Source organism: Neisseria iguanae, from assembly GCF_003013245.1.
In the GTDB taxonomy this organism is placed as follows: Bacteria; Pseudomonadota; Gammaproteobacteria; order Burkholderiales; family Neisseriaceae; genus Neisseria; species Neisseria iguanae.
In genome coordinates, this window is the sequence record NZ_PXYY01000008.1 from 1 (window position 1) to 49,844 (window position 49,844).

A 49,844-nucleotide genomic window follows, 5' to 3' on the forward strand; every position below is an offset into this window, starting at 1 on the left:
CTATGCGGATTGCCCGTTGGGTGCAGTTAAAGCGCACAGTCTGCCCACGTTGGAAGTGGTCGGGATACTTGTCCGACGCCCTGCCGTAATTTTTCCATGCTTATTTTTGACTTGCGTGTGGTAACAACTTTTTTTCTCCAGCCGTTTTTTCCGGTTTTGTATGGTGGCTTTGCTGATGTTGTACCCGCCGGCCAGTGCCCGATAGGCCACACTTTCTAATCGGATACCCGCACTCCCGTTTCCCCATAGTAGCTGCCCCATCATCCCGCACGCCATGTTAGAATAACCTTGTCCTGATCCCCCGATACCGACAATGAATATTATAGAAGCCCTATTCTTACTTCTGCTGCTGATTATTCTGAGCGCGTTCGTTTCCTGTTCTGAACTGGCCTTGGCCTCCGCCCGCAAAATCAAGTTGCAAGTGATGAGCAAAGAAGGCGGCGATGTGCGCGCTTTGGATGTCCTGAACATGCAGCAGCAGCCCGGCAGCTTTATCACCGTGGTGCAAATCGGTTTGAATGCCGTAGCGATTTTAGCCGGTATTGTCGGCGAAGCAGCCATACGCCCTTACTTTGAACGCATCTTTGCCGGCAACAGTTCATGGGGCAGCACGTTGGCTTCGCTGTTGACCTTCGCTGTGGTGACCTGCAGCTTTATCCTTTTTGCTGACTTAATGCCAAAACGCTTTGCCATGACTAATCCCGAGGCCGTTGCTGTCCGCGTGGTTAGGCCAATGATTTTCATGATTTTTATTCTAAAACCCTTTGTCTGGTTTTTTGACGGTTTGGCCAATGCCATTTTCAAAATGCTGCATATTTCCACCATCCGCCAAGAGCAGCTTACCTCCGAAGATATTTATGCTGTAGTGGATGCCGGTGCGCAGGCGGGTGTATTGAAGCAGCAGGAACATTACCTGATTGAAAACATTTTCGACATGCAGGAGCGCACCGTTACCTCAACCATGAGTACACGCGAATACATTGCTTATTTCGATAAAAACGATAGTGCCGAAAAGATTTTGGAAGCCATGTCGGAAAAACCGCACAATAAATTCCTTGTGTGCGATGGTGACTTGGAGCGCGTCATCGGCTACATTGAATCGCACACCCTGCTCACCCTGTTTATTAAAGAAAAAGAAATCCGCCTGACCGACAAAAGCGTATTACGCAAAGCCCTGTTTATCCCTGATACGCTGACGCTTTACGACGTATTGGAAAACTTCAAAACCTCCGGCGAAGACTTTGCCGTCGTCGTCAACGAATACGCACTTGTCGTCGGCGTTGTCACCTTAAAAGATGTGATGAGCATTGTTATGGGAGAATTGGTTAACAACGAAGAAGAGCCGCAAATCATCCGCCGCACTAAAGACACCTGGCTGGTCGACGGCGCCACGCCGCTGGAAGACCTCATCCGCGTATTGGACATCGGCGAATTTCCGCATTCGGAAAACTACGAGACCATCGCCGGCTTTATGATGTATTCCCTGCGCAAAATCCCCAAACGCACCGACTTTTTGATTTACGGCGGTTATAAATTTGAAATTATCGACACCGAAAATCTCAAAATCGATCAGCTGTTGGTTTCCAAACAAGAAGATACAACACAGTAGCCATAAAAGTCTTGGATTTATATATTGCAAGTTCGTCGTATTCGCCGTTAATGTTGTATCTGTTCAATCCACGCTACGGTAGTGCGGCCACACCCTATGGCGCGGGCGATGCTGCTTTTGAACGGCTTGCAGTATTCTGGGTGGATGCCGTATCTTTCTCCCAAGGCAGGTGGCCATAGCCGACTGTAATCTTTCTTGTCAGGAACAGCAGTATGCTGCCGCATACTGATTTTTTTTGGAAAATTGTTGCACTTACTATGTGAATAAAAGGCCGTCTGAAAGGTAAAAATCTTTCAGACGGCCTTTTATTTATCAAACTTCATATACAAAAGGGGATATGGATTTCCTTGTTCATTATCATCTGTTCTTTCATAAACTTTAAACCCCATATGCTCATCAAATTCTTTAGCAAGAGTTTTTTTTCATTAACTGCCAATTCACTGATGGCGTGATTCTTAATGCCATATCCAGGTAACTCTTTCCCGATACCTTTTTCTCTTTCGCTCAGTATTTACTTTACGGAAATTTCCCATACACCCAACAACTGTTTTATGAATGATGGTGTTCTATCATTTATTTTTATTATTTTCACTTTTCTATCCCCTTCAAGCACAATGTTTAATTATTGATACTATACTCATGCCTTTCCTTATAATCCAAATAGTGTTATTTTTTAGGGGCTGAAGCAGATTATAGCCGTCATGCCAGACGGCAAAAATAAAGATAACCATTGCAAATTAACAAAGAATACCCAAAGAAAACTTCTCCGGTTTTTTGTACCGGAAGCCACAGCCCATGCAGCCGCTGATATTTTGGGTATCCAACCCGGTTGGGCTGTGTTGTCCTACCGCAAAACCAGCCGGGTGACAGCCTGTCATTTGGCACAGGAAGCCGGCGGGGTTTTCAGAGGCCCCACCGGGCCGGACGGGGGTTATTTCGGCGGTCGGCGCAAGGGCAAACGCGGACGTGCGGCATCTTAAAGCGGCAGGGAAAGGTTGGTACCGCCATTGCAGGGGATAGCGGGAAGGATACGTTATTTCCGGTTATCAAACAGCAAACAACACCTGACGGCATTGTTTATACCGGTAGTAACAGGAACTGTGACGTGCTTGATGCGGGCAGGTTCGCGCATCAGCGCATCAACCGTTCACAGCTTTTCGCATACCGTTAAAACCCTATCGGCGGCATTGGAAATTGTTGGAACCGGGCGAAGCGCGTCTTGCGCAAATACAATGGGGTTGGCCGTAAATCTTGCCCGCTGTCCTTGAAAGGATGCGGGTTCCACTTTAACTTTGGCGTACCGTCCGGGCAGCTTGAAATGCTGCGGCAATGGTGCGGTGTTTGGGGCTAATCTGCGTCAGCCCCATAAATAATAATGGCTTGGATTACTTCAAAGATACTCGTACATTTAATAACTATTTGTCCGAAAAAGAAATGATTAAAAGAGAAAAAATCGGTGATAAAAACATCTGGGTATCCAAAGACCAGAACTCCGCCACACCCAACCAAGAAAATTCTAAATTTTTTCTAGCCTTAGATTATCATGGTAAAAAAAACTATGTCCGTTTTAATCCTTCATCTATCAATTGGATTGAGTGAGAAACAAAGAATTTAAGAAAATCGGCCTATTGGACATTTGGGATGATTTTCCATCCCAAATCCTACTCCCGGCTACTAAAATATCTTCTGACAAATATAATCTCACCCCCTCTTCCCAAGCCCGGGGGCATCAGGTTTTCGTCTTTAATTCAGTGAATTTCCCCTCTATAGCTGTTTTACTAAATAACGGGCACAGAAATATCCAAATGCCGTCACTCCCGCTCAGGCGGGAATGACGGATTTCGGGTTTCAGACGGCATGGGAAAAACTTGTACTCATTTTTAAGTCAAACGGCAATAGCCGGTTCAGAAATACCATGACACCGAACCCGCGGCCGAAGGATGGTATTGGCGGCAGTCTTTTCCGATTAAATGGGCTTTGAAAGGGCCTGTTTGGTTTTACGGCGGATGGTTTTCCCGTTGCAGTGGTGAGCTTGACAGGCCTGCCTGCCGTGGGTGTATCCGTATGCGGGCAGCCCGGGGATGCGGGTTTTGGGGTGGGGAGATACGTGTTACACAAGGGACATTTATATCTTTGCCTGCCGTTTTTACGGCGGTTCTTCACCGGGCTGTTTTGATGGCAAAAAGGACGCTTTTTATAAACATTGGCAAAAAACCGCCAAAAGGCCTGTATGATAAGGCTTCCGGCGGTCCTTTATCATTCCTAATGTCCGATAGGCCAAATTCAAAGTAAAATTTGCCCTCTCAGACAAATGTCGGATACGAGGTATCCGACATTTGTCCCATGTGTTCATTTTTTAAGTGAATCGGCCATATTTAAAGAAACCTTTGTCCCCCCCTTCGGAGTTGAGTGTGGCCCCAAAGTGGTAGCTTCGAAGAACACGTAAACATATCAGACAGACAAGCGTTCGAGAAGCGCAGCGCGAAGGACTATGCCAAAAATTGAGAAGGGGGACAAAAGACTCAAAAAGGCCGTCTGAAAAATAGTTTCAGACGGCCTTCAAATAATATCTTAGATTAATGTTCCAAACTGTTGGTATCCATATAAACCGCGACTTCCGTTTTGTCTTCCGGCAACACCAAATTCAAAATCACCGCCATAATACCGCCAGCAGAAATCGAATTTTGGAACAACACTGGTAGGTTTTTAAACACTTCCGGCTCAAACGCCACGCCCAAACCGATGCCGACCGAGGTTGCCGCAATCACGGCTTCACGGCGGCGAATGCCGTTACTGACCAAAATGCGCACACCGGCAATGGCAATCAAGCCAAACATCAACACCATCGCACCGCCCAATACCGGACTCGGAATCGTGGTAAACGCGCGGCCAATCACGGGGAACAAGCCCAGCAAAATCAAAATCGCGGCAATGTATTTGCCCACATGGCGCGAGGCCACGCCAGTCATTTGAATCACACCGTTGTTTTGTGCAAACGTGGTTAATGGCAACGAACCCAAAGCCGTAGCAATCACCGATACCAAGCCGTCCGCCAACACGCCGCCGCGCAGGCGTTCGCCGTATTCAGCACCTTCAATCGGTTTGCCCGATACCATCGCCGTGGCAGTCAAATCGCCCACCGCTTCAAACACGCTCAACAAATAAATCGCACCGGCCACAACAAACGCGTGCCAATCAAAAGCAAAACCATATTTAAACGGCACAGGAATGGTAATCAGCGGCAGGTTTTGCAGCGCGGAAAAGTCCACTTTGCCCAAAAACAGCGCCACGATATAGCCGGCAATCAAGCCTACGGCAATACCGCTCATCCGCAGCAGCGGGTTTTTCATACAGTTAAAAAGTAACACGATAAACAACACCAAAGATGCCAAGCCCAGATTTTCCATCGAGCCGAACGTGCCGTCAGCCTTGGCGCCGAAGCCGCCGCCAAAATCGGTAATGCCGACATGAATCAGGCTCAGTCCAATCAACATCACCACCACACCGCTCACGGTCGGCGTAATCACTTTTTTCAAATAAGGCAGCAGCCACGCGGAAAAACACACCAAAAACGCCCCAACAAACGACACACCAAGCAGCATCGAAATCATCTCGTTTTCCGTCAGGCCGCCTTCTTTCATGCCCGAGCCCAAGGCAATCATCACGGTCACAAACGAAAAGTTGACCGATTGAATCGACAGCATGCCCGAACCCACTGGCCCGAAACGGTTCACCTGCAAATACGTGCCGATACCGGAAGCCACCATCGCCATCGACACCAAATAAGCGGTCATTTCCACCGGCAGATCCAACGCACCACCGACAATCAGCGCAGGCGTAATCATTGGCACAAAAATCGCCAGCAAGTGCGTAATGGCACTCAACAAGGCATTCACAAAAGGTGGTTTGTCTTCCAAACCATACACCAAATCGGGCGATTGAGCCTGTTTGTCCGTCGCGTGCACCACCAGACATATCCTTTAAAGTTGGTAATAAACAGATAATTTTTGTAAGGGCGAAATTATATACAAATTTTGACATTTGGGCAATTTTTCAGACGGCGCGAAGACGTAATCCAAGCGTCGTCGCAAAACTTATTAAGATATTAAGCCGGTTTGGTTTCTGATTGAATCACACCCGGCCGATTGCTGCAGGACGCCTGTCTTCCGGACAACCGCACGCTTAACCTTCATCTCCAGTCAGCATACACAACACAAAGCCGTCTGAAACCATCTTGATTTTTCAGATGGCTTCAGCGCCTTTTTTAAGACTTAACACTTTTTAGCCTTGACACCCACAAACCCAAATTTAACAATCATCTATTTGTTTTTAATAAATTTATTACCAACAAATCTGATTACACCTCCTTTTGTCCGGCTTGCGTCCCATTAAGCAGTGTTTCACACCGGCAACAAAGTAAGCTACAATCGCCGACATAACCGATCTCATCATTATCGAATAAAGGCTTCATTATGTTAAAAGGTAGCTTGGTTGCCCTGATTACCCCGATGAATCAAGACGGCAGCATTAATTTCGAACACCTGCGCAGCCTGATTGACTGGCATATAGGCGAAGGCACTGACGGCATCGTTGCCGTCGGTACCACCGGTGAAAGCGCGACTTTAGACGTTGAAGAACACTTGGCCGTAATTGAAGCCACCGTGAAACACGTCAACAAACGCGTTCCCGTGATTGCGGGCACTGGCGCCAACAACACCGCCGAAGCGATTGCTTTGTCGAAAGCTGCCGAAAAAGTCGGTGCCGATTACAGCTTGTCTGTTGTTCCTTATTACAACAAACCTTCCCAAGAAGGCATCTACCAACATTTCAAAGCCATTGCCGAAGCCACATCTCTCCCGATGATTGTGTATAACGTACCGGGGCGCACCGTAGTGAACATGACCAATGAAACCATTCTGCGTTTGGCCGAAATCCCTAACATCGTCGGCGTAAAAGAAGCCAGCGGCGACATCGGCCGCGATATTGAGCTGATTAACAACGCACCGGAAAACTTCACCGTATTCTCGGGCGACGATCCGACCGGTATGGCCTTTATGCTGTCGGGGGGGCACGGTGTGATTACCGTAGCCGCCAACGTGGCACCTAAATTATTTGCCGAGATGTGCCGCGCCTCATTGGCCGGTGACATTGCGGCGGCACGCCAACTCAACAACCAACTGATTCCAATCTACAATACCTTGTTCTGCGAGCCAAGTCCTGCCGCACCGAAATGGGCCGCCGCCGCATTGGGCAAATGCGACGCCTACGTCCGCCTGCCCTTAGTAGCGCTGACCGAAAACGGCCAAGCCAAAGTACGCCGCGCATTAGAAACAGCCAAACTGATTTAACCTCACAGGAAACCGAGATGACTTACCTCAAACCGATAGCCGTGGCTGTCGCCCTGATTAGCCTGACCGCCTGCTCCAGCGACAAAAAAGAGCAACCAAAGCTGGATTACCAAAGCCAAACACGCAAAATCGTGAATTTGGAAGTACCGCCTGATTTGACCAATCCGAATCAAGGAAATCTGTATAACCTGCCTGCGGGCAGCGGCGCCGTGCGTGCGACCGAACTCGACAACCGCCGCAGCCGCGCCCAAGCCGCGCAGCAACCGGCCAACCAGGCCGTATTACAATCGGTTAAAGGTGTAAGCTTGGAACGCGACGGCAGCCAGCGCTGGGTTGTGGTTGACGGCAAACAGCCTGCCGAATTATGGCCGCTTTTGAAAGCCTTCTGGCAGGAAAACGGCTTCGACATCAAATCCGAAGAGCCTGCCATCGGCCAAATGGAAACCGAATGGGCAGAAAACCGCGCCAAAATCCCACAAGACACATTGCGCCGCTTGTTTGAAAAAGTCGGTTTGGGCGGCGTTTATTCAACCAGCGAACGTGATAAATTTATCATCCGCGTTGAAAAAGGTAAAAACAGCACGACTGACGTCTTCTTCGCCCACAAAGGTATGGAAGAAGTTTACGGCGACAAAAACAAAGACACCACCATATGGCAGCCGCGCCCTAACGACCCGAATTTAGAAGCCGCCTTCCTGGCACGCTTCATGCAATATTTGGGCATGGATGAAAAACAGGCTGAAAACGCCTTAGGCCAAAGCGTTGCCCCTCGCGCCAACACCGGCGACTTAGCCAAAATAGAAGGCCAAACCCTACTGCTCAACGGCGATTACGAACGCAACTGGCGCCGCACCGCGCTGGCACTTGACCGCATAGGTTTGACCGTTTTGGGTCAAAACGCCGAACGCCACGCCTTCTTGGTGCAACAAGCGCCGACTGAAAGCGAAGCCGTGAAAAACCAAAAACCGGGCATGTTTAGCCGCTGGTTTGGCAAAGGAAAAAAAGCCGAAACCCAACAAGTGCAGCCCCCCGAACTGATTGTTTACGTTGAACCGGCCAATAACGGTGTACGCATCAGTCTACTCAACAAAGACGGCAGCAGCTATAAAGGCAGCGATGCCTCTACCCTGATCGGCCGTCTGCATTCGGAATTGCGTTAAACGCAGCTGCCTTAAACATTTCAAACCGTTTTAACATTCTGATTCAAAATCGGTTTTATTTATCTACAAGGCCGTCTGAAACACAAATTGTTTCAGATGGCCTTCTCTATCCGCTATAATATAATACGGCATTTTATTATGGGGCAAACCGACCCATGAACCAACGCCGAGCCTACCTGTTCTGCATCATCTTCTTGACTCTGCTGTTTATGGCCTTGGTGCTGTTGGGCAGCTATCTGCTTTCCATCGGCAACAAACAATTTGCCGTCGCGGCCTTTTTATTTACATTTGCCGCCATCTTCTGCCAAATCGCCAGTTTGGCACTCTATTTACGCTTAAAAACCAAAGTGCAGTATACGCAGATGCAGGCGCAAGACAACCAAGGAAAGCCTCATGTTTGACAAAATCGTTTTGGCTAGCGGCAACGCAGGCAAACTCAAAGAATTTTCCCGTCTGTTTGCCGAACGAAACATCGAAATCCTGCCTCAATCACAATTTGGCATGTCCGAATGTCCCGAGCCGTATTCCACCTTCGTCGAAAACGCACTCGCAAAAGCCCGTCACGCCGCCAAATATAGCGGTTTGCCAGCATTGGCCGACGACAGCGGTATCTGCGCCAATGCCTTAGGCGGTGCACCGGGTGTTTTGTCCGCCCGCTATGCCGGAGCTGACCCGAAATCCGATACCGCAAACAACGCCAAACTTTCCGCCGACTTGGCCGATAAAGCCGATAAAAGCTGCTATTATGTGTGTGTATTGGTATTCTTGCGCCACGAACATGACCCGCAGCCGATTATCTCCGAAGGCATTTGGCGAGGCCAATGGCAGCAACAAGCCTCAGGCAGCAACGGTTTCGGCTACGACCCGCATTTTTTCCTGCCGGAGCACGTCTGCACCGCCGCCGAACTCACACCTGAAGTCAAAAACGCCGTCAGCCACCGTGGTTCAGCTTTACAAAAATTGCTCAAAAAAATCCAAGCAGCAATGTAACCCATTCAAACAGGCCATCTAAACACCATTCAGACGGAATTACACACAACCCCACCATGACCTTGATTACCTTCAATCAAGCAGGACAGCTCACTGTTCTGCCGCCTTTATCGCTCTATATCCACATTCCGTGGTGCATAAAAAAATGTCCGTATTGTGATTTCAATTCGCATAATATTTCACGTTACCAACCGCTTGCAACCATTACACCCGCACAAACCACGCCTACCGGCTTACCTGAAGATGCTTATGTCGATGCCTTGCTGACCGATTTGCAAACCGAATTGCCCAATATCTGGGGGCGGCCGGTGGAAACCATTTTCTTCGGTGGCGGCACACCCAGCCTGTTCGGCGCACAAGCCGTCGACCGGCTGTTGAGCGGCATACGTTCGCTGGTGCGATTGCAACCAAATGCGGAAATCACGCTCGAAGCCAATCCCGGCACCTTTGAAATCGAAAAATTTCAAGGTTTTAAAGACGCTGGGATCACACGCCTTTCTATCGGCGTGCAGAGCTTCAACGACGATATGCTCATGCGTTTAGGGCGCGTGCACAACAGCCATGAAGCCTTAGCCGCCATCGATACTGCCTTGAATTTATTTGAGAAAGTCAATATCGATTTAATGTATGCGCTGCCCAATCAAACCGTTCGGACAGCCTTAGACGATGTCAACACCGCCATCGCCAGTGGCGCCGGCCACATCAGCGCGTATCATTTAACGATGGAACCGAACACCGCTTTCGGCCACACACCGCCTCCGGGGTTGCCGGCTGATGAAAATGCTTTAGATATTGAAGACGCCGTGCATGCCGCGTTGGCGCAGGCCGGTTTTAGCCATTACGAAACCTCCGCCTTTGCCCGAGCCGGTATGCAGTGCCGCCATAACCTCAATTATTGGCAGTTCGGCGACTACGTAGGCATCGGTGCAGGCGCACACGGCAAAATTTCCTACGCCGACCGCATTGAGCGCACTACCCGCCGCCGCCATCCCAACGATTACCTTGCCGCCATGCACAGCCGGCCGGCCGACAGCATCGAGCGTAAAACCATTCAGCGCGACGATTTGGCGTTTGAATTCATGATGAATGCCCTGCGCCTGACCAACGGCGTGCATGCCGCCATGTTGCAAGAGCGTACCGGCATTCCAATTGCGCATATCATGCAGCAAATCGAAACCGCGTGCCATAAAGGTTTGTTGGAGCCCGATCCAACTATGTTTAAACCCACCGAACAAGGCCGCTCGTTTCTGAATGATTTATTGCAATGTTTTTTATAGGTCATTGATAAACAGGATAAAGACCGTCTGAAAATTAACACCCAATCACTTTCAGACGGCCTTAAAGCAAACCATGCCGTCTGAAACTCAGTCAAATGTGCCTGCCAACTTCCTAAGCTGCATGAAATTTTGTATCATAATACCCCCATTCCAACTGTTTTTTTTCAGGAGAACCATCATGGCGAAAACCATCATTCACACCGACAACGCCCCTGCCGCCATCGGCGCATACAGCCAAGCCGTACGCGTAGGTGACACGGTTTACATGAGCGGCCAAATCCCACTCGACCCTGCCACCATGCAAGTGGTCGGCGACGGCGATTTCCGTGCCGAAGCAATACAGGTCTTCAAAAACCTGCAAGCAGTGGCTGAAGCGGCCGGCGGTTCGTTAAACGACATCGTCAAAATCAATGCCTATCTTACCGACTTGGGCAACTTCGCCATTTTCAACGAAGTGATGGCCGAATTCATCCCCGCCCCGTTCCCGGCCCGCGCTGCCGTCGGCATTGCCGACCTGCCCAAAGGCGTACAGGTCGAGGCCGAAGCAGTTTTGGTATTAAACGCTTAAATTATTAATTTTAAAAAAATTCATTTTAAAAACAAAGGCCGTCTGAAACGGCCTCAAGCAATATGTTGGAACCAATAAATAACGGGTACATGGCAGGCAGGCAGACAGTACGGACCGGTTCTGCTGCCATCGGTGTCTGACAACATCATTCTCTTTGAGCGAAGGAAAGCCGACCGTACCCGTTTTTAGTGATTCCATGATATTTTATGCTTTCAGACGGCTTGTGCAGTTACCAGGCCGTCTGAAAGCACCATCAGGAGTCAGAATCAAAATGGCGCATTATGCAATCGGCGATATCCAAGGCTGCTATGACGAGCTAGCAGGGTTACTGAAAAAAATCGACTTCAACCACGGCACCGACACTCTTTGGCTCACCGGCGACATCGTCAACCGCGGACCCAAATCCTTAGAATCGCTACAATTTGCCATACAGCATCCCGACAGCGTCCAAATCATTCTCGGCAACCACGATTTCCACCTGCTTGCAGTCGGCTACGGCTACGGCACCACCAAACGCAGCGACACCATCACCCCGATTCTGAACCATCCTGACAGCCGTAAAATGCTCGACTGGCTGCGCCACCAACCCTTAATGATTCGTAATGAAACACACGTCATGGTGCATGCCGGTATTCTGCCGCAATGGTGTATCAGTCAAGCCGAAGAATTGGCGCGTGAAGCCGAAGCCGAATTGCAAGGCAGCAAATACGAAAAATTCTTCGCCAAAATGTACGGCAACACGCCGATTGCGTGGGACAAAAACTTGAGCGGTTACAGCCGGTTGCGCTTTATCGTCAACGTATTCAGCCGAATGCGCGCACTGACTTATCAAAACGAACTCGATTTCGATTTCAAAGCCACGCTCGACAAAATGCCGGTTTACCTTTGCCCTTGGTTCCGCGCCCGCAACCGCCAAAACCTCAGCCACAAAATCATTTTCGGTCATTGGTCGTCACTCGGCTACATGAACACCGACGGCATCATCTCACTCGATACCGGCGCATTATGGGGCGGCAAACTCACCGCCATCGACCTCGACACCGAAGCCGTCACTCAAATTCCCGCTATCAACGGCTTGGATTGGCGTACCGCTTTGAAATAAAGACAGTAACTGGAAAGACCGTCTGAAACTTATAATCAATTTAGTTGGGAATGAGACAAGGCAGCCCACTGCAGACAGTACAGATATAGTAGGGTAAGGCAGGCTAACACCGTATATTTGACTATACTTTCAGACGGCCTTAATTGTTGTCTAAATTGTTGCCTATCCAAAATCAAATATTTTCCCTTAACTCATTCATCCTGGCGCTCCTTTATTTTACCGACATCTCCAACCAGACTAAATTAAAATATAACCATATGAATTATATTAATTTATTATTATTTCATGTCCTATTCCGTTCGCCTTTTTATGTTACATTTTGAAAAAACTATAGATTTACTCTAATTTTTGATTTTTTTAGAGTATAATTCCTAACAATCAATATACAAACGAAACTATCCTGATATTAACCAGTCCTGTAACAGGTAACAGGAGTACGCTACTTTGAATTTGAGGGGAATAAATATTATGCAGACCCCTATTAAAACCAAGATACTACTATTTGCATCTTCTTTAGTTGTTGGCTCTTGTTCTAATTTCATTAGTGATTACTGGAATGGATATTATATAAAGAAAGAGCCATATACCGAGGAGGAAAAATTAATTTTTGAACAAAGAAGAAAGTTAAAGGAAGTAAAAAGAGAAAAAGCAGATGATATATGTAAAAGGGAAGTTTATTCCCCAGAGGAGAATATGTACGACGTATGGGTAAGAAATGGTAGAACCTATGAAGATGTTTTATCGTCAATGTATGAGAGAACAAGGTGTTTATTTATGATAAAAATACTTCTACATAAAATTCAGATAGCTTACGATATAATTATCTCAATAGGTATTATATCCTCAACACTATTGATGATCACGATATTAAAATTAAAAAAGACACACTGACACACATCGCAGCATTCGATCCAATCCCCTACCTGAGGCTATTTTCATGTCACACTCTTTCGATCCATTGGTTATCCGCGGCAAATCATTGATTCCCATCGTTCAAGGCGGCATGGGCGTGGGTATTTCAGCATCCAAATTATCCAGCGCGGTTGCCCGTGAAAACGGTATCGGTACCATTGCCAGCGTGGATTTGCGCCATCTGCACGAAGATTTGCTGGAAAAATCAAAAACCAACCCGACCGAAGAAAAATACACCAAACTCAACTGCATCGCGCTTGACCGCGAAATTCAAAAAGCCAAAAACAGTGCCGCAGGAAACGGCATAATTGCCGTGAATGTGATGAAGGCGGTAAAAGATCATGCTGCTTATGTGCGCCAAGCTTGCGAATCGGGTGCGGATGCAATTGTAATGGGCGCAGGACTGCCCTTGGATTTGCCCGAAATGACCGAAGGCTATCACAAAGATGTGGCTTTGTTCCCGATTCTGTCCGAATCGCGCGGCATCAATATCGTGTTGAAACGCTGGACGAAAAAAGGCATTTTGCCCGATGCAGTTGTGATTGAGCATCCGGCCCACGCCGCCGGACACTTGGGTGCGGCAACGGTGGCCGGTGTCAATGATGAAAAATTCGAGTTCAAACGCGTCATTGAAGAAACCTTGGAAGTTTTTAAAAATCTCGGTTTGGAAAGCGAAAAAATCCCGTTGGTGTTGGCCGGCGGTATGGCAAATTTTGAAAAAATCACTACCGCGCTGAAAACATGGGGTGCAAATGCCGTGCAAATCGGCACTGCATTTGCCGTCACCCGAGAAGGCGATGCACACATCAATTTCAAAAAAACCCTAGCCGGTGCGGACACTGAGCAAGTCGTTGAATTTATGTCGGTTGCCGGTTTGCCTGCCCGCGGGGTGCGCACCAAATTTTTAGACAATTACATCAAACGCGAAGCCAAACTGCAATCAGCAGCCAAAGCCGACCCTCGCCGTTGCACACAAGGTTTGAACTGCCTGACCAGCTGCGGTTTGCGCGACGGATTGGAAAAAGCCGGCCAATTCTGCATCGACATCCAACTCTCAGCCGCATTCCGTGGCGAAGTCGATAAAGGCCTGTTTTTCCGTGGCAAAGACCCGTTGCCGTTCGGCAACGCTATGCGCACGGTACAGGAAACCATTCATTATTTGTTAAACGGTTTTATACCCGTGGCAACAAAATAAAATCTTATCCAACCCAACCCTTGCAAAACCTCTGATTTGATTACCATTTGAAGCGTCAGCATCGCAGAATACGCAGACATATCATGAAGACAGGCCCGTATTCGAGAAGCACGGCACGAAAAAATGTACTGAATATAGCGATTTTGCAAAGGTCTCAGGTGTCGGAAAAGGCTAGGTTGTTGGCACTTTTTATGCAAAAACAGCTTTCGTTTTGGCCGAAACAATTGTTTTGGGATTTTTAAATATGAGGCTGTATAGATTAGCTTTAAATACCACACCAAAACAGCAAGACTTTAAGCTGCCCTTTTGGTGCGCCAAAGTTAAAACGAAATTCACATTCCTTCAGGAATAAAGGGAAAGGTTTCCGTTCTATTTCCGTAGAATGCGCTTTACCTGATTCCGGAAATTTTCAATACCATCAATGTGGTTTTGACGGCCTGCAAAAAGCCCTGAACGATTGATTCGATGATAAGCCAACACATTACAGCTTTTATAACCGTCCGTACAAACAATGCTGTCAGACATGGTTTTCCGTTTAATAACAGGCAGTGACGTATCTTTCCCGGTGTTTTCTGCAACAACGGTAATAAACCTTACCCTGCCGTTTCAAAATACCGGATACGGAGCGGCTTTACCCGCTGCTTTCGCGATCCCGTTTGCCTTTACACTGAACGCCGGAATACCGCCCATCCAGCCCGACGGAGCCATCAAAAACTTTATCTGCTTGAAGCGTTAAATGGCAGGCAACAACCTGACGGGTTTTATGGTAAACAGCGCTGCTGCATTGGGGTGGATATCCAATAAACCGGCAGCCGGACGGGCAGTATAACTCCGGGTACAAAAACCCAAGTTGTTTTTTTTGTATTTTTTCAGATAATTTACAGTATGTTATCTTCATTTTCGAATGAGTAACATAACTGCCAATCCAATACAGCCCCTAAATTACGCACAGATATTGAAGCCTGTCCCGGGGCGTATCTTCGGAAGAGTAAAACGCTTTGATTGTACCGAGGCTTCTATCCACCGGGCACTCAAGTAATGGGCAGTCGGCAGAAAAAAACACTGAGGCACCAGAAGAACCGTCCTGAACGCAGGCAGCACTTTATCCGTCTCTTGCACCGTTTCAAATCAAGAAAACAAAATATTGCCTTCCCGGATGAAAGTAGTTTTAGAAAGAGTTGGTTACGGGCATACGGTTATTCGGACAAAGATGTTATGACGGTCACGGCCGGCAGGGATGCCATCAAACCAATGCAATCGGGACATTGCATCACAAAAAGAGGGGTAAGTAGCAAAAAAAGGTGATAAAAATCGCTGAAAGCCTTATTCTGTAAGGTTTTTAGAGGTTCAATACCCGTGGCGGCAAAAAATGCCCTTTTTACAGATCAAAACAATTGAGAAAAAGCAGTCGTCAAAATGGCCGCTGTCAATGCAAAAGCTGTCATAGGCATTTTGACGGCGGCAAACGGCTGAATAACGCTGACCTTTGGCAGGCTTATACATGCGGCAAACAAACCGCCGCGCAGCTTGCCAAACACCACCGCCGCAGTCGTCAAACCACCAGCCGGCGTTTGCATCAAACTGCGGCCCCAAGCTGTCCGGCAAGTTTGTTTTACCGCGCCGGATAAAGTCAATGTCATCACGGATACGGCCTATTTTGGTGGCTTGAAGGAGAACTGAGTGTTCATCAGGGGATGAAAAAGAGTATAAGACAATGTTTATCAATGATTATTTCTCTAAAAAATAGGGAAAAACCGCCTTTTTTGTTACTTATCCCCAAAAAGCCGTTTGCGGCCAGGTTATTCGGCAGCAGTATGACCTGTAGTTTTTTAGCTGTTGGTTCAAAACGTTACTTATCCCAAACCGACCGGAAAAGCGCGTCATCATGATGGATAGCTTTAGCTTTCTGTCATCAGTTTAACTGCTTCCGATACTGTACGTCTAACCGGTGACAGCATCCAAACCGTTAATAACCTATAGCTGTTTGTCTTAATTTTGACTATATATTTATCGATACCGCTGTTGTTGCGAATATGCTTCAGTCTACTTTTTCTCAATATCATTTAAGTCATAGCAATAAAGTGGCAACCAAAGAACAGTATACCCACTATTCCCAATTGCCGTTACTGTGCCACTGCCTTTATGGAACGTCGTATTATCATATTTGCCTGATTTTTTTGTTCAGAAAGTTTGCTGAACTTTAGGTATCTTTTTTTGTTGGGCATATCAAAAGATTATCATGCTTGTTTATGATTTTGTTTCCTAAGCTCCTTACAAAAAATGGTATTTATGAGCAACACTACAGAATATCATCACGCACGCAAACGACAGGTAAAAAAATGCACACATTCAATCAAATGTGTGCCAAGTCTACAAAGGAGAAATAGAGGAGAAACTATTAACTGGCTACTCGAACCAGCTAATGGAGACAATTATGCCAAACTCAGCCGTAAAGCACAAGTATTTTTCTTGTAAAATTTCTTAATTGTATCATTCATATACTTTAAATGTAGTTTGGTTTCAGACGGCCTGTTTCATTATCATCATAAGCAATAAGAATGATAATTTGATGAACATCAATAACGAAAAAAAAAAAAAACGCGCATATCTTTTCGGATATGCGCCAAGTCTACAAAGGAGAAATAGAGGAGAAAAATCAAGCTGCATCAAGCAACTCAACGGGACGTATTGTGCGCTTTTCTTTTTCGTCCGTCAATATCTTTGACTAAAAAAATTGCGGTTTATATCAAAAAAGACATTATCGGATATTTTCACCTATTTTATTTTCTATTTAAATCAAAAAAGAAAAATAATAGAGAAAAAATATTTTTATTCGCATTTAAACTTTCAGATGACCTATTCCTGCTTTAATTTCTGTTGCAAATTTTCTGCAGCTTCCATCCGTTCTCGGTGGCTGAGATCGGGCAAATGCGTATTCAGCGACGACCATTTCCATTGCGAACGCGCTTTATTTAATTCGGACGGCAATCTGTGTGGCTGCCAAGGGGTTTGGCCGCTTTGCAACGCCACCTGCGATTGTGCCGCATGGCCGCGTTTTTGTAAGGCATTTAACAAATCCAAAGCACGCGCGGCCAGTAAAGTTAAGGTTTCCGGATCGATGTGTAAGGTTTGTTTGCCGGAAATTTTATCGGAAATATCCTGCACATTCGGCAACACGCCGCCCAAAATACCGCCGATGGCCGTGCCTAAACCGAGCGAACCACCCAGCGTGGCAATATCGATACCGAAACCGATTAATGCACCGGTAGCGGCACCTGTGCCGGTGCGGATGCCGTATTGCACCAGCAAATCGCTGTCAAACGGATCTTGGCGGAAGGCTTTCAATGCCCAATCACCGCTTTCGATGTCGTTTTGGTAAAAGCGGTAAAGCCGAAACAATTGCTGCTGCATTTTGCGCTCTAATTGGCGCACTTCAGCCTGCATGGTTTGCAAAGCCGGTTCGGGATTTTCGTTTTCGTCGAGTTCCTGTTTGTAAGCGGCTACATCAAGCAGAAAATCAGCAATCTCACGGCGGGCGTCGTCATCTAATTTTTGCCATTCACGGCGGCGCATGCCGATTAAGCAGTCGAGAATATCGCGCTCAGGCAGCATAGTGGCCAAATTGTCCCATAAGCGGATTTCTCCTTCAAAATCAAAGGCAACCGTATCAAACCCGCTGTACACATGCAACGTGCGCCGCGCCAGCATGGTGACCCATTCGGCCAAATCCTGTCCATCGATAAAATTGAATACCGGCATCACCGGTTTGGCGCACCACGACAACACGGTTAATTCGTCTTTATATTTGTTCAATACCGGCTCGCGTGCATCCGCCACATACAGTGCCATATCGCTTTGTAACAATTGGCGCAATACTTTGGCTTCCTGATTGAAATCACCGGCGGCAGCAGGGCTGCTGAGAAACTGCTGCAAGCGTTCAATGCCGTCCGAACGCGACGGCGTATTGGCTTCCAACCAATCCAACACGCCGCCTGCATCTTCCAAGCCGGGCGTGTCATATAAATACACCAACGTATCGGTGCCATCTGAAATGGCGGCCTGTTCGACATGACGTGTTGTGGACGGCGCATTTTTGATTTCGCCGAACATGCTGTCGCGCAACAAGGTTCGCAGCAACGAAGTTTTGCCGGTGTTGGTGTGACCGACCACAGCCAGAGATAAAGGTTTATTAGTCATGATATTTCAAATCGGTAGTCGGATGAGAACCCCGACCAACTGAAGTATTTAAGAAGTCTACCGAATCACAGCCAAACTATCTGCCAAATTTAGTGAAATATGCCGGTAGGCCAACTTACAAACATCGCTGCAGCGCTCAAAAAAATCAGTTTGGCGAGTTACCATTTCAACTTTTTGATCGTTTTTTATATGCCGCCCCAAAATTTTGAGTGGTCGTTACGATACCGAAATCACCGCTGACTTTGCAATCCAAATGGGTAATTTCCGCGCCACACTGTTTGAGCTTGTTAAACTGTTCGTCAAATTCGGCCTGAACAGCATCATATCCCTGCAAATGACGAGAAGTAATATCAAACCAATTCACATCTTCTGCCCAATGGTTTCATGATTTCATCGGCGGTTTGCGCAGCCGCCATTTCTTTGGCCACATCAATCAGAATCTGTTGGTCTGCGGTGTAAGTCATTTTTGTCATCTTTAATACGCCTATTTAAACATAAATCAAATGGAAAACTTCTGCTTTCAGACAGCCTCACGCTGCATACGCTGTGTTTGCGCCCATTGAGGCGGATTCAGCCAAGCAATATTACGTTCGGCTAGTGCCTCCTGCCAATACCGCAACACAGCTGCCATGCCGTCTGAAACCTGGTTTTCTACCAATAACTGCACTACCGCCCCGCCCTTTGCTGCTTCTGCCAGCGAGGTAATCTGGCGCAACGCGCCACGGTCGGGCATGGTATGCGCACGTACACCGATGAGCAATTGCGCTGATTGCTGTTGCAATTCGTTTACCAAAGTATGCACGGTATCGCGGCTTTCAGCCACGCCTTTGTCCAACCAGTCTTGACCGAGTGTATGGATAAACCATGAATCATCCGGCCATTGCATTTCCAACATCACCGCCCATTTCGGCCCATCGCTGATGCTGATTTTTGGCGGCACGGTTGCGACGGTTTCGCTTTGTGTGTCGGCATCGATGATTTTTGTCTGCCATTGCTGAATGATTTTTTGGTAATACGGTTTATCCAGCGGCAACGGCGTTCGGCTGATTTTGAGCATAATTTTGCAGGCCGCCCATGCGGTAAAACGCGGTAAAATGCCGTAGCACACAATGCTGCCGACTAATAGACCCGACCACGCACGCGCATCATCAGTATTACTGTTCAGACGGCCTTGCAACACTGCATCGGCATCGGGCACGGGAAAACCGACTTTAGACGGCAGCCATCCTAACCATTCGATAGCTTTGACTGAAGCGGCATTGGTCAACAAGGTACTTTCCCAGTTGAATGTGTATTGCCGCACCAGCAACAGCATCAACACAGAAACCAACATGCCGAGCAAAGTAGCCAGCCATAAACTGTGTGACGTCCGTCCGATCAGCCAGCGCGTTGACGGCCACTTCCATTCTTCGGTGTACAAGCGTAACAGTGCCTGGTTCACCGGATCTTTGCCGCGCATCCACGTCATCGGATGGCTGATGATATTACCGAATTTAAAATGGAAAGCCACCGACACCAACCAAACCAGCAGCATCACCGTATTCATACCCAACACGCCGGCCAAAATCAGAAAAAAATTCAGATCTTGTTTGTCCATCAAAATATAAGTACCGGAAAAGCCGCCGGCAAACATCAGCGACACGCCGACAATCCACAACCAAAAAGCCGCGTTTTTAGTGTATTCCAGCACATCTTGTAACTGATGATTACGATCGATCATTTCTGAGCGGCGCAATATTTTCCCTTCAGGCTGCCCATCGACATGACACAGCGATTCGGTGACCTGAGCCGGATCGGCAGGAAAAATATAATCCCGCTCTTCCAAAATGCGTACCAATTCGGCAAGTTTGTGTTTCGGATTAAGCATAACAATAAAGGCCGTCTGAAAAATAATCCAATTTTAACATAGCTTTTCAGACGGCCTGAGCCCTTTGCAAAATAAGGCATTAAGTCATGCAAAAAATAATTACTTTATTCATTAATAAATGCAGACAAATTTGATTTTCAGCCCTTCTGAAACCATTTAAGTCATTCTTAATTTTTTTGGGGGCTGACGCAGATTAGCCCCAAACACCACACCATTTCCGCAGCATTTCAAGCTGCCCGGACGGTGCGCCGAAGTCAAAGTGGAACCCGCATTCTTTCAAGAACAGCGGGAAAGGTTTACGGCCAACCCCTTTGTATTTGCGCAAGACGCACTTCGCCCGGTTCCAACAATTTCCAATGCCGCCGATAGGGTTTTGACGGTCTGCAAAAGGCTGTGAACGGTTGAGCGGCGACGCGCGAACCTGCCCCGCATCAAGCACGCCACAGCCCCTGTCACTACCGGTATAAACAATGCTGTCAGGTGTTGTTTGCTGTTTGACAACCGGAAATAACGTATCCTTCCCGTTATCCCCCGCAACGGCGGTACCGACCTTTCCCTGCCGCTTTAAGATGCCGGATACCGCCGCTTTCCCTGCTGCCGCGCGTCCGCGTTTACCTTTACGCCGACCGCCGAAACAACCCCCGTCCGGCCCGGTAAGGCCTCTGAAAACCCCGCCTGCTTCCTGCGCCAAATGACAGGCAGTCACCCGGCTGGTTTTGCGGTAGGACAACATAGCCCAACCGGGCTGGATACCCAAAATATCAGCGGCTGCACGAGCCATTACTTCCGGTATAAAAAACCGGAGAAGTTCTCTTTTTATATTCTTTGTTAATTTGCAATGGTTATCTTCATTTTTGCCGTCTGACATGACTGCTAATCTATTTCAGCCCCTTTAAAAAATTTTCAGGACAAATTTTAATCATTCAAAATCTAGCAATATTTACAAAAATTCAAATTAACTTTATGGAAATTATCTTGTAACTCAATGTTGCCGCCACTATACTAAAAACATATCAAACGAACACGCAAAGGAGCGTAATAATGAAAAAACATGATTATGAAACTCGAAAAGAAGCTCTATTGAAAGATATTCGTGAAGTAATGAATGATGTAGAAGATTTATACAATGCAGGCGCCGAAGCGACTACTGACGAAGCCAAGGAAGTCAAAGCAAAATTACAGGAAAAATTGGATGCGGCTAAAGAACGTCTGAGTAAATTTGAAGCCGAAGCGGTCGATCGTTTCCGCCATCATGCCGAACAAGCGCGTGACAAATACGCTGAATTTGAAGCTGGGGCGAGCGAGCGTTTTAAAGAAGGCAAGAAACGTTTGGCAGAGTTTGAAGCTCAAGCCGGTGAGTGTGTCAAACATCACGCTCAGCAAGCTGATGAAGCAGTACGTGATAAACCTTATTATGCAATGGGTTTTGCCGCATTAGCCGGTTTGGTGGTCGGTGTATTGCTGAACCGTCGCTGATAGCGGATGAATAGGCCGTCTGAAAAAGGTTTCAGACGGCCTTTCTATTTTAAGCGTTTGGAAACAGTATGAAGTTGAGAAAGGGAAAAGAGATGAATCTCAAAGAGAATATCCGACATGCCAAATTATTATTCAATCAAGGTATCGATTTATTGATGTTGCGTCTGCAATTATTGAACCTTGATTTGGCGGAGCAGGCAGGTAATGCCGTGCGCAGTGTGATTTGGTTGGCAATTTCAGCAATATTGCTGTTGGTGGCATTGATTAGTTTGCTATTCGGTTTAAACCGTATATTGACCGACCAACAGGCCATTTGGATATTTTTCGGCATAACCTGCTCAAGCTTTTTGGTGATTATCATCGCTTGTACGCGCATTATCGGCAGCTGGAAAGGCCAAAATAACCGTATCGGCAATACATTAAAAGACATTCAAGCTGATATTGCATATCTGCGCGGTCAAATCAACGAAGAATAAAAAAGGATCATCCCAATGAACCAACAACAAAAAGAAACCCGAGAATTACTGGAATTGGAAATCAAACTGGCTCGTTTGAAAGTGACTGCTTCCTATTTGAAACAGCGCAAGCTCAAAGAAACCCAAGCGCAGAAATCGGCTGAAAATGAAGCCATGCTTTACCGCCTAGCCGATTTAGGCAGCAGATTTGCAGCCTTGTCAACCGGGATACTGGTCAAAACCCCCTATTTGCCGCTGCCCAAAGTTTATCGCTATGGCGCAATATTGGCTTTGTTTGCTTTGCAGGCTTGGCAAAATCACTTAAAGCAAAGCCAAAATAAATAAAAATTTTATCGTTTTAAAAAAGATTGTTTTAAAAGAGAAAATTTATTAAGATGTCAAGGTTGGCTTAACCATATTTTTGAAAAGGGAAATTCACCATGCAAAAACCTATTCTCGCACTAGCCTGCGCTGCATTCTCCTGCGGCGCATATGCCGATGTGATCTTGTACGGTCAAATCAAAAGCAGCATCAGCACCAGTCAAGTTAAAATCAAAGGCGATGCCGACCCTGAAAAAAGTGCTATCTCAACCCCAAAATCACGACAGCGAAGAACCCCTGTCGGTGATGCCGGTACTGAAAAAAGTGCCATCTCAACCCGCATCAATGACAATACTTCGCGTATCGGTTTCAAGGGCAAAGAAAAATTGAGCGATGATTTAACCGCCATTTGGCAATTGGAGCAGCGCGCGTCGATTTTGGGCCAAAGCAACAGCAGAAAATGGGGCAACCGTGATTCGTTTATCGGCTTGGAAGGTAAGCTAGGTAAGCTGCGCGCCGGTAATCTGAGCAACATGCTCAATGAAATGGATACCATCGATACATGGATGTACAGCAACAGTGCCACAGGTTTGGGCGTATTTACCCGAACCGGTTCGCGCAACGTATCGGTTCGTTATGACAGCCCGGCATTTTCAGGTTTCCAGTTTAATGCGCAATATTCACCCCGCGACAACCAAAATCCGGAAGACAAATACACCCATGCCGAGTCAGGCCGCGACCAATACACCGCCGGTGTGAGCTATATCAATCCTGAGTTTTTCGCCAAAGTAGCTTACAATCTGCGCAAAAACCGTGTCGGCACGAAAGATGGCCGAATTGTCCGCTTGGAAACTGTCTATAATGCCAATAATGTATTTTTAGGCTTCGGCGCGCAATACGCCAAAGCCAATGAAAGTGCCAACACTTATCTGGCCAATTTCACCGACGGCTTCAATACTTACAACGGCCGCGACATCACAAAAGATGCAGGCAAAGCAGAAGCCGTTAAAGTGATTGATGTCGCCGTTACCGCAGGCTACAACTTCGGTAACTGGCGTCCGTATATTACCTACGCCCACGGCTGGCCGGCAAAAGGCGTGGACAGCGGTGAAAAACTGGTGGATAAATTCGACCAAGTCGTTGTCGGCGGCGATTACCGCTTCAGCAAACGTACATCAGCACGTGGACAGGTTGGCTACATGCGCTTAGGCAGTCGAACGCGTCTGACTGCCACTGAGAAAGGTAAAGTGGAACAAGCAGCTGCTTCATTGGGTTTGCACCACCGCTTCTGAAGAATTGAGCATGAAAAAACCTGCCTGAGATTCGGGCAGGTTTTCTGCATTGCTGTATCCGCAGAAACCATTGAAAATTTAACCAACTTCCGACCGTCATTATCGGGTCGCCGCTTTATAATGGATGCTGTTTTGTTGGTTCGGTCTGGGTTTTATAAAGTTTTCAGGCTGTCTGAACTATCCCTGACGGGCCGGATTCACTTGTGTTTCCGAAAGTTGTTCGATAATGGCACATTCGGGGTTGTCATTGCCTTGGCAACAGTCGTGCCATGATTGCAAAGTATGGATCATGCTCTGCAGGCGGGTAATTTTTTCCTGCAGCACGGCGATATGTTCGCCCACCAATTGCTTGACTTGCGCACTGGTGCGTTGCGGGTTGTTTTTCAGATTCAATAAAATTTGAATTTGCGCCAATGAAAAATCCACATCACGCGCATGTTTGATAAACATCAGCGTGTCCAAATCTTTTTCCTGATATTGGCGGTAACCCGATTCGCTGCGTCCGACGGCCGGAATCAGACCGATTTTTTCATAATCGCGAATCATTTTGCTGCTCAAGCCCGAGCGTTTGGCGATTTCGCTGATGTTCATCACAATATGTCCTCAGAATGTTCAAACCTTAGGAGGAGGCTGTCTGAAATAATGATAATGCTGATTCCGCATCATTTCAGGCGGCCTTTTATGCTTTATTTGCCGTTATCCGTCATGCTTGGTTTATGGCGGCCGGCGCGTTGCTGCAGGCGCTCAATCAAATCTTCAACCGTATTCGGCGCACCGTCCACGCAAAATGCGTTAAAGATTACGCTGCGCAATTCATCGTTGCGGCTTATGGCGCCGCCCATTGGTTTCCAGTCGGCGTTACGCGGTTTAATCCAACGGTTGTTGACCGGATCGCCGTAACCAAAAACTTTATAGGAAGAATGCTTGTTACCTGCGTAATTGAAGCTGGAGCGTGCGCAGAAAATTCCTTCGGCGGTGAGGTTGTCGTAGCCTTGTGAAGACTGTGTATTCAAAATATAGCGGATGCTGGTGTCGGGCGAAGGCATGATTTGCAGGCTGCTCAATAAAATTTTCGGCCGTTTGGCATAGGTTTCGCTGATATAAATATCAAACCAATCGCCTGATTTGGTGTCAGGCAGGGCAGGCAAGCCGGCTTCGGCCTCTTTAAATTCGCGGGCGGTTTTTTCTTCGGCGCTTTCTTGATAGCGGCTGTTGACCAAAGTATCTTTGTCGCTGCCCGGGAGGGCAAAAGCGGAAGTGGTGGCCAAGGCTGTAACCAGCAAACTGATACGGCGCATAATGCTCTCCAAGAGAAAATATTCCGTATTTTAGGGTTTCAAAAGCGCAGGCGCAAGCAAGTCAGGTATAATTAACCTAATATTTAACCGATTAAACGCAAACCATCATGACACAGACCTTAGACGTAACCGGCTTGAAATGCCCGATGCCGATTTTGCGCGCCAAAAAAGCACTGGCGCCAATGCAAACCGATGAAGTGCTGACGGTATTGGCCACCGACCCAGGCGCACCGGGTGATTTTGAAGCCTTCTGCCGCCAAACCGGCCATGTTTTATTGGAATCGACTGAAAACGAAGGCGTGTTTACCTTAGTGGTCAAACACAAATAGGCCGTCTGAAATGCAGAAAACCTTATTGTGTGCAACGGCATTGATGTTGGCGGCTTGCAGAGGAGAAGACGTGTCGTCCGAGCAAAAAGAAGAGCGGGCGCAAGAGACGGTGAAGTTGTTTGCCGAATCATGTGTAGCGCTTCGTGGCGAACCGGCCCGGGTTGCCGCTTGGGCAAGTGCACAAAATGCACAAGCTATGACGGAAGGCGATGTCAAAAAATTGCCTTTCGGCATGATGGAACTCGACTGGAACGCCGCTTGGAAACTTGAGAAAAACCAAGCGGCCTATTATCTTAGTCTTGCGCCGAAAAGTTGCAGCATCAAAACCGAAAAAGCCGATGAAAATATGGTTCGCCAACAATTCATGCAATTGGTTGAACAAACACCGCAAGGCATGAATCAGGAATTGCGTTCCGAAAAATCCACCCAATCGCCGTTTCCCTTCCGCCAGCTTTCTTATGCATGGCGCGAATCAGGCAGCCCTGAAGAATGGGTGCTGACGGCTAATACTTCGGTGTCGGAACAATTGCCCGCACAGGCCGCGCTGTATTTTACCCATCAGATTTACCGTTCCAGACCTGTATTGAATCCAACGGACTGATTTTCAGACAGCCTGCTGATTGATGCCGTCTGAAACCGATTGAAATACCCAAAGGAAAACCACCATGCAAACCCTGACCATTATCCAGCCGGACGACATGCATTTGCACCTGCGTGACGGTGATGCGCTCAAAGCCGTTGCCCCCTACACCGCCCGCCAAATGGGGCGCGCCGTGATTATGCCCAATCTCAAACCGCCGGTGGTCAGCGTGGCTGATGCCTTGGCCTATAAGCAGCGTATTTTGACCGCCTTGCCGGAAGGCAGTACTTTCGAGCCATTGATGACGCTGTATCTCACCGACAAATCCACACCGGAATTGGTGCGCGAAGCCAAAGCCGCCGGTATTGTCGCCTTCAAACTTTACCCGGCCGGCGCGACCACCAATTCCGATTCCGGCGTGACCGATTTGTTCCGGCTGATTCCTGTGTTGCAGGAAATGGCCGCGCAAGATATGCGTTTTTTGGTGCACGGCGAAGTAACTGATGCCGAAATCGATATTTTCGACCGCGAAGCCGCCTTCATCGAGCATGTGATGAAACCCGTTTTGCAGCAGGTTCCTGATTTGAAAGTGGTGTTTGAACACATCACCACCGCCGATGCCGCCCGATTGGTGCTGGAAGCAGGCGACAACGTGGCCGCCAGCGTTACCCCGCAACATTTGCTGCTCAACCGCAACGACTTACTGGTCGGTGGCGTGCAGCCTCACCATTTCTGCCTGCCTGTGTTGAAACGCGAAACCCACCGCCAAGCCTTAGTTGCAGCCGTTACCGGCGACAAAGCGTATAAATTCTTCTTGGGTACCGATTCCGCACCGCACGCCAAATCCGCCAAAGAAAACGCCTGTGGCTGTGCCGGTATGTTCAGCGCCATGACCGCCATCGAGCTTTACGCCGAAGTGTTTGAAAATGCCGGCGCACTCGATAAACTCGAAGCCTTCGCTTCGAAAAACGGCGCACGTTTCTACGGCTTGCCAGAAAACAGCCACACCATTACGTTGGTGAGACAAGAGCAAACCGTTCCCGCAAACGTGCCTTACGGTAATGAGGTTTTGGTGCCGATGCGTGCAGGCCAAACTGTGGCTTGGTCGGTACGATATTGATTGATACACAAAAAAATCTTGGCAACATTTGTACATTTTAAAAAATTTATAATCCGTCATTTCCCTATAGGTGGGAATCCAGCATGTTAATTGCGTATTTTTCTTGAAACAGATAAGCTTGGATTCCCGCCTATGGGGGAATGACGAACATAGGTTTTTAGTTTGTTTAACTTTGCAAGATAGTAAAAAAATGCCGTCTGGAATTTAGTCAGACGGCATTTTTTATGCGCTAAACAATCAACCGCGTTTCGGATCATCCGGGCGCAATTGCACGGCCAAACGGTCAAGAATGCCGTTAACGAATTTGTAACCGTCGGTGCCGCCGAAGGTTTTAGTGACTTCAATCGCTTCGTTAATGATGACCGGATACGGGGTTTCCGGCATGGCGGATAATTCGTGGCAGGCCATCAGCAATACGGCACGCTCAATCGGGCTTAAGTCTTTTTCGTCGCGGTCAAGCAGGGGGTGGATGCATTCCATGTATTTTTCGGCATTGTTTTTAGTGCCGAAGAATAATTTGGTGAACAATTCTTGGTCTGCTTTTTCAAATTCGGGCAGGTCTTGAATGTTTTCAGCCACTTCAGGTGCAGCGGTGTTGTTAATGTTGGATTGGTACAAGGCTTGTACCGCAAGCTCGCGGGCGCGGCGGCGTGGTGTTTTCATGGGGATGTCCTTATAAAAGCTTTCAGACGGCCTTATTCATGATAGGCCGTCTGAAACAAAGCGTGAGGATTATTCTTCGTCTTCTTCTGCATCGAATTGGTTTTCGAGTAAACGGTTAACCAAATTGGCCATTTCCACCGCGACTTTGGCGGCATCGGAAGCTTTTTCTTCAATGCGTGCAACGGCTTGTTCGTCGTTTTCGGTGGTCAGGATGGCATTGGCAATCGGGATGTTGTAATCCAAGCCGACACGGGTCACGCCTGCACCGGATTCGTTCGACACCAATTCAAAATGGTAGGTTTCGCCGCGAATGACCACGCCGATAGCAATCAGGGCGTCGAAATTTTCGGAAGAAGCGAGATTCATCAAGGCAACCGGCACTTCCAGTGCGCCCGGTACGGTAGCAATGGTGATGTTGTCGTCAGCCACCCCCAATTCTTGCAGAGTACGGCAGCAGACTTTCAGCATTCCGCTGCCGATTTCATTCGTAAAACGCGCTTGTACAATGCCGATGCGCAGTTGCTTGCCGTTTAAAACGGGTTCGATAATGTTCATGTTTAATCCTTTAAAAGTGGTTTCGGACGGTATGATGTAAAGGCCGTCTGAACAATTAATCTTTAGGCTGCCAATCAGCAACGGCTTGAAATTTGCCGTCTTCGTTCAACTCCCATGCGCTGCCTTGCGGCTCGGTAAGCAGGGCGAAGATATCGGGGTTGTTTTTGGTAATGTCTGGCATGCTGCACACGCTGAAATTATCCGGATTGTCGGTGTATTCGTCGCTTTCTTCGCCGGTAAAGAAACGCCAGCCGCTGTCGTTTTCAAAAACCGGTTCTTCGCGGTATAAAAAGCCCACCGGCCGACCTTCTTCGGTTACGGTTTTGGCGGCGATGCAGCGGTCGAGTGCGGTTTGCAGGGCTTGGGTAAAAATATTCATAAGGGTTTGCTTTTCCATGATATGGAGGGGATTTTACACGATTCGGCTCTTTTTCGCACTCGCTATCGCCCATGAAATTCGGGGATTAATGATACAATAGGCCGTCTGAAAACCAATCAGCCTTAAAGTGTTTGCATATTTTTAGCAGAGTATGGAAACCCGTTCGGGCTGCGTAAAAGGAAACCGATGAAATCCGATGTATTGAAGCAGCAGGCGCACCATAGAATCCAACGGCATTTGGGTTATAAGTTCAGCCGTATCGAATTATTGCAGCAAGCCTTGACCCACCGAAGTTTCAGCGCGAAACACAACGAGCGTTTCGAGTTTGTCGGCGATGCGGTTTTGAATTACACCATCGCCAAAATGTTGTTTGACGCATTCCCCAAATTAGCCGAAGGGGAATTGTCACGCTTGCGTGCCAATTTGGTGAATGAAGGCGTATTGGCAGAAATTGCGTTAGAAATGAATGTCGGTGACGGTTTGTATTTAGGTACGGGCGAACTCAAAAGCGGCGGTTTCAGACGGCCTTCCATCTTGGCCGATGCCATGGAAGCCATGTTCGCCGCCGTGAGTTTTGATGCCGATTTTGCCACGGCGGAAAAAGTGGTGCGCCATTTGTTTTCCGAACGTGTGAAATGTATCGATTTCAAAAATCAGGGCAAAGACAACAAAACCTCGCTGCAAGAAGCCCTGCAAGCCCGCCGTTTGGCCTTGCCGAAATACCGCATCGAAGCGCAAATCGGTTCGGCTAATGACAGCCAATTTGTGATTGCCTGCGATTTGGGCGAACTCGGTTTTATCTGCAAAGCGCAAGGCTCCAGCCGCAAAGCCGCCGAGCAGGAAGCCGCTGCCGAAGCTTTGGAATGGTTGGAGCAGCACTATCCCATGAAGCGCAAAAAATAAGAAGGGGGGAACCGTATGAAATTTTTGATGATTATCGGCGTGTTGGTAGTCGTGACCATGACAGCGTATGCCGCTTATTTATGGCTGAAAGTGTACCGCCAAAACCAACAAACCAAACAAGCCCAAGACAAACGCCGTCGCAAACTGGCGCAAAGTATAGACCTGATTGCCATGGTAATGGCGCAGGGGCAATGCAATTTATCCGAAGGCGTGTTGCGGCTCAAACCTTTGGCCGAATCCGCCGGATTGGATTTCAGCTTATACCGGCCATGAATAAGCTGCATGATGTGGTCGCCGGTATGCCAGTTTCGGCCGAACGCCGGCAACTTAAGCGTAGCGAACGCATGAAATTAGACTTAATCCGCGAAAGCAGTGAAGCCGGTTTGGAAACCGAGATTGTGGCCGAAGCCGTTAATATGCGCCGGGCTGTACAAGTGTGGCTGCCAAAGCAGACAAAGTGCTCATAATTGAAGCTCGTTTGTTTTCAGACGGCCTTCCTCTTCGGAACTAATAAGAACTAATAAATATTTCAGACGGCTTGTTTTAATGAACAGGCCGTCTGAAAATAAAAAATATGAAAGACAGACATGGACATTGAAACCTTCTTAAACAACAAATCCCAACGCAGCGAAGGCTACCGTTGCGGCTTCGTGGCCATCGTCGGCCGGCCGAACGTAGGTAAATCCACGCTGATGAACCATTTAATCGGTCAAAAAATCAGTATTACCAGCAAAAAAGCCCAAACCACACGTAACTGTGTAACCGGTATTTATACCGACGACACCGCGCAATTTGTGTTCGTCGATACCCCCGGTTTCCAAGTCAACCACCGCAATGCCCTAAACGACCGCCTGAATCAAAACGTCACCGAAGCCTTGAGCGGTGTGGATGTGGTGGTTTTTGTGATGGAAGCCATGCGCTTTACCGATGCTGATCGTGTGGTATTGAAACAACTGCCGAAACACACGCCCGTGTTACTGGTAGTCAACAAAATCGATAAAGCCAAAGCCAAAGACAAATACGCGCTCGAAGCTTTTGTGAATGAAGTGAAAGCCGAATTTAAATTTGCCGGACACGAAGCCGTCAGCGCCAAACACGGCTTGCGTATTGCCAACCTTTTAGAGCAGCTCAAGCCTTACCTGCCCGAGAGCATACCCATGTATCCGGAAAACATGGTTACCGACAAATCCAGCCGCTTCCTAGCCATGGAAATCGTGCGCGAAAAATTGTTCCGTTACTTAGGCGAAGAATTGCCTTATGCCATGAATGTGGAAGTGGAACAATTCGAGGAAGAAAAAAGCGGCCTTTACCGCATCTACATCGCCGTGTTGGTCGATAAAGACAGCCAAAAAGCCATTCTCATCGGCAAAGGCGGCGAACGCCTGAAAAAAATTTCCACAGAAGCCCGTTTGGACATGGAAAAACTGTTTGATACCAAAGTGTTCTTAAAAGTGTGGGTCAAAGCGAAATCCGGCTGGGCAGACGATATCCGCTTTTTACGTGAATTGGGGTTGTAAGATTGACAGAATAAAGCTGTCTGGACAGCTTTATGGTTAATGCTTCGGATGCGGAAAACGGTGCTTTGCCGATGGACAACGGCACTGTAATCACGCAAAGTGAAGCCGATGACTTGCTGCCTGACAAGGTAAAAGACATGAAAAATTAAATCGCGGAAACGGTGAAAAAGCCGGATGACGGTTATTTTTTGCAGGATAAAGAATGATGTTGATTACGGGTTAAGAAGAATCACGCTAATGGGTGATTCCGTTCAATACTCACGGCGGTTGCGGTGTGGGCAGCGGTTTTGACAATGTCCGCCGCTATGCCAAAAACGCCTGTGTGTTGCAAGGTTTGTCATTGAAAGACGGCATTGAGCGTGACAGGGGGTTTATGATAAGGTTTCCGGCGGTTTTTATCATCCCTAATGTCCGATAGGCCTGATTTTCAAAAGCAATTTCCTTATATTGATGTACATGTGGTCGCCAGCAACCGCAAGGCGGATTTGATTGCTGATGGTTTTGACGTGGTGGTGCGTGTGGTTGGGTGCATTCATCCCAAATTTAGTAATCAAACTTGGGACTAGCGCTGCTGTTAAAAAGATGTTGAAATTGGGCTACGAAATTGGTATCAGGATAACAAATTATCGACTGTTTAAATTCAGCTCGTGTAAATTACCGTTCTAAGATTGAGATTGCATTGTTAGGCCTTTAAGGCGTTAAAGGTGTTGGCTCATAAACCAACACCTTTTCACATTAGAAAAAATCCAGCAATGCCACAATTACAGCAAAAAATAAAGACCATCAGCCTGTCGGTATAGGGCAAATGGCCGCGTTTGTTATCCCAAACAGATGTGGGTGAATCCACTTGTCACCGTATCAGTCACTGTACGCATTTTGTAGGACGGCAAAACCACATTAACGGGATGGAAAACTTTTGGAACCGGGCAAAGCGCATGCTACGGAAATAGAATGGAATTGACCGGAAATCTTTTCCATTATTCCGGAAAGAATGTGGGTTTCGTTTTAACTGTGGTACACCAAAAGAACAACTGAAAATTTTGCGAATTTTGGTGTGATATTTGGGGCTAATCTACGCCAGCTCCTAAAATAATAAAGCAAAATGCGGTTTTAACGTGTTTTATCACTATATGCCCTTTCTTATTCATTGGGAAATGCCGTTGAAACATTTTCAGACGGCATTTAAAATATATCAGCAATTAGCCGTGCAAAGCACGTTTGTCAACAGTCAATGCCGCTTCATGCAATACTTCCGACAAGGTCGGATGCGCATGTATGATGCGGGCGATGTCTTCACTGCTGGCCGAGAATTCCAAGCTAGTCACGCCTTCAGATACCAATTCGCTGACTACCGGGCCAATCATGTGCACGCCCAAAATGCGGTCTGTTTTTGCACAAGCCAACACTTTGATGATGCCTTTGGCTTTTCCCATGGCCAATGCACGGCCGTTGGCGCCAAAGCCTGAAGTGCCTTTTTTATATTCAACGCCTTCGGCTTTCAGCTGCTCTTCAGTTTTACCCACCCAAGCAATTTCAGGATCAGTGTAAATCACGAACGGTACGCTGTTGAAGTCGATATACGGTTTCTGACCTGCAATGCGTTCAACCACGGCGACACCTTCATCGCTGGCTTTGTGTGCCAACATCGGGCCGCGAACCACATCACCAATTGCCCAAACATTCGGCAAGTTGGTTTTGCAATCACCATCTACTTTGATGAAACCGCGTTCGTCTTTTTCCAAGCCTACTGCTTCGACATTCAAACCGTTGGTGTTTGGAATCCGGCCGATGGCTACAATCAATTTATCAAATGTTTCAGATTTGGCTTCGTCTTTAGCGGTTTTGTATTGAACAGTTACCCTTTTTTCGGCTTTAATCTCACTGATTTTCACACCCAATTGGATTTCCAAACCTTGTTCTTTAGTGAAGAATTTGAACGCTTCTTTAGCAATTTGCTGGTCGGCAGCAGCCAAGAAAGTCGGTGCAGCTTCCAAAATGGTTACTTCCGAACCCAAGCGCTTCCATACCGAACCCATTTCCAAGCCGATTACGCCGGAACCGATAACACCCAATTTAGCCGGTATTTCAGTCAGGTTCAATGCACCTTCGTTGTCCAACACATTCATATTATCGATGGGAATCTGTGGCAGCGGACGTGGTACAGAACCGGTCGCGACAATCACGTGCTTGGTTTCAACAACAATTTTTTCGCCTTTATTATCCACTTCGATTTGATACAAATCGCCGTTTTTGCCTTTGAAAGAACCCAAGCCGAACAAGCTGTCAACTTTATTCTTTTGGAACAGGAATTTCACGCCACCAGTCAATTTATTAACTATACCGTCTTTGCGTTCTATCATTTTAGCGGTATCAAATTTGATGTCGCCCAAGGTAATACCGTGTTCAGCAAAATCGTGTTGTGCCGCATGGAAATGCTCTGAAGATTGCAACAAGGCTTTTGATGGGATACAACCTACGTTCAAGCAAGTACCGCCCAAAGCAGGCGCATCACCTGCTTTATTAACGCCTGCATCAATACAGGCAGTTTTGAAACCCAATTGTGCAGCGCGTATGGCAGCAACATAACCGCCAGGACCCGCACCGATAACTACTACATCATATTGTGGCATTTGAAATCCTTTGTCCTTCAAAAAGAATGTGTTGACAAGAAGTGATGCCTAGCGTTTAAGGCGGCATGAATAAGGGCTAAATTCCTTCACTTCTGTGCGTGTGATGTTGTTGTAAACGCGAATGGTCGCATTCGGGTAAGTTTGGCATAACGATTGGCGCGCCATTTGAATGCCCGCTTTATTGCTGTCCAGCGCAAATTTTTTATTCAATTGCTGCCCTTGTGCATTATAAGCGTTTACCGAATATTCCTTACCGGATAAAGCCGAACAGGCTGACAAAATGCCTACAATCAGAAAAATAACCGTTTTTTTCATGTTTCATACTCTTCAACACGCTTTCAGACGGCCTTTAAGGCCGTCTGAACATATTACAGATCTAACAACAGACGAGCTGGGTCTTCTAAGGCATCTTTAATGGACACCAAAGTCAAGACCGCTTCGCGACCATCAATAATACGGTGGTCGTAAGACAGCGCCAGATACATCATCGGACGAACTACTACTTGGCCATTTTCAACCATGGCACGCTCTTTAGTAGCGTGCATGCCCAAGATGGCAGATTGTGGGGGGTTGATGATTGGAGTAGACATCATCGAACCAAAAGTACCACCATTGGTGATACTGAATGTACCCCCGGTCAAATCGTCCAGAGAAATTTTGCCGTCTTTGGCTTTAACTGCATAATCAACAATGGCTTTTTCAATGTCGGCAATGCTCATTTGATCCGCATCACGCAAGATTGGCACAACCAAACCGCGCGGGCTGCCGATGGCGATACCGATATCAAAGAAACCGTGGTAAACGATGTCATTGCCGTCAACAGAAGCGTTCACAACCGGGTATTTCTTCAACGCAGCTACAGCGGCTTTAACGAAGAAAGACATAAAGCCTAATTTAATGCCGTGTTCTTTTTCGAATTTGTCTTTATATTTCGCACGTAAATCCATGATGGGTTTCATGTTGACTTCGTTGAAGGTAGTCAAGATGGCGTTTTCTTGCTGGGAAGCCAATAAGCGCTCTGCCACACGTGCGCGCAAGCGGCTCATTGGAACGCGTTGCTCAGGACGTGCACCGGCAGGAACAGGCGCGCTTGCCGCCGCAGGCTTGCGAGCAGAAGCATTTTGCACGTCTTCTTTCAAGACACGGCCGTCACGCCCCGAACCTCGAACCGAATTCACATCCACGCCTTTTTCAGCAGCCAACTTGGCAGCAGCAGGCATAGCAGGTGCGCCGGTTTGCGCATCGGCAGCAGGTACAGCAACTTCTTTTGCTTCGGCAGCTTCAGCGGCAGGTTGCGCTACAGCTGCTTCAGTATTAATACGCGCTAATACTTGATCGGCTTCAACGGTTTCACCGTCGCCGACAATGATTTCAGCCAACACGCCGGCTTGAGGAGAAGGTACTTCCAAAACCACCTTGTCGGTTTCGATTTCAATCAAAATTTCGTCGCGGGTCACAGCTTCGCCGACTTGTTTTTTCCATTCCAACAAGGTACCTTCCGATACGCTTTCAGACAACATTGGCACTTTTACTTCAATAATCATTTTAGTCTCCGGTTGGCCGTTTTTCAGACGGCCTGTGATGTGTCTTATCCTGCGGCCTAATGAACCGTAGGCATTTCTCTCTTCAATTAGCCAGTCAATGCGTCTTCAACTAATTGCTTCAATTGGGCAACGTGTTTGCTCATGTAGCCTACTGCCGGTGATGCGCTGCTTGGCCGGCCGGCGTAAGACAGTTTTTGCTCTTCGCTGATGACTGTTTCCAAACGGTGGCGGATTTGGTAGAACGCACCCTGGTTTTTCGGCTCTTCCTGCGCCCAAACCACTTGTTTGGCATTCAAATATTTCGCCAATTCCGCTTTGACTTCATCGTAAGGGAAAGGATACAACTGTTCCACGCGGATAATGGCGACTTCGTCTTCCAGCTTACGCTCTGCACGGCCTGAAGCCAAATCGTAATAAACCTGACCGGCACACAGAACCACGCGTTTCACGCTTTCATCACTGCTGCGTTCGACTGTATCGGCAATCATCGGACAGAAACGCGAACCTTCCGTGAAATCAGACAACGGACTCATGGCATCCTTAAAGCGTAACAGGCGTTTCGACATGAAAATCACCAAAGGCTTGCGATAAGAGCGCAATACCTGACGTTGCAGTAAGTGGAACATTTGCGAGGCTCGGGACGGCATCACAATCTGCATATTGTTTTCAGAACACAATTGCAACCAACGCTCCAACCGTGCTGAAGAGTGCTCAGGACCTTGACCGTCATAACCGTGCGGCAGAATGGTGGTCAAGCCGCACAAACGGCCCCATTTCGTTTCACCTGATGACAAGAATTGGTCAATCACAACTTGTGCGCCGTTGGCAAAATCACCGAATTGCGCTTCCCAAATAGTTAATTTATCCGGAGCGGAACACGCAAAGCCATATTCATAAGCCATCACTGCTTCTTCGTTCAAGATAGAGTCAATCACCAAGAAATCGGCAGAACCTTCACCCATATTGCGCAATGGTACATAAGCACCATCGTCCCATTTTTCACGCTTTTGATCGTGAATCACTGCGTGACGGTGTGAGAACGTACCGCGGCCTGAGTCTTCGCCGGAAATACGTACGCCTGCACCTTTGGTGACCAAGTTGGCATAAGCAATGGTTTCGGCCATACCCCAGTCAACCGGCTGTTTACCGGCAGCCATAGCTTTACGCGCTTCATTTACGCGTTTGGCATTAGCATGCAGGGTGTAATTTTCCGGAATATTGGCAAATTTATCTGCCAAACGTTGAATATCGGCAGCCGGCAGGCCAGTATCGACATCTTCACGCCAATCTTTGCCTTGGTATTTACTCCAATCAATGCTGGTGCGTTGGAAATTGCTCAGTGTGGTTTGCTCAACATGTTCGCCTTTATCCAAAGCGTCACGATAAGCTTGTACCAAAGTGTCAGCTTCGGTTTCGGTAATCACGTTTTCCGCAATTAATTTCCCAACATACATGGCACGAGTTCCCGGACGTTGGGCAACTTTTTTGTACATCATCGGTTGGGTCAAAGTCGGATCATCGCCTTCGTTGTGACCCCATTTACGGTAACAAACTACATCGACAACAATGTCTTTTTTGAAGGTTTTTCGGTAATCCAAAGCTGCTTGGATAGCAAAGCACACACGTTCCGGATCATCGCCGTTAACGTGGATTACCGGCGCAGAAACCATTTTCGCCACATCGGTACAATACACGGTCGACCGGGTATCGCGGGTATCGGAAGTGGTAAAACCGATTTGGTTATTGATAACAATGTGAACCGTACCACCGGTTGTATAACCACGTGTCTGCGATAAGTTGAATGTTGCTTGGTTCACACCCAAACCGATGAACGCAGAATCACCGTGAATCAATACCGGCAAAACTTTCTCTTGACCGTTTTTACCCAAACGCTCTTGTTTTGCACGGGCCGAACCTTCTACCACAGGATTCACAATTTCCAAGTGTGACGGGTTAAAAGCCAATGAAACATGCATAGGGCCGTTTGGGGTGGCAATGTCGGAACTGAAACCCATGTGGTATTTCACGTCACCACCCGGATGTTTGATTTCAGCACGACCTTCGAATTCGGCAAACAAATCACCCGGCCTTTTGCCCAAAGTGTTCACTAAAACATTCAGACGGCCACGGTGTGCCATACCGATGATGACTTCTTCAACACCATCTTTACCTGCATTTTGAATCAAATAATTCAAGCCTGCGATGACGCTTTCCCCACCTTCGACACCAAAACGTTTTTGACCGACATATTTGGTATGCAGGTAACGCTCTAAGGTTTCGGCGGCAGTCAATTGTTTCAATAAGTAATGCTTCTGCTCTTTGGTGTAGCGCGGTGTAGAGAGAACGCTTTCAAAGTAATTGCGAATCCAACGGCGTTCTTCCGTTCCCGGAATATACATATATTCTACCGCCAAATGACCGCAATAGGTTTGTTTCAGGTTTTGGACAATCTCAGACAAAGCCATTTTTTCTTGGCCGTCGAAATCGCCTTCACCCATGCTGAATTTCACAGCCATATCAGCATCAGTCAGACCATGGAATTTAGGATCAAGTGCTTCCAAGTATTTGGCAGGCATACGTTTCAGCGGATCCAATTGAGCCGCACCAACCCCTTGAATACGGTAAGCAGAAATCAAGCGCAGCACGCCAACTTGTTTTTTCAACATGGCTTCATCAACACTACCTGCAATAGCGGCTGTTGCCTTCGTCTTAGCCAAATTGGCAAATGATTCACGAATCGGCGCATGCGGAACATCTACATCAGCTGCACCCGGCAGCTTGGTCAAATCAGTAAAGTATTGTTTCCACTTATCTTCTACTGAGTTTGGATTAACCAAAAAAGCTTCGTATAACTCCTCAATATAAGGAGCATTTGAACCAAACAGATAAGAGAAGTTGAGTTTTTCGTCCATCATGGCGTGCGCTCTTTTCTTTAAGATATAAATAAAGGGTAGAATTTTGTGCTACTTTAACGGAGTTCAGGCCGTCTGAAGATGACACTTTATTCTACCCTATTCCGAACTAAATTGCCTGTAGATATTTTGTCTTAACTTAATGAAACTAATCAATCGGACTTTTTGTCAATCGGACTTTTTGGTCTTCCAAAATATAAATCGACAATTTATTAACAAACTCATTAACGCCCATCAACCGATACGAAATCACGGCGGGCTTCGCCAGTATACAATTGACGCGGACGGCCGATTTTCAGTGACGGATCGCCGATCATTTCATGCCAATGAGAAATCCAACCTACGCTGCGTGCCAAGGCGAAGATGACGGTAAACATCTCAGTCGGAATACCCAATGCCGACAATACAATACCTGAATAGAAGTCGACATTCGGATACAGTTTACGCTCAACAAAGAACGGGTCTTTCAATGCAATCTGTTCCAATTCCATGGCCAGTTTGAATTTAGGGCTGTCCTCAAGACCCAATTCTTTCAATACTTCGTAACAGGTTTCACGCATAATATTGGCGCGCGGATCTATGTTGCGGTAAACACGGTGGCCAAAACCCATCAAACGGTATTTGCGCTGTTTCACGCCTTCAATATAGGCTTCTACATTGGAAACATCACCGATTTCGTCAAGCATATTCAATACGGCTTCGTTTGCACCGCCATGGGACGCACCCCACAAGCAGGCAATACCGGCTGCAATACACGCAAACGGGTTTGCGCCTGAAGAACCGGCCAAGCGAACGGTAGAAGTTGATGCATTTTGCTCGTGGTCAGCGTGCAGAATGAAGATACGGTCTAATGCACGCGCCAATACCGGATTCGGCTTGTATTCTTCACAAGGCGTGGCAAACATCATATGCAGGAAATTTTCCGTATAAGTCAGGTTGTTTTTCGGGTAATTAAACGGCAAACCGTTGGAATAACGATAACACATTGCCGCAATCGTCGGAATTTTGGAAATCAACCGATAGATGGCGATTTCACGGTGTTTCGTATCAGTAATGTCCAGGCTGTCTTGGTAGAATGCAGACAATGCGCCCACCACACCCACCATCATCGCCATCGGATGCGCATCCCGACGGAAACCTCGGAAGAACCAAGTCAATTGCTCATGAACCATAGTGTGGTGGCTGACAATACCGGTAAATTCTTTTTTCTGTTCCGCATTTGGCAATTCACCGTAAATCAGCAAATAGCAGACTTCCAAATAATCGGATTCCGCTGCCAATTGTTCAATTGGATAGCCGCGGTAGTAAAGCAATCCTTTTTCACCGTCAATATAGGTAATTTTAGACTCACAGCTTGCAGTCGATACAAAACCCGGGTCATAAGAGAACAAACCGGTATTTTTGGTTAATGTGCGAATATCGATAACATCATGGCCTAATGCTGCTTCCAATACCGGCAATTCCAAAATCTCTTGGTTTGGGGTGTTGAGTTTTACTGTTTTAGACATCCTCTGCTCCTTTGTAAAATGGGGCTTTTATACAGCACGGTCTTTCATTCAGACGGCCTATGGACACTTATTTCCATGCATTTCGTACATTGCGTACTGTGTTCATTTTATGCCTGTCTGATTCTATCAAGCAATCGAATCAGATGGGTTTTTTCGGTTTGCGTATAACCGTTAACCAAAGCTAACAAGTCTTGATCTTGGAATTCAAGAATCTCGACAAATGCGGTCAATTCCTCATCATTTAATTGCTCAAATTCTCTTTCCATAAACCGGCCGAGAACCAAATCAAGCTCTAACAATCCCCGGCGGGCTTGAAAACGGATTTTGCGTTTTGCTGTATCGTCAAATACCATCATCATTAAACTGCTCGTTTCAACATGACTTCTTTAATCTTGCCGATTACACGGGTAGGATTCAAGTATTTCGGGCAAACGTCAACACAGTTCATAATGGTATGACAACGGAACAAGCGATATGGATCATTCAGATCATCCAAACGTTCGTTGGTAATAGTATCGCGGCTGTCGGCAATAAAGCGGTAAGCATTCAGCAAACCAGACGGGCCGACGAATTTATCGGGGTTCCACCAGAACGAAGGACATGCGGTCGAACAACATGCGCATAAAATACATTCGTATAAACCGTCCAATTCTTTACGGTCTTCTTGACTTTGCAGACGCTCTTTATCTGAATCAACCGGCGTATCATTCACCACATAAGGTTTAATTGAATGATATTGTTTGAAAAATTGGGTCATGTCCACAATCAGGTCGCGAATAACCGGCAAACCGGGCAATGGACGGATTTTAATCGGTTGTTTCAGGCCACGAATATCGGTCAGACAAGCCAAACCGTTTTTACCGTTGATGTTCATACCGTCCGAACCGCAAATACCCTCTCGGCAAGAACGGCGAAACGATAAGGTATCGTCTTGTGCTTTCAGCTTAACCAATGCATCCAATAATTTCACGTCGGTCGGTTCGATTTCCAACTCATATTCCTGCATATAAGGTTTCGCATCAACATCAGGGTTGTAACGGTAAACTTCGAAATTTACTTTTTCCATGAGAAGTGTTCCTTTTCTCACGAACGGTTTGATGAATGGTTATAGGATTTCAAACCGTCGGTGTAGGGTTATTTGTTCTGATATTTTCAGACGGCCTTTGTATACACAGGCCGTCTGAAACCTGATATATTAATAAACACGTTTGGCCGGTTCAATATAATCGACGGTCAATGGTTTGGTATGTACCGGTTTATAGCTCAATGTATTGCTCAATGAATGATACAGGGTATGTTTCATCCAATTTTCATCATCACGCTCAGGATGGTCGTCTGAGGCATGCGCACCACGCGATTCCTTACGCGCTTCGGCAGAAACCAAGGTTGCTTTCGCTACTTCAATCAAGTTATCCAATTCCAAAGCCTCAATACGCGCGGTATTCCAAACTTTGCTTTTGTCTTTGATTTCAGTGCGTTTTACGCGCTCGGCGACGTCCAAGATTTCTTTCACGCCTTTGCTCAAGATTTCATCGGTACGGAATACCCCTGCATGAAGCTGGACAGAACGCTGCAAATCACGACGCAATTCATCAACATCCTCACCATCTGTTTGATTATCCAAACGATCCAAGCGCTGGGCAGTCAATTGACCGGCATTTTCCGGCAATGCTTTCCAGTCTTCTTGCACCTTTATGAAGTCAATCATGCTGTCGCCGGCCGCTTTGCCGAATACCACCAAGTCAAGCAATGAGTTGGTACCCAAACGGTTGGCTCCGTGTACGGACGCACACGCACATTCACCGGCCGCATACAAGCCTTTAACCACTGACTCGTACTCGTTACCTTTCGGGACAATCACTTCGCCATGGTAATTTGTCGGAATACCACCCATCATATAGTGGGTTGTCGGCACAACAGGAATCGGATCTTTAATCGGATCAATACCGGCAAACTGAATAGAAATCTCACGGATACCTGGTAGTTTTTCCATAATTTTTTCAGCACCGATGTGGTCGATTTTCAGCAAGACATGGTCTTTGTTTTTACCGCAACCGCGACCTTCGTAAATTTCCATTGCCATGGCACGGGACACCACATCACGCGAAGCCAAGTCTTTTACGGTCGGCGCATAACGCTCCATGAAACGTTCGCCGTTAGCATTCAGCAAAATGCCGCCTTCACCTCGCACACCCTCGGTAATCAATACACCGGCACCGGCCACACCTGTCGGGTGGAATTGCCAGAATTCCATGTCCTCCAACGGAATACCCGCCCGCGCACAAATGCCCAAGCCGTCACCAGTATTCATGTAGGCATTAGTTGAAGAAGCATAAATACGACCACCGCCACCAGTTGCAAACATTACGGCTTTTGCGTGGAAAATATAAACATCACCGGTTTCCATTTCCATCGCAGTCACACCAACTACATCGCCATCCTCGTCACGAATCAGGTCTAATGCCGTCCATTCCACAAAGAATTGGGTATTGGCACGCACATTTTGTTGATACAAGGTATGCAGCATGGCATGGCCGGTACGGTCAGCAACCGCACAAGCACGTTCTACCGCCCGTTTACCGTGTTCGGCAGTATGACCGCCGAACGGACGTTGATAAATTTTACCACTTTCTACGCGGTCAAAAGGCATACCCATGTGTTCCAATTCGATAACTGCTTCCGGTGCCGCACGGCACATAAATTCGATAGCATCTTGATCCCCCAACCAGTCAGAACCTTTAACGGTATCATACATATGCCAATCCCAACGGTCTTCCTGTACATTACCCAAAGAAGCAGAAATACCGCCTTGCGCCGCAACAGTATGAGAACGGGTCGGAAACACTTTAGACAATACGGCACAATTCAAACCGGATTTAGACAATTGCAGGGCAGCACGCAGACCTGCGCCACCGCCACCAACAATAACGGCATCAAACTTTCGAACAGGGAAACTCATACTTACTCCCAAATAACTTTAACCGAATACACCAAGCAGCCAACCAACCAAACAACGGTAGCCACTTGCAAGAACAAACGCAGACCAAACGGTTTAATGTAGTCCATCCACAAATCACGGATACCTACCCACGCATGCAGGAACAAGGCGATGAAGCTGACCTGAGTAAACAGCTTCACCCAAGTCTGGTTGAAAAACGTCTGCCATGCTACGTATTCTTTCGGCAATGCCAGTAAGAATACAATCAACACAACCGTATAAATCAGCATAATAACAGCAGTAGCACGCTGCATCGCCCAATCTTTCAAACCGTAGTGGGCTCCGGTTAATTTACGATCTACCATAACAAGGCTCCAATCACTACAGTCAATACCAAAGCTGCAACAAAAACGAGTTTGGCAGTATTACGGGCCGTATTCAATTCCAAACCTTTATGAGCATCCAACAACAGGAAGCGGATACCGGCCAAACTGTGATGCAGATACGCCCACAACAAGCCAATCAACGGCAGCTTTACCAAAGGCTTGGAAACAAATGAGTGATAGGCTTCAAAATCGGATTGCTGGCTTAATGTGCCGGACAACAAATAAAGCAATACCGGCAAGGCAATAAATAAGGCAACACCGCTGATGCGGTGTAAAATAGAAACAATCCCTGGTATCGGCAAACGGATATTAGGGATTTCTAGAAAGACAGGACGTGGTTTGACGGACATGGTCTGTTCCTCTGAATTTATTTTTTTTTCTCAAAATCGGGTAGCGTAAAACTACAATGAATTACACTTGCCATAATTTACATGGTTTAGCAGCATTTGAATAGTCTAATTTGTAAACAATCTGATAAATTTTTACAAAAAATGAGATAAGATGATTTTATCGTATTTCTTTTTAACTACGCCTTTCGCCTGATAATTGATAATATCCGACAGCAATGCCAATCCAACAGGAAACATTCAATTTACCTGAATTTATTTAAAAATAGGGACTGAAGTAGATTATCAGTCATGTCAGACGGCAAAAATAAAGATAACCATTGTAAATTAACAAAGAATACCCAAAGAAAACTCCTCCGGTTTTTCGTACCGGAAGCCACCGCCCGTGCAGCCGCTGATATTTTGGGTATCCAACCCGGTTGGGCTATGTTGTCCTACCGCAAAACCCGCCAAGCGGCTGTCTGTCATTTGGCGCAGGCAACCGGCGGGGTTTTCAGAGGCCCTACCGGGCCGGACGGGGGTTGTTTCGGCGGTCGGCGTAAGGGTAAACGCGGCCGTGTGGCAGCAGGGAAAGCGGCTGTATCCGGCACCTTAAAGCGGCAGGGAAAGGTTGGTACCGCCGTTGCGGGGGATAACGGGAAGGATGCCTTATTTCCGGTTGTCAAACAGCAAACAACACCTGACGGCATTGTTTATACCGGTAGTGACAGGGGCTGTGGCGTGCTTGATGCGGGGCAGGTTCGCGCGTCGCCGCTCAACCGTTCACAGCCTTTTGCAGACCGTCAAAACCCTATCGGCGGCATTGGAAATTGTTGGAACCGGGCGAAGTGCGTCTTGCGCAAATACAATGGGGTTGGCCGTAAACCTTTCCCGCTGTTCTTGAAAGAATGCAGGTTCCGCTTTGACTTCGGCACACCGTCCGGACAGCTTGAAATGCTGCGGGAATGGTGTGGTGTTTGGGGTTAATCTGCGTCGGCCCCTTAAATATTAAAAATGCACCATTTGCACGGTGCATTTTTTTGTTGCTCAATTTCTCTTTACCCCAATCGCGAGATACTCTTTCTGAAAGTATTATAAAAGACCGAGATCTTTGCAAAACCTCAGATTTTAGTACAGTTCAAAGCAACAGCATCGCAGAGCACGCGGACGACATATTGCGAAGACAGGTCGGCGTTCAAGAAGCGCATTGCGAAGAAATATGCTAAAGATAGCAATTTTGCAAAGGTTTCAAGGCCGTTCAAACGGCCTTTTTAATTTATTTAAGATAATCGACCCAAGCTGCTGACTACCCCATTTGCGCCTGAAGCCAGCGATAAACGGTACAACACATCTTGCGGCATATCACTGTGCCACAAGCTGGAAATATCCGCAATTACCGGCAGATGGGTGACTCTACGCACACGCACAATGGCATCAACATCCAAGCGGTATGTGTGTTCCGACTCAAAGCTTAACGTACCTGCTTCGCCTAAGATAATATGATGGTTGCCGCGCAAAGCAATATGTTCGGCAGCAACAAGCCAATCACCGACACGGTGATGCTTGTCTTTGCACAACACCACCGGCGTATTCAGACGGCCTACTTCATCTTGCAAAGCGCGGTTGCTCATCAATTCACCGCCCAAATACAGAATATCCGCCTGAGTTACCAGAGCTGCTTCGATTTGGCGCACATCTCGAATCCGCACCAATACCGGCTTGCCTAATTCATGGATGCGTTCGATTTTCTGCCGCATGGCATCGATTTGGGCTTTTTCGCTGCTGTTGTCCACATCGGCATACGGTCCGGCCGACATAAAAAAAGGATCGATAAACACTGCATCGGCATCTGGTTTGAAACCGACGGCAATGTCCAGCATTTTTTCGCCGCCGAACACCACGCCGCGAACGGTAATCTGACTGTCTTGCTGCCGTACTTCACGGCTGATGATTTTCCAATCGTTCAACACCCGAATCGCCCGTTCCACTTCCGGCAGGCGTTCCAATTCATTCGGATGAAACACACGTTCATCGCCGACCGCACCGATAATGGTACGCTCCTCGCCTTGAGAAACATGTTCCTGCAGACCGCGACTGCGAATGCATTCAATCACACGCGCCACCGCCTCGGCCGAAGCCTGCTTCTGCATCACAATAATCATTTTGCGCTCCCTGATATTGAGAATCTGATATTAACATAATTCGACTTTTCAGACGGCCTGAATATAGTGAAATCACTAAAAAACCAAATCAATCCAAAGCAAATAAAAGAACAAAGAATCAACACAATCCAGCCGCCACACCTTCCACAGCCGTTTGACCCAAACCCGCATCTTTTCAATCAGATTCAAATCTGGGCTGTAGGGAGGCAGCCTGAAGATGGTATGCCCGATGCCCCCGATTGCCTTCCCTTTTTATAAAACGCCGCATTATCCATAACAACCACGCTTTTGGACTATAGATGTTCAACCATCATACTATCTATCTTTAAATCTTTAAACCTAACTATCTATCTTTAAATCTAAAATCCATAAAAGCAAATATAGAGACCCTTACCGCCTGACAAGTGCAACGTTCCACCAACAGAAAAAGGCAGTATGCGGTAGCATACTGCCTTTCCCGACAACAAAAATCGCAACATAGGACACACAACTGACCGCAAGGCAACGCCTGTATTTCCGGACACGACCGCAAGCAACTCCCCAGCCAAACCGCACAAACCATCCTCCGCCGCCAGCCGCAAAATCAAAACAGAACATACCGTTACCGACAGGCACAGCAACACAGCGGCGCCGGAAACGGATGTGCCGCATTGCCCCGATATTTCCATGCCGTGATCTGATGGTATAGGGTCAGCAATCGATTACATCGCGCAAAAGAACCTTTTACAGCACCGGCAGCGGTACGGCCAGGCAAAATGGCGGCATACCGCCCTCTCGAAAAATCATCAATGGCAACAAACAGGCAATCTCTTGGGGCGGTAGCTTTTTGATTCTGCAATCAAGGCAGCCGTTTGGTGTCGGAGTGCGCCGTTTCGCCCGGATAAGGTTTTTGCCTGTTTTTTGAGTGTTTCTTCGATGGGCTTCCCAACTTTAGCCAAACGTTTCATGCCATACTTGGCTTGTTTGAAACGGTTGCCGGTACTGTTTTGCGGTGTCGGCAGTTGCCATCGTGCCGCCGTAAGGATACGGTAAATGGTTGCTTTGCTGACTTGACATTGCCGGGCCGGCGAAGTAACGGTGGTTTTATCCTGCGCGCTGATGTGGGGTGAGCTGGGTGTTTTTGTGGGTGTTCATTTCAGTATTGTCTTTCCAATACGGTAAACAACGCCGGCTTTTCTTACAGCTCAGGTCATCTGAAATATCTGTTTCAGACGGCTTTTTCTTTCTTTGCTATAATCGTTCTCCCCAATCCAACACTTTCCCATCATGCAAAACGTTCTCGTGCTCCAACACGCCGATTTCTCGCGCTGCGATTTAAGCATGTTACACGGTCTCAACTTAAGTCCACCGCAACACACAGCACACAGCCTGCGTTTTCCCGTAGCTGCAGATTTCACCCTGCCTGCCACTGTCAAAACCAAGCTTGACTGCCAAGAAATCGATGCCGCCGTCTTGCCTGATATGGCTTTTAGCGATTTTGGGCTAATTGTCAGCGACATGGATTCTACCCTAATTACCATCGAATGCATTGATGAAATTGCCGCCGGAGCCGGTGTGAAAGCACAAGTAGCCGAAATCACCAATCGCGCTATGCGAGGCGAACTGGATTTTGAGCAATCCCTGCGCAGTCGCGTGGCTTTACTCAAAGGCTTGGACGAACAATTTTTACACGATGTGTACGAACATATCTTACAGCTGTCACCAGGTGCAGAATATTTATTGGACGAATGCAAAAAACACCATATCCGATTTTTGCTTATTTCCGGCGGATTTACTTTCTTTACCGAACGTTTACAGCAGCGTTTCGGCTTTGAATACCAGTTTGCCAACGTTTTAGAACGCATCGACGGCAAACTTACCGGAAAGGTATTGGGGAATATCGTCGATGCGCAAAGAAAACAGGATTTGTTAAACAAATACCGGGCCAAACTAAGCTTAACTGCCGCGCAAACCTTAGCAATAGGTGACGGCGCAAACGACATTCCGATGCTGGAAGCCTCCGGCATTGGCATTGCCTACCGCGCAAAACCCAAAGCACAAGCCCATGCCGATGCCTGCATTAACTTCGGCGGATTAGAACGCATTCGGGGCTGGTTCCGATAATTACCTTCTCCAACAAACAAAAGGCCGTCTGAAACTTCAGACGGCCTTTTGTTTGTGCCCTCATTTTGTCTGTGTCACCCATTTTCGAGCAGAAAAGCACGTATGCAAAGCGATAATCAAAGAAGGCAGTTTTACACCCTGCGCCGGTAAAACCGGCCGACGCGGCAAGGTCAGACACCTTGCGCGCATTTTCAACGCAGCAGATGGGTTTTTATGCAGAAAAGATGCCACATGATGAAATGCACGCCCTAATCCACCATGATTTAACACAATCAGTTTTTCATTGACTGAACCGGCGCAGGAATGCGTCCACCACGGTTAACGAACACTTCGCAAGAGCCGTCTTTGACCGGCATAATCGGCGCATAGCCCAGCAGGCCGCCGAATTCGACGCTTTCGCCCACGCCTTTTCCGGTTACCGGAATGATGCGCACAGCAGTAGTTTTGCTGTTGATCATGCCGATGGCGGCTTCGTCGGCAATGATGCCGCAAATGGTGTGTGCCGGTGTATCGCCCGGCACGGCAATCATATCGAGGCCGACCGAACATACTGCGGTCATGGCTTCAAGTTTATCCAAAGTCAACACGCCTGCTTCAGCGGCGGCAATCATACCCTCATCTTCGGAAATCGGAATAAACGCACCGCTCAAGCCACCGACGGCGCTGGAAGCCATCATACCGCCTTTTTTGACCGCATCATTCAATAATGCCAAGGCAGCGGTGGTACCGTGTGTACCGCATACGCTCAAACCCATTGCTTCGAGAATGCGGGCAACGGAGTCACCGACTGCAGGTGTGGGGGCCAAGGACAAATCCAAGATATCGAACGGTATATTTAGCATTTTTGAGGCTTCGTGACCAATCAATTCGCCCACGCGGGTGATTTTGAATGCGGTTTTTTTCACCACTTCGGCCACTTCAGTCAAGGTGGTGGCGTTAGAATTCTCCAAAGCGGCTTTCACTACGCCCGGGCCAGAAACCCCGACATTGATAATCGCATCCGCTTCGCCCGAGCCGTGAAACGCACCTGCCATAAACGGATTGTCCTCTACCGCATTGCAGAACACCACGATTTTGGCGCAGCCGAAACCTTCCGGCGTAATCTCGGCGGTACATCTGATGGTTTCGCCTGCCAGTTTGACCGCATCCATATTGATACCAGCGCGGGTGGAGCCGATGTTGATGGAAGCACACACGATGTTGGTAGTTTTCATCGCCTCGGGAATCGAGCGGATTAACACTTCGTCCGACGGCGACATGCCTTTTTGCACCAAGGCAGAGAAACCGCCGATAAACGACACGCCGATAGCTTTGGCGGCTTTATCCAAAGTCTGCGCCACGGTGACATACGAATCGGCTTTGGTGGCGGCTGCAATTTGGGCGATGGGTGTCACGGAAATACGCTGATTCACAATCGGTACGCCGTATTTTGCCGACAAATGCTTGGCCGTGGCCACCAAGTCTTTGCCGACCGTGGTAATTTTGTTGTAAATATTTTGGTTTAATTCATCAATATCGCTGCTGATGCAATCGTGCAAATCGATGCCGATGGTGATGGTACGCACGTCAAAATTCTGGTCAGCGACCATTTTGACGGTTTCTAAAATTTCGTTGGACTGAATGCTCATGTTCACGCCTCCCGGTTAAATGCGGTGCATGGCTTGGAAGATTTCTTCGTTTTGCATACGGATGTCGAGCGCGAGATTTTTACTTTCTTCGGCAAACAAATCCAACATTTCCTGACGCGATTTCGGGCATTTGGCGGTATTGACCAAAATAATCATGGTAAAGAAATCATCCATCAGCTGCTGGCTGATGTTGAGGATATTGAGTTGGTTCTCAGCCAAAATTTTAGAAACATCGTAAACAATACCGACGCGGTCTTTACCGATAACAGTGATGACGGAATTGCTCATTGTAGGGATTCCTTTAGTGGGATTGGAAAAAACAGGTCAAAAAATTATAGCATTTTTTCAGACGGCGTTTAGGTTAAATTGTTAACGATATTTGGACTGATTTGCGTAATAGTAAGGAAATGAGAAAGATAGTGTATAGCACCGTCAAATAGATTTACATTTCTTGATATTGCAAAAACGCGCACCCTGATTTATTCAGGGCGTTTTGTTTAATATTAAACAGATTTCTGTTTTTGTTTTCTATTTATTTTTCAGTAAATTAAAAATCTATAGGGAATTGGCCATTAACTTTTTATTTATACCTTT

Annotated in this window: 51 protein-coding genes and 3 pseudogenes; 28 read left to right on the forward strand and 26 right to left on the reverse strand. The window is 47.3% G+C overall.

Going from position 1 to position 49,844, the window contains the following annotated elements:
• Positions 1 to 313: 313 nt before the first annotated feature.
• The 3 genes and pseudogenes from paeA to C7N83_RS14480 all read left to right on the forward strand — a co-directional run bounded on the left by paeA (position 314) and on the right by C7N83_RS14480 (position 3,208).
• Positions 314 to 1,609, forward strand: a complete 1,296-nt coding sequence (paeA, locus tag C7N83_RS02270; protein ID WP_106740337.1) for a polyamine export protein PaeA — start codon at positions 314 to 316, stop codon at positions 1,607 to 1,609.
• A 701-nt stretch (positions 1,610 to 2,310) separates the two neighbouring features.
• Positions 2,311 to 2,960, forward strand: a pseudogene (locus tag C7N83_RS02280) (IS1595 family transposase).
• 29 nt (positions 2,961 to 2,989) lie between these two features.
• The gene (locus tag C7N83_RS14480) at positions 2,990 to 3,208 is read left to right on the forward strand and encodes a hypothetical protein (protein ID WP_170064772.1); all 219 of its coding nucleotides are present in this window, start codon (positions 2,990 to 2,992) and stop codon (positions 3,206 to 3,208) included.
• A gap of 977 nt (positions 3,209 to 4,185) precedes the next feature.
• Here the strand turns inward: C7N83_RS14480 and C7N83_RS02290 are convergent.
• Positions 4,186 to 5,577 carry a nucleobase:cation symporter-2 family protein gene (locus C7N83_RS02290; RefSeq protein ID WP_106740341.1) on the reverse strand — a complete coding sequence of 464 codons (1,392 nt, stop codon included), beginning with the start codon at positions 5,575 to 5,577 and terminating at the stop codon, positions 4,186 to 4,188.
• Positions 5,578 to 6,081: 504 nt separating this feature from the next.
• Here C7N83_RS02290 and dapA point away from each other — a divergent pair.
• From dapA to C7N83_RS02335, 9 genes are all read left to right on the forward strand, one after another.
• Entirely contained in the window at positions 6,082 to 6,957 is an 876-nt protein-coding gene (gene dapA / locus C7N83_RS02295) for a 4-hydroxy-tetrahydrodipicolinate synthase (RefSeq protein WP_106740342.1), read from the forward strand.
• A 17-nt stretch (positions 6,958 to 6,974) separates the two neighbouring features.
• Positions 6,975 to 8,117 carry an outer membrane protein assembly factor BamC gene (bamC, locus tag C7N83_RS02300; protein ID WP_106740344.1) on the forward strand — a complete coding sequence of 381 codons (1,143 nt, stop codon included), beginning with the start codon at positions 6,975 to 6,977 and terminating at the stop codon, positions 8,115 to 8,117.
• A 155-nt stretch (positions 8,118 to 8,272) separates the two neighbouring features.
• Positions 8,273 to 8,518, forward strand: coding sequence for an NGO_0222 family membrane protein (locus C7N83_RS02305; RefSeq protein WP_106740345.1), 246 nt, complete (start codon positions 8,273 to 8,275; stop codon positions 8,516 to 8,518).
• Positions 8,511 to 9,107 carry an RdgB/HAM1 family non-canonical purine NTP pyrophosphatase gene (gene rdgB / locus C7N83_RS02310; protein ID WP_106740347.1) on the forward strand — a complete coding sequence of 199 codons (597 nt, stop codon included), beginning with the start codon at positions 8,511 to 8,513 and terminating at the stop codon, positions 9,105 to 9,107. Before C7N83_RS02305 ends, rdgB begins: the two co-directional genes overlap by 8 nt.
• A gap of 56 nt (positions 9,108 to 9,163) precedes the next feature.
• On the forward strand, positions 9,164 to 10,384 hold the full coding sequence (hemW, locus tag C7N83_RS02315) for a radical SAM family heme chaperone HemW (protein ID WP_106740349.1): 1,221 nt from the start codon (positions 9,164 to 9,166) through the stop codon (positions 10,382 to 10,384).
• A 178-nt stretch (positions 10,385 to 10,562) separates the two neighbouring features.
• The gene (locus tag C7N83_RS02320; protein WP_106740350.1) at positions 10,563 to 10,952 is read left to right on the forward strand and encodes a RidA family protein; all 390 of its coding nucleotides are present in this window, start codon (positions 10,563 to 10,565) and stop codon (positions 10,950 to 10,952) included.
• 271 nt (positions 10,953 to 11,223) lie between these two features.
• Entirely contained in the window at positions 11,224 to 12,054 is an 831-nt protein-coding gene (locus tag C7N83_RS02325; protein ID WP_106740352.1) for a symmetrical bis(5'-nucleosyl)-tetraphosphatase, read from the forward strand.
• A 468-nt stretch (positions 12,055 to 12,522) separates the two neighbouring features.
• Entirely contained in the window at positions 12,523 to 12,945 is a 423-nt protein-coding gene (locus C7N83_RS02330; protein WP_106740354.1) for a hypothetical protein, read from the forward strand.
• Positions 12,946 to 12,991: 46 nt separating this feature from the next.
• Positions 12,992 to 14,161, forward strand: coding sequence for an NAD(P)H-dependent flavin oxidoreductase (locus C7N83_RS02335; RefSeq protein WP_106740355.1), 1,170 nt, complete (start codon positions 12,992 to 12,994; stop codon positions 14,159 to 14,161).
• Positions 14,162 to 14,426: 265 nt separating this feature from the next.
• Here the strand turns inward: C7N83_RS02335 and C7N83_RS02340 are convergent.
• The 6 genes and pseudogenes from C7N83_RS02340 to C7N83_RS02365 all read right to left on the reverse strand — a co-directional run bounded on the left by C7N83_RS02340 (position 14,427) and on the right by C7N83_RS02365 (position 21,093).
• Positions 14,427 to 15,059 (reverse strand): annotated as a pseudogene (locus tag C7N83_RS02340) (transposase).
• Positions 15,060 to 15,546: 487 nt separating this feature from the next.
• A complete protein-coding gene (locus tag C7N83_RS02345; RefSeq protein WP_146135075.1) occupies positions 15,547 to 15,804 on the reverse strand; it encodes a hypothetical protein in 258 nt (85 codons plus the stop codon).
• 1,213 nt (positions 15,805 to 17,017) lie between these two features.
• On the reverse strand, positions 17,018 to 18,358 hold the full coding sequence (locus tag C7N83_RS02350) for a DUF3482 domain-containing protein (protein WP_106740359.1): 1,341 nt from the start codon (positions 18,356 to 18,358) through the stop codon (positions 17,018 to 17,020).
• A gap of 166 nt (positions 18,359 to 18,524) precedes the next feature.
• A complete protein-coding gene (locus C7N83_RS02355) occupies positions 18,525 to 18,722 on the reverse strand; it encodes a hypothetical protein (protein ID WP_106740360.1) in 198 nt (65 codons plus the stop codon).
• A 156-nt stretch (positions 18,723 to 18,878) separates the two neighbouring features.
• Complete coding sequence (locus C7N83_RS02360; protein WP_106740362.1) at positions 18,879 to 20,225, reverse strand: DUF2868 domain-containing protein; 1,347 nt, start codon at positions 20,223 to 20,225, stop codon at positions 18,879 to 18,881.
• A 193-nt stretch (positions 20,226 to 20,418) separates the two neighbouring features.
• Positions 20,419 to 21,093, reverse strand: a complete 675-nt coding sequence (locus C7N83_RS02365; protein ID WP_106740363.1) for a transposase — start codon at positions 21,091 to 21,093, stop codon at positions 20,419 to 20,421.
• Positions 21,094 to 21,266: 173 nt separating this feature from the next.
• Between C7N83_RS02365 and C7N83_RS02370 the strand changes: the two genes are divergently transcribed.
• The 4 genes from C7N83_RS02370 to C7N83_RS02385 all read left to right on the forward strand — a co-directional run bounded on the left by C7N83_RS02370 (position 21,267) and on the right by C7N83_RS02385 (position 23,769).
• Positions 21,267 to 21,701, forward strand: coding sequence for a DUF883 family protein (locus C7N83_RS02370; RefSeq protein ID WP_106740365.1), 435 nt, complete (start codon positions 21,267 to 21,269; stop codon positions 21,699 to 21,701).
• A gap of 92 nt (positions 21,702 to 21,793) precedes the next feature.
• Positions 21,794 to 22,177, forward strand: coding sequence for a phage holin family protein (locus C7N83_RS02375; protein ID WP_106740366.1), 384 nt, complete (start codon positions 21,794 to 21,796; stop codon positions 22,175 to 22,177).
• A 15-nt stretch (positions 22,178 to 22,192) separates the two neighbouring features.
• Positions 22,193 to 22,501: a hypothetical protein gene (locus tag C7N83_RS02380; RefSeq protein ID WP_106740368.1), complete on the forward strand. Its 309-nt coding sequence runs from the start codon at positions 22,193 to 22,195 to the stop codon at positions 22,499 to 22,501.
• A gap of 95 nt (positions 22,502 to 22,596) precedes the next feature.
• A complete protein-coding gene (locus tag C7N83_RS02385) occupies positions 22,597 to 23,769 on the forward strand; it encodes a porin (protein WP_106740369.1) in 1,173 nt (390 codons plus the stop codon).
• A 177-nt stretch (positions 23,770 to 23,946) separates the two neighbouring features.
• Here the strand turns inward: C7N83_RS02385 and cueR are convergent, their stop codons facing one another.
• Both cueR and C7N83_RS02395 read right to left on the reverse strand, forming a co-directional pair.
• Positions 23,947 to 24,360, reverse strand: a complete 414-nt coding sequence (gene cueR, locus C7N83_RS02390; protein WP_106740371.1) for a Cu(I)-responsive transcriptional regulator — start codon at positions 24,358 to 24,360, stop codon at positions 23,947 to 23,949.
• Between the two features lie 95 nt (positions 24,361 to 24,455).
• Positions 24,456 to 25,067 (reverse strand): CNP1-like family protein, encoded by a 612-nt coding sequence (locus tag C7N83_RS02395; RefSeq protein ID WP_106740373.1) that lies wholly within the window; start codon positions 25,065 to 25,067, stop codon positions 24,456 to 24,458.
• 104 nt (positions 25,068 to 25,171) lie between these two features.
• On the opposite strand from C7N83_RS02395, the gene C7N83_RS02400 reads away from it, so the two are divergent.
• From C7N83_RS02400 to pyrC, 3 genes are all read left to right on the forward strand, one after another.
• On the forward strand, positions 25,172 to 25,396 hold the full coding sequence (locus C7N83_RS02400) for a sulfurtransferase TusA family protein (protein ID WP_106740375.1): 225 nt from the start codon (positions 25,172 to 25,174) through the stop codon (positions 25,394 to 25,396).
• 10 nt (positions 25,397 to 25,406) lie between these two features.
• Positions 25,407 to 25,997 (forward strand): NMCC_0638 family (lipo)protein, encoded by a 591-nt coding sequence (locus C7N83_RS02405; RefSeq protein WP_106740376.1) that lies wholly within the window; start codon positions 25,407 to 25,409, stop codon positions 25,995 to 25,997.
• A gap of 64 nt (positions 25,998 to 26,061) precedes the next feature.
• Positions 26,062 to 27,096 (forward strand): dihydroorotase, encoded by a 1,035-nt coding sequence (gene pyrC / locus C7N83_RS02410; protein ID WP_106740378.1) that lies wholly within the window; start codon positions 26,062 to 26,064, stop codon positions 27,094 to 27,096.
• Positions 27,097 to 27,333: 237 nt separating this feature from the next.
• Here the strand turns inward: pyrC and nusB are convergent, their stop codons facing one another.
• From nusB to C7N83_RS02425, 3 genes are all read right to left on the reverse strand, one after another.
• Positions 27,334 to 27,759 (reverse strand): transcription antitermination factor NusB, encoded by a 426-nt coding sequence (gene nusB / locus C7N83_RS02415; RefSeq protein ID WP_106740379.1) that lies wholly within the window; start codon positions 27,757 to 27,759, stop codon positions 27,334 to 27,336.
• Positions 27,760 to 27,828: 69 nt separating this feature from the next.
• The gene (gene ribH, locus C7N83_RS02420) at positions 27,829 to 28,314 is read right to left on the reverse strand and encodes a 6,7-dimethyl-8-ribityllumazine synthase (protein WP_106740381.1); all 486 of its coding nucleotides are present in this window, start codon (positions 28,312 to 28,314) and stop codon (positions 27,829 to 27,831) included.
• 55 nt (positions 28,315 to 28,369) lie between these two features.
• Entirely contained in the window at positions 28,370 to 28,693 is a 324-nt protein-coding gene (locus tag C7N83_RS02425; RefSeq protein ID WP_106740410.1) for a DUF2185 domain-containing protein, read from the reverse strand.
• Between the two features lie 186 nt (positions 28,694 to 28,879).
• Between C7N83_RS02425 and rnc the strand changes: the two genes are divergently transcribed.
• From rnc to C7N83_RS02445, 7 genes and pseudogenes are all read left to right on the forward strand, one after another.
• On the forward strand, positions 28,880 to 29,596 hold the full coding sequence (gene rnc / locus C7N83_RS02430; protein ID WP_106740382.1) for a ribonuclease III: 717 nt from the start codon (positions 28,880 to 28,882) through the stop codon (positions 29,594 to 29,596).
• Between the two features lie 15 nt (positions 29,597 to 29,611).
• A complete protein-coding gene (locus C7N83_RS16515; RefSeq protein WP_211296558.1) occupies positions 29,612 to 29,869 on the forward strand; it encodes a DUF2489 domain-containing protein in 258 nt (85 codons plus the stop codon).
• Positions 29,866 to 30,063 (forward strand): DUF2489 domain-containing protein, encoded by a 198-nt coding sequence (locus C7N83_RS16520; RefSeq protein ID WP_211296559.1) that lies wholly within the window; start codon positions 29,866 to 29,868, stop codon positions 30,061 to 30,063. Before C7N83_RS16515 ends, C7N83_RS16520 begins: the two co-directional genes overlap by 4 nt.
• Positions 30,064 to 30,183: 120 nt before the next feature.
• The gene (gene era / locus C7N83_RS02440; RefSeq protein WP_106740384.1) at positions 30,184 to 31,113 is read left to right on the forward strand and encodes a GTPase Era; all 930 of its coding nucleotides are present in this window, start codon (positions 30,184 to 30,186) and stop codon (positions 31,111 to 31,113) included.
• Between the two features lie 274 nt (positions 31,114 to 31,387).
• Entirely contained in the window at positions 31,388 to 31,531 is a 144-nt protein-coding gene (locus C7N83_RS14485; RefSeq protein WP_170064773.1) for a hypothetical protein, read from the forward strand.
• Positions 31,521 to 31,679: a hypothetical protein gene (locus tag C7N83_RS14490; RefSeq protein ID WP_170064774.1), complete on the forward strand. Its 159-nt coding sequence runs from the start codon at positions 31,521 to 31,523 to the stop codon at positions 31,677 to 31,679. The genes C7N83_RS14485 and C7N83_RS14490 overlap by 11 nt, the downstream gene beginning before the upstream one ends.
• A 315-nt stretch (positions 31,680 to 31,994) precedes the next feature.
• Positions 31,995 to 32,184: pseudogene (locus C7N83_RS02445) on the forward strand (IS1595 family transposase); the annotation flags it as partial.
• Positions 32,185 to 32,312: 128 nt separating this feature from the next.
• On the opposite strand, the gene lpdA reads toward C7N83_RS02445, so the two are convergent.
• From lpdA to sdhC, 10 genes are all read right to left on the reverse strand, one after another.
• The gene (lpdA, locus tag C7N83_RS02450; RefSeq protein WP_106740385.1) at positions 32,313 to 33,743 is read right to left on the reverse strand and encodes a dihydrolipoyl dehydrogenase; all 1,431 of its coding nucleotides are present in this window, start codon (positions 33,741 to 33,743) and stop codon (positions 32,313 to 32,315) included.
• A 48-nt stretch (positions 33,744 to 33,791) separates the two neighbouring features.
• A complete protein-coding gene (locus C7N83_RS02455; protein ID WP_106740387.1) occupies positions 33,792 to 34,058 on the reverse strand; it encodes a hypothetical protein in 267 nt (88 codons plus the stop codon).
• Between the two features lie 53 nt (positions 34,059 to 34,111).
• Entirely contained in the window at positions 34,112 to 35,287 is a 1,176-nt protein-coding gene (gene odhB, locus C7N83_RS02460; protein ID WP_106740389.1) for a 2-oxoglutarate dehydrogenase complex dihydrolipoyllysine-residue succinyltransferase, read from the reverse strand.
• 86 nt (positions 35,288 to 35,373) lie between these two features.
• Positions 35,374 to 38,202 carry a 2-oxoglutarate dehydrogenase E1 component gene (locus C7N83_RS02465; protein ID WP_106740390.1) on the reverse strand — a complete coding sequence of 943 codons (2,829 nt, stop codon included), beginning with the start codon at positions 38,200 to 38,202 and terminating at the stop codon, positions 35,374 to 35,376.
• A gap of 221 nt (positions 38,203 to 38,423) precedes the next feature.
• The gene (gene gltA / locus C7N83_RS02470; protein ID WP_106740392.1) at positions 38,424 to 39,707 is read right to left on the reverse strand and encodes a citrate synthase; all 1,284 of its coding nucleotides are present in this window, start codon (positions 39,705 to 39,707) and stop codon (positions 38,424 to 38,426) included.
• Between the two features lie 107 nt (positions 39,708 to 39,814).
• Positions 39,815 to 40,063: an FAD assembly factor SdhE gene (locus C7N83_RS02475; RefSeq protein ID WP_106740412.1), complete on the reverse strand. Its 249-nt coding sequence runs from the start codon at positions 40,061 to 40,063 to the stop codon at positions 39,815 to 39,817.
• Positions 40,064 to 40,065: 2 nt separating this feature from the next.
• The gene (locus C7N83_RS02480; RefSeq protein ID WP_106740394.1) at positions 40,066 to 40,773 is read right to left on the reverse strand and encodes a succinate dehydrogenase iron-sulfur subunit; all 708 of its coding nucleotides are present in this window, start codon (positions 40,771 to 40,773) and stop codon (positions 40,066 to 40,068) included.
• Between the two features lie 129 nt (positions 40,774 to 40,902).
• Positions 40,903 to 42,666 (reverse strand): succinate dehydrogenase flavoprotein subunit, encoded by a 1,764-nt coding sequence (sdhA, locus tag C7N83_RS02485; protein ID WP_106740396.1) that lies wholly within the window; start codon positions 42,664 to 42,666, stop codon positions 40,903 to 40,905.
• Between the two features lie 2 nt (positions 42,667 to 42,668).
• Positions 42,669 to 43,010 (reverse strand): succinate dehydrogenase, hydrophobic membrane anchor protein, encoded by a 342-nt coding sequence (gene sdhD / locus C7N83_RS02490; RefSeq protein WP_106740397.1) that lies wholly within the window; start codon positions 43,008 to 43,010, stop codon positions 42,669 to 42,671.
• Positions 43,004 to 43,381, reverse strand: a complete 378-nt coding sequence (gene sdhC, locus C7N83_RS02495; RefSeq protein ID WP_106740399.1) for a succinate dehydrogenase, cytochrome b556 subunit — start codon at positions 43,379 to 43,381, stop codon at positions 43,004 to 43,006. The genes sdhD and sdhC overlap by 7 nt, the downstream gene beginning before the upstream one ends.
• Positions 43,382 to 43,669: 288 nt before the next feature.
• On the opposite strand from sdhC, the gene C7N83_RS02500 reads away from it, so the two are divergent.
• Positions 43,670 to 44,344 (forward strand): IS1595 family transposase, encoded by a 675-nt coding sequence (locus C7N83_RS02500; protein ID WP_106740400.1) that lies wholly within the window; start codon positions 43,670 to 43,672, stop codon positions 44,342 to 44,344.
• A gap of 293 nt (positions 44,345 to 44,637) precedes the next feature.
• Here the strand turns inward: C7N83_RS02500 and C7N83_RS02505 are convergent, their stop codons facing one another.
• Positions 44,638 to 45,519 carry a chorismate mutase gene (locus tag C7N83_RS02505; protein ID WP_106740402.1) on the reverse strand — a complete coding sequence of 294 codons (882 nt, stop codon included), beginning with the start codon at positions 45,517 to 45,519 and terminating at the stop codon, positions 44,638 to 44,640.
• Positions 45,520 to 45,594: 75 nt separating this feature from the next.
• Positions 45,595 to 45,759, reverse strand: a complete 165-nt coding sequence (locus tag C7N83_RS16880) for a transposase (protein WP_425437485.1) — start codon at positions 45,757 to 45,759, stop codon at positions 45,595 to 45,597.
• A gap of 1,026 nt (positions 45,760 to 46,785) precedes the next feature.
• On the opposite strand from C7N83_RS16880, the gene serB reads away from it, so the two are divergent.
• The gene (gene serB / locus C7N83_RS02520) at positions 46,786 to 47,622 is read left to right on the forward strand and encodes a phosphoserine phosphatase SerB (RefSeq protein ID WP_106740406.1); all 837 of its coding nucleotides are present in this window, start codon (positions 46,786 to 46,788) and stop codon (positions 47,620 to 47,622) included.
• Positions 47,623 to 47,894: 272 nt separating this feature from the next.
• Here serB and C7N83_RS02525 read toward each other — a convergent pair whose 3' ends face one another.
• Together C7N83_RS02525 and C7N83_RS02530 are read right to left on the reverse strand one after the other, a co-directional pair.
• Positions 47,895 to 49,250: a PFL family protein gene (locus C7N83_RS02525; RefSeq protein ID WP_106740407.1), complete on the reverse strand. Its 1,356-nt coding sequence runs from the start codon at positions 49,248 to 49,250 to the stop codon at positions 47,895 to 47,897.
• 15 nt (positions 49,251 to 49,265) lie between these two features.
• Positions 49,266 to 49,538 carry an ACT domain-containing protein gene (locus C7N83_RS02530; RefSeq protein ID WP_106740409.1) on the reverse strand — a complete coding sequence of 91 codons (273 nt, stop codon included), beginning with the start codon at positions 49,536 to 49,538 and terminating at the stop codon, positions 49,266 to 49,268.
• Between the last annotated feature and the right edge of the window lie 306 nt (positions 49,539 to 49,844).

Bases quoted from the DNA above. Each gene is read 5' to 3' on its own strand.
- odhB (WP_106740389.1), bottom strand. From the start codon at position 35,287: ATGATTATTGAAGTAAAAGTGCCAATGTTGTCTGAAAGCGTATCGGAA.
- C7N83_RS02325 (WP_106740352.1), top strand. From the start codon at position 11,224: ATGGCGCATTATGCAATCGGCGATATCCAAGGCTGCTATGACGAGCTA.
- C7N83_RS02380 (WP_106740368.1), top strand. From the start codon at position 22,193: ATGAACCAACAACAAAAAGAAACCCGAGAATTACTGGAATTGGAAATC.
- C7N83_RS02500 (WP_106740400.1), top strand. From the start codon at position 43,670: ATGTCAGACGGCAAAAATAAAGATAACCATTGTAAATTAACAAAGAAT.
- dapA (WP_106740342.1), top strand. From the start codon at position 6,082: ATGTTAAAAGGTAGCTTGGTTGCCCTGATTACCCCGATGAATCAAGAC.
- C7N83_RS02330 (WP_106740354.1), top strand. From the start codon at position 12,523: ATGCAGACCCCTATTAAAACCAAGATACTACTATTTGCATCTTCTTTA.
- C7N83_RS02370 (WP_106740365.1), top strand. From the start codon at position 21,267: ATGAAAAAACATGATTATGAAACTCGAAAAGAAGCTCTATTGAAAGAT.
- C7N83_RS02335 (WP_106740355.1), top strand. From the start codon at position 12,992: ATGTCACACTCTTTCGATCCATTGGTTATCCGCGGCAAATCATTGATT.
- C7N83_RS02425 (WP_106740410.1), bottom strand. From the start codon at position 28,693: ATGAATATTTTTACCCAAGCCCTGCAAACCGCACTCGACCGCTGCATC.
- C7N83_RS14490 (WP_170064774.1), top strand. From the start codon at position 31,521: ATGTCCGATAGGCCTGATTTTCAAAAGCAATTTCCTTATATTGATGTA.
- C7N83_RS16520 (WP_211296559.1), top strand. From the start codon at position 29,866: ATGAATAAGCTGCATGATGTGGTCGCCGGTATGCCAGTTTCGGCCGAA.
- hemW (WP_106740349.1), top strand. From the start codon at position 9,164: ATGACCTTGATTACCTTCAATCAAGCAGGACAGCTCACTGTTCTGCCG.
- rnc (WP_106740382.1), top strand. From the start codon at position 28,880: ATGAAATCCGATGTATTGAAGCAGCAGGCGCACCATAGAATCCAACGG.
- C7N83_RS02465 (WP_106740390.1), bottom strand. From the start codon at position 38,202: ATGATGGACGAAAAACTCAACTTCTCTTATCTGTTTGGTTCAAATGCT.
- C7N83_RS02350 (WP_106740359.1), bottom strand. From the start codon at position 18,358: ATGACTAATAAACCTTTATCTCTGGCTGTGGTCGGTCACACCAACACC.
- C7N83_RS02365 (WP_106740363.1), bottom strand. From the start codon at position 21,093: ATGTCAGACGGCAAAAATGAAGATAACCATTGCAAATTAACAAAGAAT.
- C7N83_RS02480 (WP_106740394.1), bottom strand. From the start codon at position 40,773: ATGGAAAAAGTAAATTTCGAAGTTTACCGTTACAACCCTGATGTTGAT.
- serB (WP_106740406.1), top strand. From the start codon at position 46,786: ATGCAAAACGTTCTCGTGCTCCAACACGCCGATTTCTCGCGCTGCGAT.
- nusB (WP_106740379.1), bottom strand. From the start codon at position 27,759: ATGAAAACACCACGCCGCCGCGCCCGCGAGCTTGCGGTACAAGCCTTG.
- C7N83_RS02455 (WP_106740387.1), bottom strand. From the start codon at position 34,058: ATGAAAAAAACGGTTATTTTTCTGATTGTAGGCATTTTGTCAGCCTGT.
- C7N83_RS02530 (WP_106740409.1), bottom strand. From the start codon at position 49,538: ATGAGCAATTCCGTCATCACTGTTATCGGTAAAGACCGCGTCGGTATT.
- ribH (WP_106740381.1), bottom strand. From the start codon at position 28,314: ATGAACATTATCGAACCCGTTTTAAACGGCAAGCAACTGCGCATCGGC.
- C7N83_RS02475 (WP_106740412.1), bottom strand. From the start codon at position 40,063: ATGATGGTATTTGACGATACAGCAAAACGCAAAATCCGTTTTCAAGCC.
- era (WP_106740384.1), top strand. From the start codon at position 30,184: ATGGACATTGAAACCTTCTTAAACAACAAATCCCAACGCAGCGAAGGC.
- C7N83_RS02320 (WP_106740350.1), top strand. From the start codon at position 10,563: ATGGCGAAAACCATCATTCACACCGACAACGCCCCTGCCGCCATCGGC.
- C7N83_RS02360 (WP_106740362.1), bottom strand. From the start codon at position 20,225: ATGCTTAATCCGAAACACAAACTTGCCGAATTGGTACGCATTTTGGAA.
- C7N83_RS02385 (WP_106740369.1), top strand. From the start codon at position 22,597: ATGCAAAAACCTATTCTCGCACTAGCCTGCGCTGCATTCTCCTGCGGC.
- rdgB (WP_106740347.1), top strand. From the start codon at position 8,511: ATGTTTGACAAAATCGTTTTGGCTAGCGGCAACGCAGGCAAACTCAAA.
- cueR (WP_106740371.1), bottom strand. From the start codon at position 24,360: ATGAACATCAGCGAAATCGCCAAACGCTCGGGCTTGAGCAGCAAAATG.
- C7N83_RS02305 (WP_106740345.1), top strand. From the start codon at position 8,273: ATGAACCAACGCCGAGCCTACCTGTTCTGCATCATCTTCTTGACTCTG.
- C7N83_RS02505 (WP_106740402.1), bottom strand. From the start codon at position 45,519: ATGATTATTGTGATGCAGAAGCAGGCTTCGGCCGAGGCGGTGGCGCGT.
- C7N83_RS02405 (WP_106740376.1), top strand. From the start codon at position 25,407: ATGCAGAAAACCTTATTGTGTGCAACGGCATTGATGTTGGCGGCTTGC.
- bamC (WP_106740344.1), top strand. From the start codon at position 6,975: ATGACTTACCTCAAACCGATAGCCGTGGCTGTCGCCCTGATTAGCCTG.
- pyrC (WP_106740378.1), top strand. From the start codon at position 26,062: ATGCAAACCCTGACCATTATCCAGCCGGACGACATGCATTTGCACCTG.
- C7N83_RS16515 (WP_211296558.1), top strand. From the start codon at position 29,612: ATGAAATTTTTGATGATTATCGGCGTGTTGGTAGTCGTGACCATGACA.
- paeA (WP_106740337.1), top strand. From the start codon at position 314: ATGAATATTATAGAAGCCCTATTCTTACTTCTGCTGCTGATTATTCTG.
- sdhD (WP_106740397.1), bottom strand. From the start codon at position 43,010: ATGGTAGATCGTAAATTAACCGGAGCCCACTACGGTTTGAAAGATTGG.
- C7N83_RS02375 (WP_106740366.1), top strand. From the start codon at position 21,794: ATGAATCTCAAAGAGAATATCCGACATGCCAAATTATTATTCAATCAA.
- lpdA (WP_106740385.1), bottom strand. From the start codon at position 33,743: ATGCCACAATATGATGTAGTAGTTATCGGTGCGGGTCCTGGCGGTTAT.
- sdhA (WP_106740396.1), bottom strand. From the start codon at position 42,666: ATGAGTTTCCCTGTTCGAAAGTTTGATGCCGTTATTGTTGGTGGCGGT.
- sdhC (WP_106740399.1), bottom strand. From the start codon at position 43,381: ATGTCCGTCAAACCACGTCCTGTCTTTCTAGAAATCCCTAATATCCGT.
- C7N83_RS02525 (WP_106740407.1), bottom strand. From the start codon at position 49,250: ATGAGCATTCAGTCCAACGAAATTTTAGAAACCGTCAAAATGGTCGCT.
- C7N83_RS02395 (WP_106740373.1), bottom strand. From the start codon at position 25,067: ATGCGCCGTATCAGTTTGCTGGTTACAGCCTTGGCCACCACTTCCGCT.
- gltA (WP_106740392.1), bottom strand. From the start codon at position 39,707: ATGTCTAAAACAGTAAAACTCAACACCCCAAACCAAGAGATTTTGGAA.